This window comes from Auraticoccus cholistanensis (assembly GCF_009742705.1).
Classification (GTDB): Bacteria; Actinomycetota; Actinomycetes; order Propionibacteriales; family Propionibacteriaceae; genus Auraticoccus; species Auraticoccus cholistanensis.
In genome coordinates this window covers 453,046-509,297 of sequence record NZ_WPCU01000004.1, presented here as the reverse complement: position 1 = coordinate 509,297, position 56,252 = coordinate 453,046, and the positions used below count along the sequence as shown (strand labels likewise).

General features: G+C 75.0%; 51 protein-coding genes and 2 pseudogenes (1 of these 53 running past the window's edge). 21 read left to right on the top strand and 32 right to left on the bottom strand.

Annotated features, from left to right (window positions below):
- Positions 1-928 carry the 3' portion of a M20/M25/M40 family metallo-hydrolase gene (locus GC722_RS04805; RefSeq protein ID WP_156608403.1) on the top strand. Its footprint begins 428 nt before the window's first position, so only the last 928 of its 1,356 coding nucleotides appear in the window; its start codon lies off the left edge, out of view; it ends in the stop codon at positions 926-928.
- 28 nt (positions 929-956) lie between these two features.
- Here GC722_RS04805 and GC722_RS04800 read toward each other — a convergent pair whose 3' ends face one another.
- Positions 957-1,766, bottom strand: a complete 810-nt coding sequence (locus GC722_RS04800) for a serine hydrolase (protein WP_197429796.1) — start codon at positions 1,764-1,766, stop codon at positions 957-959.
- Between the two features lie 52 nt (positions 1,767-1,818).
- On the opposite strand from GC722_RS04800, the gene GC722_RS04795 reads away from it, so the two are divergent.
- Complete coding sequence (locus tag GC722_RS04795) at positions 1,819-3,066, top strand: MFS transporter (protein WP_156608402.1); 1,248 nt, start codon at positions 1,819-1,821, stop codon at positions 3,064-3,066.
- Here the strand turns inward: GC722_RS04795 and GC722_RS04790 are convergent.
- Complete coding sequence (locus GC722_RS04790) at positions 3,059-3,880, bottom strand: spermidine synthase (protein WP_331714383.1); 822 nt, start codon at positions 3,878-3,880, stop codon at positions 3,059-3,061. The two genes, GC722_RS04795 and GC722_RS04790, sit on opposite strands and share 8 nt — an antisense overlap.
- 43 nt (positions 3,881-3,923) lie before the next feature.
- Positions 3,924-5,948 (bottom strand): MMPL family transporter, encoded by a 2,025-nt coding sequence (locus GC722_RS04785; protein WP_197429795.1) that lies wholly within the window; start codon positions 5,946-5,948, stop codon positions 3,924-3,926.
- Positions 5,949-6,007: 59 nt separating this feature from the next.
- On the opposite strand from GC722_RS04785, the gene GC722_RS04780 reads away from it, so the two are divergent.
- Positions 6,008-6,511 (top strand): MarR family winged helix-turn-helix transcriptional regulator, encoded by a 504-nt coding sequence (locus GC722_RS04780; RefSeq protein ID WP_156608401.1) that lies wholly within the window; start codon positions 6,008-6,010, stop codon positions 6,509-6,511.
- A 9-nt stretch (positions 6,512-6,520) separates the two neighbouring features.
- On the opposite strand, the gene GC722_RS04775 is transcribed toward GC722_RS04780, so the two are convergent.
- Together GC722_RS04775 and GC722_RS04770 are read right to left on the bottom strand one after the other, a co-directional pair.
- Positions 6,521-7,603, bottom strand: coding sequence for a hypothetical protein (locus GC722_RS04775; protein ID WP_156608400.1), 1,083 nt, complete (start codon positions 7,601-7,603; stop codon positions 6,521-6,523).
- Positions 7,604-7,690: 87 nt separating this feature from the next.
- Positions 7,691-7,888 carry a hypothetical protein gene (locus GC722_RS04770; protein ID WP_156608399.1) on the bottom strand — a complete coding sequence of 66 codons (198 nt, stop codon included), beginning with the start codon at positions 7,886-7,888 and terminating at the stop codon, positions 7,691-7,693.
- A 509-nt stretch (positions 7,889-8,397) separates the two neighbouring features.
- Between GC722_RS04770 and GC722_RS04765 the strand changes: the two genes are divergently transcribed.
- Positions 8,398-9,843 carry a DUF4153 domain-containing protein gene (locus tag GC722_RS04765; RefSeq protein WP_156608397.1) on the top strand — a complete coding sequence of 482 codons (1,446 nt, stop codon included), beginning with the start codon at positions 8,398-8,400 and terminating at the stop codon, positions 9,841-9,843.
- A 188-nt stretch (positions 9,844-10,031) separates the two neighbouring features.
- Here the strand turns inward: GC722_RS04765 and clpB are convergent, their stop codons facing one another.
- Complete coding sequence (clpB, locus tag GC722_RS04760; protein ID WP_156608395.1) at positions 10,032-12,626, bottom strand: ATP-dependent chaperone ClpB; 2,595 nt, start codon at positions 12,624-12,626, stop codon at positions 10,032-10,034.
- A gap of 189 nt (positions 12,627-12,815) precedes the next feature.
- Positions 12,816-13,316 (bottom strand): MarR family winged helix-turn-helix transcriptional regulator, encoded by a 501-nt coding sequence (locus tag GC722_RS04755; RefSeq protein ID WP_156608393.1) that lies wholly within the window; start codon positions 13,314-13,316, stop codon positions 12,816-12,818.
- Positions 13,317-13,418: 102 nt separating this feature from the next.
- Between GC722_RS04755 and GC722_RS04750 the strand changes: the two genes are divergently transcribed.
- Together GC722_RS04750 and GC722_RS04745 are read left to right on the top strand one after the other, a co-directional pair.
- Positions 13,419-14,327 (top strand): LLM class flavin-dependent oxidoreductase, encoded by a 909-nt coding sequence (locus GC722_RS04750; protein WP_156608391.1) that lies wholly within the window; start codon positions 13,419-13,421, stop codon positions 14,325-14,327.
- Positions 14,324-16,579, top strand: coding sequence for an LLM class flavin-dependent oxidoreductase (locus tag GC722_RS04745; protein WP_156608389.1), 2,256 nt, complete (start codon positions 14,324-14,326; stop codon positions 16,577-16,579). Before GC722_RS04750 ends, GC722_RS04745 begins: the two co-directional genes overlap by 4 nt.
- Positions 16,580-16,621: 42 nt before the next feature.
- Here the strand turns inward: GC722_RS04745 and GC722_RS04740 are convergent, their stop codons facing one another.
- Positions 16,622-17,458: an Fpg/Nei family DNA glycosylase gene (locus GC722_RS04740; RefSeq protein ID WP_197429794.1), complete on the bottom strand. Its 837-nt coding sequence runs from the start codon at positions 17,456-17,458 to the stop codon at positions 16,622-16,624.
- A gap of 76 nt (positions 17,459-17,534) precedes the next feature.
- Here GC722_RS04740 and GC722_RS04735 point away from each other — a divergent pair, with 76 nt between their 5' ends.
- A complete protein-coding gene (locus tag GC722_RS04735) occupies positions 17,535-18,986 on the top strand; it encodes an MDR family MFS transporter (RefSeq protein WP_331714382.1) in 1,452 nt (483 codons plus the stop codon).
- Between the two features lie 51 nt (positions 18,987-19,037).
- On the opposite strand, the gene GC722_RS17610 is transcribed toward GC722_RS04735, so the two are convergent.
- The 6 genes and pseudogenes from GC722_RS17610 to dnaK form a co-directional block, all read right to left on the bottom strand.
- Entirely contained in the window at positions 19,038-19,259 is a 222-nt protein-coding gene (locus tag GC722_RS17610) for a hypothetical protein (RefSeq protein WP_197429858.1), read from the bottom strand.
- A gap of 614 nt (positions 19,260-19,873) precedes the next feature.
- Positions 19,874-20,032, bottom strand: a pseudogene (locus GC722_RS19450) (hypothetical protein); the annotation flags it as partial.
- 73 nt (positions 20,033-20,105) lie between these two features.
- Positions 20,106-20,528, bottom strand: coding sequence for a heat shock protein transcriptional repressor HspR (locus tag GC722_RS04725; protein WP_331714381.1), 423 nt, complete (start codon positions 20,526-20,528; stop codon positions 20,106-20,108).
- Complete coding sequence (gene dnaJ / locus GC722_RS04720; protein ID WP_331714380.1) at positions 20,525-21,679, bottom strand: molecular chaperone DnaJ; 1,155 nt, start codon at positions 21,677-21,679, stop codon at positions 20,525-20,527. Before dnaJ ends, GC722_RS04725 begins: the two co-directional genes overlap by 4 nt.
- A gap of 30 nt (positions 21,680-21,709) precedes the next feature.
- Positions 21,710-22,354, bottom strand: a complete 645-nt coding sequence (gene grpE / locus GC722_RS04715; protein WP_331714379.1) for a nucleotide exchange factor GrpE — start codon at positions 22,352-22,354, stop codon at positions 21,710-21,712.
- A complete protein-coding gene (gene dnaK, locus GC722_RS04710; protein WP_156608381.1) occupies positions 22,351-24,216 on the bottom strand; it encodes a molecular chaperone DnaK in 1,866 nt (621 codons plus the stop codon). Before dnaK ends, grpE begins: the two co-directional genes overlap by 4 nt.
- Positions 24,217-24,434: 218 nt before the next feature.
- Between dnaK and GC722_RS04705 the strand changes: the two genes are divergently transcribed.
- On the top strand, positions 24,435-25,166 hold the full coding sequence (locus GC722_RS04705) for a YaaA family protein (RefSeq protein WP_197429793.1): 732 nt from the start codon (positions 24,435-24,437) through the stop codon (positions 25,164-25,166).
- Positions 25,167-25,184: 18 nt separating this feature from the next.
- Here GC722_RS04705 and GC722_RS04700 read toward each other — a convergent pair whose 3' ends face one another.
- Positions 25,185-25,379 carry a hypothetical protein gene (locus GC722_RS04700; RefSeq protein ID WP_156608379.1) on the bottom strand — a complete coding sequence of 65 codons (195 nt, stop codon included), beginning with the start codon at positions 25,377-25,379 and terminating at the stop codon, positions 25,185-25,187.
- A gap of 32 nt (positions 25,380-25,411) precedes the next feature.
- Positions 25,412-25,783 (bottom strand): DUF3140 domain-containing protein, encoded by a 372-nt coding sequence (locus GC722_RS04695; protein WP_156608378.1) that lies wholly within the window; start codon positions 25,781-25,783, stop codon positions 25,412-25,414.
- Positions 25,784-25,894: 111 nt separating this feature from the next.
- Between GC722_RS04695 and GC722_RS04690 the strand changes: the two genes are divergently transcribed.
- Complete coding sequence (locus tag GC722_RS04690; protein ID WP_197429792.1) at positions 25,895-26,563, top strand: vitamin K epoxide reductase family protein; 669 nt, start codon at positions 25,895-25,897, stop codon at positions 26,561-26,563.
- Positions 26,564-26,593: 30 nt separating this feature from the next.
- Here the strand turns inward: GC722_RS04690 and GC722_RS04685 are convergent, their stop codons facing one another.
- From GC722_RS04685 to GC722_RS04660, 6 genes are all read right to left on the bottom strand, one after another.
- Positions 26,594-28,135 carry a protein kinase family protein gene (locus tag GC722_RS04685; RefSeq protein ID WP_156608374.1) on the bottom strand — a complete coding sequence of 514 codons (1,542 nt, stop codon included), beginning with the start codon at positions 28,133-28,135 and terminating at the stop codon, positions 26,594-26,596.
- A 103-nt stretch (positions 28,136-28,238) separates the two neighbouring features.
- A complete protein-coding gene (locus GC722_RS04680; protein ID WP_197429791.1) occupies positions 28,239-29,207 on the bottom strand; it encodes a ketopantoate reductase family protein in 969 nt (322 codons plus the stop codon).
- Positions 29,204-29,725: a pyridoxamine 5'-phosphate oxidase family protein gene (locus GC722_RS04675; protein ID WP_156608370.1), complete on the bottom strand. Its 522-nt coding sequence runs from the start codon at positions 29,723-29,725 to the stop codon at positions 29,204-29,206. The genes GC722_RS04680 and GC722_RS04675 overlap by 4 nt, the downstream gene beginning before the upstream one ends.
- A 59-nt stretch (positions 29,726-29,784) precedes the next feature.
- On the bottom strand, positions 29,785-30,189 hold the full coding sequence (locus GC722_RS04670; protein ID WP_156608368.1) for a plant mobile domain-containing protein: 405 nt from the start codon (positions 30,187-30,189) through the stop codon (positions 29,785-29,787).
- 68 nt (positions 30,190-30,257) lie between these two features.
- Positions 30,258-31,352 (bottom strand): ATP-dependent DNA ligase, encoded by a 1,095-nt coding sequence (locus GC722_RS04665; RefSeq protein ID WP_156608366.1) that lies wholly within the window; start codon positions 31,350-31,352, stop codon positions 30,258-30,260.
- A gap of 172 nt (positions 31,353-31,524) precedes the next feature.
- Positions 31,525-32,346, bottom strand: coding sequence for a TetR/AcrR family transcriptional regulator (locus tag GC722_RS04660; protein ID WP_231747390.1), 822 nt, complete (start codon positions 32,344-32,346; stop codon positions 31,525-31,527).
- Positions 32,347-32,407: 61 nt separating this feature from the next.
- Here GC722_RS04660 and GC722_RS04655 point away from each other — a divergent pair, with 61 nt between their 5' ends.
- From GC722_RS04655 to GC722_RS04645, 3 genes are read left to right on the top strand one after another with little or no spacing between them, the layout of a single operon-like run.
- Positions 32,408-33,394 carry an ABC transporter ATP-binding protein gene (locus GC722_RS04655; protein ID WP_331714378.1) on the top strand — a complete coding sequence of 329 codons (987 nt, stop codon included), beginning with the start codon at positions 32,408-32,410 and terminating at the stop codon, positions 33,392-33,394.
- Positions 33,391-34,158, top strand: a complete 768-nt coding sequence (locus tag GC722_RS04650) for an ABC transporter permease (RefSeq protein ID WP_156608360.1) — start codon at positions 33,391-33,393, stop codon at positions 34,156-34,158. The genes GC722_RS04655 and GC722_RS04650 overlap by 4 nt, the downstream gene beginning before the upstream one ends.
- A gap of 58 nt (positions 34,159-34,216) precedes the next feature.
- The gene (locus tag GC722_RS04645) at positions 34,217-34,735 is read left to right on the top strand and encodes an SET domain-containing protein (protein ID WP_156608358.1); all 519 of its coding nucleotides are present in this window, start codon (positions 34,217-34,219) and stop codon (positions 34,733-34,735) included.
- 13 nt (positions 34,736-34,748) lie between these two features.
- Here GC722_RS04645 and GC722_RS04640 read toward each other — a convergent pair whose 3' ends face one another.
- Entirely contained in the window at positions 34,749-35,183 is a 435-nt protein-coding gene (locus GC722_RS04640) for a nitroreductase family deazaflavin-dependent oxidoreductase (RefSeq protein ID WP_156608355.1), read from the bottom strand.
- 19 nt (positions 35,184-35,202) lie between these two features.
- Positions 35,203-35,745: a GNAT family N-acetyltransferase gene (locus GC722_RS04635; protein WP_197429790.1), complete on the bottom strand. Its 543-nt coding sequence runs from the start codon at positions 35,743-35,745 to the stop codon at positions 35,203-35,205.
- A gap of 75 nt (positions 35,746-35,820) precedes the next feature.
- On the opposite strand from GC722_RS04635, the gene GC722_RS04630 reads away from it, so the two are divergent.
- From GC722_RS04630 to GC722_RS04620, 3 genes are all read left to right on the top strand, one after another.
- Positions 35,821-36,276 carry a DoxX family protein gene (locus GC722_RS04630; RefSeq protein ID WP_156608353.1) on the top strand — a complete coding sequence of 152 codons (456 nt, stop codon included), beginning with the start codon at positions 35,821-35,823 and terminating at the stop codon, positions 36,274-36,276.
- Positions 36,277-36,351: 75 nt separating this feature from the next.
- Complete coding sequence (locus GC722_RS04625; RefSeq protein WP_156608351.1) at positions 36,352-37,086, top strand: response regulator transcription factor; 735 nt, start codon at positions 36,352-36,354, stop codon at positions 37,084-37,086.
- A complete protein-coding gene (locus tag GC722_RS04620; RefSeq protein WP_156608349.1) occupies positions 37,083-38,591 on the top strand; it encodes a HAMP domain-containing sensor histidine kinase in 1,509 nt (502 codons plus the stop codon). The genes GC722_RS04625 and GC722_RS04620 overlap by 4 nt, the downstream gene beginning before the upstream one ends.
- A gap of 3 nt (positions 38,592-38,594) precedes the next feature.
- On the opposite strand, the gene GC722_RS04615 is transcribed toward GC722_RS04620, so the two are convergent.
- Together GC722_RS04615 and GC722_RS04610 are read right to left on the bottom strand one after the other, a co-directional pair.
- Positions 38,595-38,963 (bottom strand): glyoxalase superfamily protein, encoded by a 369-nt coding sequence (locus tag GC722_RS04615; RefSeq protein WP_156608347.1) that lies wholly within the window; start codon positions 38,961-38,963, stop codon positions 38,595-38,597.
- A gap of 69 nt (positions 38,964-39,032) precedes the next feature.
- On the bottom strand, positions 39,033-41,732 hold the full coding sequence (locus GC722_RS04610; RefSeq protein WP_156608345.1) for a hypothetical protein: 2,700 nt from the start codon (positions 41,730-41,732) through the stop codon (positions 39,033-39,035).
- 113 nt (positions 41,733-41,845) lie between these two features.
- Between GC722_RS04610 and GC722_RS04605 the strand changes: the two genes are divergently transcribed.
- From GC722_RS04605 to GC722_RS04595, 3 genes are all read left to right on the top strand, one after another.
- Positions 41,846-43,009 carry an ROK family transcriptional regulator gene (locus tag GC722_RS04605; RefSeq protein WP_156608343.1) on the top strand — a complete coding sequence of 388 codons (1,164 nt, stop codon included), beginning with the start codon at positions 41,846-41,848 and terminating at the stop codon, positions 43,007-43,009.
- Positions 43,010-43,082: 73 nt separating this feature from the next.
- A complete protein-coding gene (gene deoC, locus GC722_RS04600) occupies positions 43,083-43,760 on the top strand; it encodes a deoxyribose-phosphate aldolase (protein WP_156608341.1) in 678 nt (225 codons plus the stop codon).
- 161 nt (positions 43,761-43,921) lie between these two features.
- Positions 43,922-45,319, top strand: a complete 1,398-nt coding sequence (locus tag GC722_RS04595; RefSeq protein WP_156608338.1) for a glycoside hydrolase family 16 protein — start codon at positions 43,922-43,924, stop codon at positions 45,317-45,319.
- On the opposite strand, the gene GC722_RS04590 is transcribed toward GC722_RS04595, so the two are convergent.
- Together GC722_RS04590 and GC722_RS04585 are read right to left on the bottom strand one after the other, a co-directional pair.
- Complete coding sequence (locus GC722_RS04590) at positions 45,316-46,596, bottom strand: O-antigen ligase family protein (protein WP_156608336.1); 1,281 nt, start codon at positions 46,594-46,596, stop codon at positions 45,316-45,318. The genes GC722_RS04595 and GC722_RS04590 overlap by 4 nt on opposite strands.
- Positions 46,597-46,600: 4 nt before the next feature.
- Complete coding sequence (locus GC722_RS04585) at positions 46,601-48,229, bottom strand: YveK family protein (RefSeq protein ID WP_156608334.1); 1,629 nt, start codon at positions 48,227-48,229, stop codon at positions 46,601-46,603.
- A gap of 206 nt (positions 48,230-48,435) precedes the next feature.
- On the opposite strand from GC722_RS04585, the gene GC722_RS04580 reads away from it, so the two are divergent.
- Complete coding sequence (locus GC722_RS04580) at positions 48,436-49,143, top strand: WecB/TagA/CpsF family glycosyltransferase (protein WP_197429789.1); 708 nt, start codon at positions 48,436-48,438, stop codon at positions 49,141-49,143.
- Positions 49,144-49,152: 9 nt separating this feature from the next.
- Here the strand turns inward: GC722_RS04580 and GC722_RS17605 are convergent, their stop codons facing one another.
- A complete protein-coding gene (locus GC722_RS17605) occupies positions 49,153-49,896 on the bottom strand; it encodes a hypothetical protein (RefSeq protein ID WP_197429788.1) in 744 nt (247 codons plus the stop codon).
- 169 nt (positions 49,897-50,065) lie between these two features.
- On the opposite strand from GC722_RS17605, the gene GC722_RS04570 reads away from it, so the two are divergent.
- Positions 50,066-51,580: an oligosaccharide flippase family protein gene (locus GC722_RS04570; RefSeq protein ID WP_197429787.1), complete on the top strand. Its 1,515-nt coding sequence runs from the start codon at positions 50,066-50,068 to the stop codon at positions 51,578-51,580.
- Positions 51,577-52,464, top strand: a complete 888-nt coding sequence (locus GC722_RS04565) for a glycosyltransferase family 2 protein (protein WP_156608328.1) — start codon at positions 51,577-51,579, stop codon at positions 52,462-52,464. Before GC722_RS04570 ends, GC722_RS04565 begins: the two co-directional genes overlap by 4 nt.
- Positions 52,465-52,480: 16 nt before the next feature.
- Here GC722_RS04565 and GC722_RS18845 read toward each other — a convergent pair whose 3' ends face one another.
- The 3 genes and pseudogenes from GC722_RS18845 to GC722_RS04550 form a co-directional block, all read right to left on the bottom strand.
- Positions 52,481-53,011 carry a serine acetyltransferase gene (locus tag GC722_RS18845; protein ID WP_156608326.1) on the bottom strand — a complete coding sequence of 177 codons (531 nt, stop codon included), beginning with the start codon at positions 53,009-53,011 and terminating at the stop codon, positions 52,481-52,483.
- A complete protein-coding gene (locus tag GC722_RS04555; RefSeq protein WP_197429786.1) occupies positions 53,008-53,736 on the bottom strand; it encodes a CDP-alcohol phosphatidyltransferase family protein in 729 nt (242 codons plus the stop codon). The genes GC722_RS18845 and GC722_RS04555 overlap by 4 nt, the downstream gene beginning before the upstream one ends.
- Positions 53,733-56,252, bottom strand: a pseudogene (locus GC722_RS04550) (hypothetical protein); the annotation flags it as partial. The gene GC722_RS04555 and the pseudogene GC722_RS04550, both read right to left, overlap by 4 nt.

The following is a 56,252-nucleotide window of genomic DNA, read 5'->3' as shown; positions in this document are numbered from 1 at the left end:
CCGCCCCCGCCGCGACGTGGTGGTGGCCTTCGTGGCCGACGAGGAGACCGACGGCGCCTACGGGGCGCAGTGGCTGGTGGACGAGCACCCCGGGCTGTTCGCCGGCGTGGCGGCGGCCGTCGGCGAGTCGGGCGGGACCGTGGAGGAGCACACCTCCCGGGACGGCCGCCCGGTCCGGCTGGCCCGGGTCGCCGCCGGCGAGCGGGGCACGATGCACCTGCGGCTGACCGCGACGGGCACCTCCGGGCACGGGTCGCGTCCGCACGACGACAACCCGGTGCTGACCCTGGTCGACGCGCTGCACCGGCTGGGGCACCACCGCTGGCCGGTGCACCTCTCCGACCTGGTGCGGGCCCAGCTCGAGCAGACCGCCGCGGCGCTGGGCCACGAGGTCGACCTGTCCGACGAGGCCGGGGTCGAGCGGGCGGTGGCCGACCTGGCCGGGGCGGCGGAGGTCGCCCGGTTCACCGTCCGGGCCTCCACCACGCCGACCGTGGTCGGCGCCGGCTACAAGGTCAACGTCATCCCCGGCAGCGCCACCGCCGAGGTGGACGTGCGCTGCCCGCCCGGCTACCAGGAGCAGCTGCTGGCCCGGCTGCCCGACTTGCTCGGCGACCGGGTCGAGGTGCACCACAGCGTCTTCAACCCGCCCGTGGAGGCCCCCGTGGACAGCCCCTGGTTCGCCGCCGCCGCGGCGGCGGTCCGCGCCGAGGTGCCCGACGCGGTGGTCGTCCCGGCCTGCCTGGGCGGGGGCACCGACGCCAAGGCGTTCAGCGGGCTGGGGATCGCCTGCTACGGCTTCGCGCCGCTCACCCCGGACCCGGCAGGGCGCACCGTGGCCGGGGTGCACGGGGTGGACGAGCGGGTCCCGGTGGCCTCGCTGCGCGGCGGCCTGCGGATCCTGACCCGCTTCCTCGACACCGTCTGAACGGTCCCCTCCCCCCGGCGGTGCGCCCTCAGCCGGCGACCGCGGCGCGGAGCACCTCCCCCACCGCCCGCATGCCGGCCAGCACGTCGTCACGGGCGTCGGTGCCCTCGGCCCACTCCGCCAGCACGGCGTAGCCGAGCGCCCCGGCCGGGCCCTGCACCAGGCCGACGTCGGCCCGGACGGTGGAGATGGTGCCGGTCTTGTTCACCAGGGTGGTGCCCCGGTCGGGGTCGGCGTGGGCCAGCGGGTCGAGCCCGAACGCCGACGCGGTCATCGACAGGTCGGCGTTGGCGGCCAGCCAGCGTCGCACCCGGGCGCTCACCGGCGCGGAGACGAGCTCGTCGCGGTGCAGGCGGGCCATCACCTCCGACAGCTCGGCGGCGCTGCCGCGCGACAGCGTGGGCGGGTGCTGCGGACCGCGGTCGTCGCGGACCCGGTCCAGCAGGGCCGAGTCGCGGCAGCCCAGGGCCCTCGTGGTCGCGGTGACGGCCGGCACGCCGACGCGGCGCAGCAGCACGTTGGTGGCCAGGTTGTCGCTGAACGCCCCGACCAGCCGGCACAGGTCGAGCACCCCCAGCGCCGGCTCGTCCAGCAGGTACCACAGCCCGGAGTCGGCCACCCACTCCTCGGGCTCGCGCGCCAGCCGCTCGGCCGGGTCGAGCTCGCCGGTCTCGACCTGGCGGGCCACCTCGGCCAGCAGGAAGACCTTGCCCACGCTGGCCGTGCGCAGCACCCGACCGGGGTCCCGGGCCGCCAGCACGGTCGAGGTGGCGGCGTCGCGGAGGCACACCGACCAGCGGGCGTCCGGGGTGAGCTCGGGCAGGGTGGTGGTCGTCACGGGGCCACTGTGCCAGTGCAGGGCCGCCGGAGCGGCGGTCTACGGTGAGGACATGCCCCAGCCCGCGGTCGCCACCGAGTCGCGGTCGGCGCTGTCGCTGGTGATGGGCCCGGGGCTGTACCGGCGGGCGCTGGTCAGCCTCTTCTTCGCCGGGCTGGGGATGTCGGTGGCGCTGCCGCAGCTGTCGCTGTTCCTGGTGCAGGACCTGCACGCGTCGCTGCCGGTGGCGGGGCTGTTCTTCCTCACCAACCTGGCCGCCCCGGTGCTCGGCTTCGTCGTCGGCCGCTGGTCGGACCGGCTCACCGACCGGCTGACGCTGTTCCGGGTCGGGGCGGTGGTGGGTCTGCTCGGCTGGGTGGTGATGGCGCTGTCCACGCAGGTGTGGATGGCCTTCGTGGTCAACCTGACGGTGCTGGGGTTCGCGGCGGCGACGGGTTCCCTCGTCTTCGCCGCCGTGCGCGACCAGCTGACCCACGTGCCCACCGGGGCGGACAACCGGGTGATGTCCACGGTGCGGCTCGGCTTCAGCCTCGGGTTCATGAGCGGCCCGCTGGTCGGCAGCGTCCTCGGCGGCCTGGTCGGGCTCCGGCTGACCCTGGTGGCGGCCGGTCTCTGCACGCTGGTGCAGGTGGTGCCGCTGGTGCGCCAGCGGGTGCCGCGGGCGGTGCCCGAGCAGGCGCGCGGCAGCTCGCGGGGACGCGGCGGCTCCTCCGCCGGTCTGGCCCCGCTGCTGACCTTCCTCGGCCTCGGCGTGCTGGCGATGTGCGGGGACACCATCCGGCTGGCCTACCTGCCGATCTACATGGAGCTGCAGCTGGGCACCCCCGACTGGCTCCGCGGGGCGGTGATCTCGACCCAGTCGCTGGCCATGGTCGTGTTCATCCCGCTGGCCGGCGTGCTGGCCGACCGGTACGGCGCCCAGCGGGTGGTGGTGGTGTGCGTGCTGCTGGGGGTCGGGGCCAACCTGGGCTTCGCCGTCGCCGACAGCGAGCTGGTGCTCGTCGCGGCGACCGTGCTGCACGCGATCATGTGGGCCGCGCTGGGAGGGATCGGCATCACGGTGGCCCAGGACCTCTACCCGCAGGGCATCGGCATGGCCTCCTCGCTGTACTTCTCCGCGCTCCGCTTCGCCGCCGGCATCGGCGGGGTGGTCGGGGCGGTGGGGGTCGGCTGGTTCGGCGTCCCCGGCGTGTTCACGATCCCCGCGGCGCTGTGCGTGGTCACCGCGGCCGGGCTGGTCGCGATGGCCCTCGCCGCCCGTCGTCGCCGGGCGCGCGCGTCCCGGACCGCGGTCAGCTGAAGTGGGTGAGACCGCGCCCCGGCGCGGGTGAGGAGCCGGGGTCGGCCACGGTGAAGGGGCGTGAGCCGCGCAGCCACTTCTGCAGCGCCTCCCCCACCACCAGCCGGTAGGGAAAGGCCGATCCCGCCGCCCGCCGGGTCAGCTCGGCCACCGGCAGCGGGCGGGCCGAGCCGAGCAGCACCACGTTGCCCAGCCGGCGTCCCTTGAGGGTGGCCGGCTCGCTGCTGACCAGCAGCTGCGGGAAGTGCTCGGCCATCCCGGCCAGCACCCGGCGGCCGTAGTCGAACGGCGCCTGGTCGGTGATGTTGACCATCAGCGTCCCGTCGGCGGTCAGCACCCGCGCCACGTCGGCGAAGAACTCCGACGTGGTGAGCTCGGACGGGACCCGGCCCCCGACGAAGGCGTCCAGCACCACCACGTCGGCGTAGTCGGCCGGCATGGCCGCGATCCCGCTGAGCCCGTCGGTGTCGCGGACCTTGATCCCGCTGCGACGGCCCAGCGGCAGCTGCTCGCGCACCCGCCGGGTCAGCTCGCTGTCGGGCTCGAGCACGATCTGCGGCGAGCTCGGCCGGGTGTGGGCCACGTAGCGGGGCAGCGTCATCCCGGCGCCGCCGACGTGGACCACCCGCAGCCGCTGGCCGGCCGGGGCGTGGGCGTCCAGCGCGTCGGCGATGCGCTGCACGTAGTCGAACTCGAGCCGGGTGGGGTCGTCGGGGTCCACCCAGGACTGCTCGGTCTCCCCGGTCACCACCACGAAGGCGCCGGGGACGTCGCGGTCGGGCACCAGCTCGGAGCGCTCTCCCTCGTCGGCCACCCGCCAACCCTAGGGCCAGCCCGGCCGCGGCCTCAGATCCTGCTCAGCGCGGCCACCAGAACGCCTCGCGGGTCAGGAAGGCCAGCGCCGGCACCAGCAGGGTGCGGACCACCAGGGTGTCCAGCAGCACGCCCAGGCAGACGACGACCCCGATCTGGGTCAGCGCCACCACCGGCAGCACCCCCAGGACGGCGAACACGGCGGCCAGCAGGATCCCCGCGCTGGTGATCACCCCGCCGGTGCTGCCCAGGGCGGCCACCATCCCGGCCCGGTAGCCCAGCACCGCGCGCTCCTCGCGGGCCCGGCTGGTGAGGAAGATGTTGTAGTCCACCCCGAGGGCGATGAGGAACAGGAAGGCGTAGAGGGTGACGTTGGCGTCCAGCGCCGGGAAGCCCCAGACGTGCTCGAACAGCCAGGCCCCGGCCCCCAGGCTGGCGAAGAAGGTGCCCAGCACGCTGGCGATCAGCAGCACCGGCGCCAGCAGCGAGCGCAGCAGCACCAGCAGCACCAGCGCAACCACGCCGAGGATCAGCGGGACGACCAGCTCCAGGTCCTCCTCGGCCGCCACGAGGGTGTCCAGCGCGGTGGCGTCGGAGCCGCCGACCAGCGCCCCCTCCAGTCCCGGCTCGGCGGCCAGGCCGCTGCGCAGGTCGCGGACCAGCTGGAAGGCGCCCTCGCTCTGCGGCGGCTCGGAGCTGGTGACGCTGAGCCGGGCCAGCCCCTCGTGCTCACCGAGCGGGCGGACGGACCCGACCCGGTCCAGGCCCTCGACCAGGGCCACCGCCGGCTCGACCCGGTCGGCGGGCACCAGCACGTCGATGCCGCCGGACAGCCCGGCGCTGAAGGAGCGGTCGAGCACCGCCTGAGCCTGCACGGACTCCGGCTCGCCGAGCAGCTGCTCGGTCTGGGAGAGACCGACCCGGTAGCTGCCCAGCCCCAGGGCGAGCACCGCGACCCCGCAGACGGCGACCACGGCCACCAGCGCCGGCCGCCGCGCCACCCCCTCGCCGAGCCGGTGCCACAGCCCCGGGCGGACGTCCTCGCCGTCGTCCCGCACCCGCGGCACCAGCGGCCAGAACAGCCCCCGGCCGCACACCACCAGGGCGGCGGGCAGCACCAGCAGGGCGGAGGCCATGGCCAGCACCACCCCCAGCGCGCACGCCAGACCGAGCGCCCGGTTGCCCTCGAGCGAGGCCAGCAGCAGGGTCAGCAGGCTCAGCACCACCGTGCCGCCGCTGGCCAGCACGGCGGGACCGGCGCTGCGCACGGCGGTGGCCATGGCCACGTGGCGGTCCGGTTCGCGCTGCAGCTCCTCGCGGTAGCGGGCCACCAGCAGCAGGGCGTAGTTCGTCCCGGCCCCGAAGACGAGCACCGAGAGGATCCCGGAGATGGAGGCGTCCACCGGCAGCCCGGCCGCCTCCGCGACCGGCGCGACCACGACGCGGGCCAGCCCGTCGGCGGTGCCCACCACGAGCAGCGGCACCAGCCACAGCAGAGGGCTGCGGTAGGTGATGATGAGCAGCACCGCCACGACGGCGACGGTGACCAGCAGCAGCCGCAGGTCGGCGCCGGCGAAGGCCCCGGAGACGTCGTCGGAGAACCCCACCGGACCGGTCAGCCGCGAGGTCAGACCCGCCGGCAGGTCCTCGGCCGCCAGCGCCCGGAACCGGTCGGCGAGCCCGGCCAGGTCGGCGTCGACGTCCGCACCCGCCACCGGGACCACCACCAGGGCGGCCGTGCCGTCTTCGCTGACCTGCGGACGCACCGCCTCCGGCGTGGTGGACTCCTCGGCCAGCGCGGCGGCCCGCTCGCCCACGGCACGCCGGTCGGCGTCGTCCAGCGGCTCGCCGCCGCGGTCCCACACCAGCAGGGCGGCGCTGTCGTCGGCTCCGGGGAACTCCTCGAGCAGTGCGTCCACCTGGGCCGACTGCGTCTCCGCCGGCAGACCGGCCCCGGGGAGGGCCGCGTCGTCCACCCGCGGCGTCCACGCGAAGGCCGCCCCCACCGCCAGCACCGCCACCACCAGGACCAGCCAGGCACGCCGCGTGGTGCCGACCAGGACCGCCACGCGATCACCTCACTTGGTTACCAAGTCGTTTAGTTACTCGAGTGGTTAGCATCGCCCACATGTCCCCGCGGAGCAACCCCGGGCCGCTCAGCGAGCCCGCCGACCCGCCCGCGCAGCTGCCCCGGACGCAGGTGCCGCCGGTGGCCGCCAGGGTCCGTGAGCTGCAGGTGCTGGCGGACAAGGTGCAGCGCCAGCTGGCCCGCACGCTCGGGATCGGTCCCACCGACCTGGCGGCCGTGGAGCACCTGCTGCTGCACGGGCCGATGAGCGCCAGCGAGCTGGCCCGTCGGATGGAGATGTCCACCGCCGCCACCACGCACGTCATCGACCGGCTGAGCGCCGCCGGGCACGCGCACCGCCGCCGCGACCCGCACGACCGGCGTCGGGTCACCGTGGCCCCCGACGCCGAGTCCGTGGCCCGGGTCTTCGAGGAGCTGCGCCCGATCATCGACGGCGTGGTGGCCCTCGTCGAGCGGCGCACGCCCGAGGAGCAGGCGGTGGTCGCGGACTTCCTCGGCGACGTGGTGGGCTTCTACGAGGAGCTGCTCGAGCGCGACAGGTGAGCGGCGCCTTCAGGCGGTGACGGCGCGCCTGCTGCCGCCGGGCAGCTGCTGCTCCGCGGCCGCCAGGGCCTGGCCCACCACCTGCCCGAACAGCTGCGGGAACCCGGCCGGCAGCAGCTGCAGCGGGGTCCCGCCGTCGATGCTGATGCCCGCGCCGAGGAGGGCGTTGCGCCCGATCGCGGGTCCGTGGACGGTCACGGGCGCACGCTCGGCGGCGGACCGGCGCTCCAGGGCCATCAGCCGGTCGGTGGTGTAGGAGACGTCGGGCGGGGCGAAGCGGGCGGCGAGCTCCCCCGCCGCCGCGAGCAGCGTGGCCCCGGCGTGGGTGTCGCGTCCGCCCAGCTGGTAGGCGACCGAGGCGACCAGGTCGCTCACCCAGCCCATGGCCGCGGCGGCCGACATGCTGACCACCCGGTGGACGTCCTCGGGGCCGGCCGGGCCGGGCGCCTCGAAGACCGCGAAGAGGGCGTCGCCCATCAGGTCGTCGCGGGTGGTGGCGCTCAGCTGCAGGTCCACCGAGCTGAGGCCGACGGCCGAGGAGCTGAAGCTGCTCGAGCCGACGCCCAGCCCCGAGGAGGCGCCGTAGGACAGCGAGAAGGAGCTGCCGAAGCTGCGCATGCGGTGCACCATCGTGCCGGTGACCGCCCCGTGGGCCTGGCTGTCGAAGTGGCGGGAGACCTCGACCAGCCGGGCGCCGCGCAGCACGACGTCGCCCTCGCCCGGTTCGTACACCGCCTCGGCAGGCAGCCGGCGCAGCTGGTCGACCGCGCCCGCCAGCGCCGCGGCGAGCGCCCGGTCGCGCTGCTCGAAGGCCCGGGCGCGGCGGCCGGCCCGGAGCCCGACGACCACCAGGACCAGCCCGAGGACGCCGAACAGACCCACCAGCAGCTGGGAGGCGATGAAGTAGGCGACGGCGGCCGTGGCCGGCGGCACCGGCTCGTCCGCGCCGCCGGAGTCGAAGAAGCCGCTGGCGCCCAGCACCGTCCAGAAGGCCGTGCCGAGCAGCCAGACCCCGAGCAGCAGCACCCCCCACAGGATCGTGCCGTGGCGCTGCAGGGACACCGCCCTGGGTGAGAGCGGTGGTCTGGGCATGCCAGGGACCCTAGTGGTCCCGGGGTCAGCGGCGTCGTGCCCGCCGGACCGGCGGGCGGCCGGGCCCGTCGCCCGGCGGGCGGCGGCTCAGAAACCGCTGCCGGCGTAGTCCTCTCCCGCCGGGGCGTCGCGGTCCGCGCCGCCGGAGTCGGTGGTGCTGCCCTGCGCGTACTCCTCCTCGACCACCGGCTCGTCGCCGGAGGTCTGGGTGGAGGCGGGCGGCGGGTCCTCGAGCTCCTCCTCGTCCATCGCGCGGGGGTCGTCGGGCTGCTGGTCCTCGCTCACGGCTCCTCCTCAGGTCGTCTGACCGGGTCGTACCCGTTCCGGCCCGGAGCGCACACGCCGCCCCCCGCCGGGGCGGGTGGGGAAGCAGGCGTCCGCCTGCGGGCCGTGCCCGCCGTCGCCGCGCTCGGCCCGGGGTCGTGCCCCGCCCGGGCGTGGCTGCGACCCTGCTCCCCGCCCGCTACCACCCCGGGCACCGGTCGCCCGCCGGCCCTCCCCCGGGGCGGCGGCGGGGTCCTAGCGTCGGCGCCGCCCCCGCCGTCGGCCCGAGGGGTCCGCGAGCGGGCCGGCGACCAGCCACCCGTGGAGGAGCTGCCGTGCACGACCCGGTCCCCCGGTCCGTCCCCCCGGTTCCCCGGCCACCCGCCGGGGCCCGACCCACCGCAGCGCCCGCGCGACCACCCGGGCCACCGCGGCGGCCGGGGACGCAGACGTCCGCCGCCCCACCTGCCGTCCGGGCCGCGGATCCGCGCACCGGCGCGCCGGTCGAGCTCACCCCCGGCGGTGCGGCCGTGGGCAGCCCGGTGGACGCGCTGTTCGGCAGCTTCTGGCCCGACCCGCGTCCGGGCCAGCAGCACCGGGGGCTGGCGCTGGCGGCCCTGCTGCCGGCGGTGGTGGCCGCGACCACGGCGCCGGGTGCGGGTGTCGGCGTGGCCGCGACGGTGGTCGCCGGGCTCGTCCTGGCGCTGGTCGTGGTCGCGCACCGGCCCCGGGCGCGGCGCGGGGACCTCTCCACCGCCGCGCTGGCGGGGCTGATGGTGCTCACCGGCGTGCTGACCTCCTCGTCCTGGGCGGTGCTGCTGTGCTGGGCCGCGGCGATCGCCCTGGTCCCGCTGACCAGCACGCGGGCGCGCAGCACCGGCGCCGCGCTGGCCGCCGTGGCCGCCCTCGCCATCGCCTGGGTCCGCGGACTGCCGTGGCTGGCCCGCTCGCTGGGCGCGGGTCGGCAGGACCCCGCCACCCTGGGCCGGACGGTGCGGACGGCCGTCGTGGCCGCGGGGCTGGTCGCCGTGTTCACCGGCCTGCTCGCCAGCGCCGACGACGTCTTCGCCTCCTGGGTGCTCGGGCTGGTGCCCGACCTGGACCGGCTGCCGCTGCGTCTGCTCGTCCTCGGCGCGGTGCTGCTGCTGACCTGGTCGCTGCTCACCGTGGTCGTGCTGCCCCCGGACGTCGGCGTGCTGCGGGCCCGACCGCGGCCGCCGCTGCGGCGCAGCGAGTGGGGCGTCCCCGTCGGCTCGGTGGTGGTGGTGCTGGCGGTCTTCCTGGCCGCCCAGGCCTCCGCCCTGTTCGGCGGCGAGGCCTACCTGCGGGCCCACGGCACCAGCCACGCCGAGCACGTCCACCAGGGGTTCGGCCAGCTGGTGGCGGCCACCTGCCTGGTGCTGGTCGTGGTGGCGACGACCGTCCGGCGGGCCGCCCGGGCCACCCCCGCGGACCGCCGCTGGCTCCGCGGGCTGCTGTGCACGCTCTGCCTGCTCGCGCTGGCCGTGGCGGCCTCCGCGCTGCACCGGATGGCCCTCTACGAGGCGGCCTTCGGCGCCAGCCGGCTGCGGCTGCTGGTCGCCACCTTCGAGGTGTGGGTCGCCGTGGTGCTGCTGCTGGCCGCGACGGTCTGCGTGCGGCTGCGCGGCAGCTGGGTGCCGCGGATCGCGGTCTGGCTGGGGTGCGTGATGCTGCTGGCGCTGACCGCGGCGGGTCCGGACCGGGTGGTGGCCGAGCGCAACGTGGCCCGGCACGCCGCCACCGGCACGCTCGACGCCCGCTACCTCGGCACGCTCACCGCCGAGGCCGTGCCGGCGCTGGACCGGCTGCCCGAGCCGCTGCGCTCCTGCACGCTGCGCCGGCTCGACCTCGCACCCGACCCCGCCGGGTGGGACCTGCCGACCGGACGGGCGCTGGAGCTGCTGCGGCACCGCCCGGTCGACCGCGGCCTGGACTGCCGGCTGTCCGGGCGCTGAGCGGGGCCACCCGCCGGGCGGAGGCCGTCGCGGGTGCGGCGGCCGGCCGGGGCCGGTCGCGGCGGTGCACCACGAGCCCGCGGCCGGACGCGACGAGGGCCCGCACACCCGGGGGGTGTGCGGGCCCTCACGCCGGGACGGCCGGAGCGGCCGGGTGCGGCCTGACCGGAGCGGTCAGGGCCGGGCGGTCAGGAGCCGACCGTGGTGGCCTCGAGCACCCGCAGCCCGTCGCCCTCGGGGTCGGGGTCGAAGGTGATGACGTCACCGGCCTGCACCTCGCCCGAGAGCACCTTGCGGGCCAGCTGGTCCTCGATGGCCGACTGCACCAGCCGGCGCAGCGGACGGGCGCCGTAGACCGGGTCGAAACCGGTCAGCGCCAGCCAGTCCTTGGCCGCCTGGGTGAGCTCCACCCGCAGCCGGCGGTCGACCAGCCGCTGGTTGAGCCGGGCCAGGTTGATGTCGACGATGCGGGTGAGCTCCTCGGTGCCCAGCGTGTCGAAGAGGACGACCTCGTCGAGCCGGTTGAGGAACTCGGGCTTGAACGCCTGCCGGACCACGCCCATCACCGCGTCCCGCTTCACCTCCTGGGCCAGGCTCTGGTCCGCCAGGAACTGCGAGCCGAGGTTGGAGGTGAGGATGAGGATGACGTTGCGGAAGTCGACCGTGCGTCCCTGGCCGTCGGTCAGCCGGCCGTCGTCCAGGACCTGCAGCAGCACGTCGAACACCTCGGAGTGGGCCTTCTCGACCTCGTCCAGCAGCACCACCGAGTACGGCCGGCGCCGGACGGCCTCGGTCAGCTGACCACCCGACTCGTAGCCGACGTAGCCCGGAGGGGCACCGACCAGCCGCGAGACGGAGTGCTTCTCGCCGTACTCGCTCATGTCGATGCGGACCATGGCGTGCTCGTCGTCGAAGAGGAAGTCGGCCAGCGCCTTCGCCAGCTCGGTCTTGCCGACACCGGTGGGACCGAGGAAGAGGAAGGAGCCGGTGGGCCGGTTCGGGTCCGAGATGCCGGCGCGCGAGCGGCGCACGGCGTCGGAGACGGCCCGGACGGCGTCACGCTGCCCGATCAGCCGCTCGCCGATCCGCTCCTCCATGTGGAGCAGCTTCTCGGACTCGCCCTCCAGCATCCGACCGACCGGGATGCCGGTCCAGGCGGCGACCACCTCGGCGATGTCGTTGGCGCCGACCTCGTCGGCCACCATCGGCGTGCTGTTGCGCTCGGCCTCGTCGGCGCTGCGCAGCTCCTGCTCCAGCGCCGGGATCCGGCCGTAGCTGATCTCGCTGGCGCGGTTCAGGTCGCCCTCGCGCAGCGCGCGGTCGGCCTCGACGCGCAGCTCGTCGATCTGCTTCTTCAGCTCACCGACGCGGTTCAGGCCCTGCTTCTCGGCCTCCCAGCGCTGCTCGAGCCCGCGCAGCTCCTCCTCGGCGTCGGCCAGCTCGGCGGTCAGCCGGCTCAGCCGCTCCCGGCTGGCCGGGTCCTCCTCCTTCTCCAGGGCGAAGCGCTGCATCCGCATCCGGTCGACGTTGCGGCGCAGCTGGTCGATCTCGACCGGGGAGGAGTCGATCTCCATCCGCAGCCGGCTGGCGGCCTCGTCGACCAGGTCGATCGCCTTGTCCGGCAGCTGCCGGGAGGTGATGTAGCGGTGCGACAGCGTGGCGGCGGCCACCAGGGCGCCGTCGGTGATGGCCACCTTGTGGTGGGCCTCGTAGCGCTCCCGCAGCCCGCGCAGGATCGCGATGGTGTCCTCCACGGTCGGCTCGCCGACGAAGACCTGCTGGAACCGGCGCTCCAGCGCGGGGTCCTTCTCGATCCGCTGGCGGTACTCGTCCAGGGTGGTGGCGCCGATCATCCGCAGCTCGCCGCGGGCCAGCATCGGCTTGAGCATGTTGCCGGCGTCCATCGAGCCCTCGGCCGCGCCGGCCCCGACGACGGTGTGCAGCTCGTCGATGAAGGTGATGACCTGTCCCTCGGCCTCGCGGATCTCGTTGAGCACCGCCTTGAGCCGCTCCTCGAACTCACCGCGGTACTTCGCGCCCGCCACCATCGAGGTGAGGTCCAGCGAGACCAGCCGGCGGCCCTTGAGGGAGTCGGGCACGTCGCCGTCCACCAGCCGCTGGGCCAGCCCCTCGACCACGGCGGTCTTGCCCACGCCGGGCTCACCGATCAGGACGGGGTTGTTCTTGGTGCGCCGGGCGAGCACCTGCACCACCCGGCGGATCTCGGTGTCGCGCCCGATCACCGGGTCGAGCCGGCCCTCGCGGGCGCGCTCGGTGAGGTCGACGCCGTACTGCTGCAGCGCCGAGCTGGTGCCCTCGGACTCGGCCGAGGTGACCCGCCGGCCACCCCGGGCCTCCTCGAAGGCCTTGGTCAGCGACTTGGCGTCGGCGCCCAGCTCGGCCAGCAGCGAGCTGGCCGCGGAGCGGACGGCGGCGAGGGAGATGAGGAGGTGCTCGGTGGCCACGAAGGAGTCACCGAGCTGCTCGGCACGGGTCTCGGCGTCGGCCAGCACCCGGGCGAAGGCGCCCGACAGCTGCGGCTGGGCCACCGAGGACCCCTGGGCGGAGGGCAGCTTCGCCACCGCGCCCTCGGCCGCCGCCGCGACCACGTCCGGCTGCGCACCGACGGCCTCCAGCAGGGGCGCCACGGTGTTGTCGGGGGTCAGCAGCAGGGCCCGGAGCAGGTGCTCCGGCTCCGCGGTGGGGTTGCCGTTGGTGAGCGCCAGCCGGACGGCGGTGGTGACCGCGTCACGACTGCGGCTCGTCAGCTTCTCAGTGTTCATGGGCACTTCCTCGTACGGCATGGGGAGGACCCACCTTGAGTCCTACCGGCTCAACCTGTCGTCGAGGACCAGTATTCCAACTTGAGCCACCTCCGCTCAACTCTGCTCAGGGCTCTCTCGGGGGTCGCTCCGGGCCACCCCGTGACGCCCCTGGCCCGCGCCGCCGGTGCCCACCGGCACGCGACGGAGCTACCGGGGCCGGAGGGCCGACTCGACCGCCTCGCAGGGGTCCACCGGGTCGACCTGCCGGATGGCGCAGGCGACGACCCCGAGCAGGTGCCGGAGCGTGGCGCGGTCCTCGCCGGGCAGGCTCGACAGGGCCCGGTCCTCGGCGGCACGGACGTCGAGCTCGAGCCGGGCCAGCCGCTGCCGGCCGGCGGGCGTGGCCACCAGACGTCGCTGGCGCCGGTCGTCGGGGTCGACCTGGCGCTCCACCCAGCCGGCGGCGACGAGGTCGTCGACGACGTAGGTCATCACCGTGCGGTCGATGCCGAGGTGGCGGGCGAGCGCCAGCTGGCTGCGCTGGTCGCCGTGCACGACCGAGGTCAGCACCTGGAACCCGCGGTGCCCCTGCGGGACGTCGTCGAGGACCCGGCCCACCTCGTCCTGGTAGTGACGCAGCAGCACCCCGAGGGTCCAGCCCAGCTCCTGGTGCCCCAGCCGGCCGCCGTCGGTCGTCGTCCTCGCCATCCACCCATCGTACGTCGCGACGCACGGTTGAACCGATCATCTGTCGGACATACGATCTGTGTGACCGCAGATCCGCTGCGGCACGACATCCCAGGACCCACCATGAGCGACTACGGGCACGACCTCCTGCTCGGCTCCTTCATCACCCCGACGAACGCCCGCCCCGAGGAGGTGGTCCGGCTGGCACGGGCGAGCGAGGTGGCCGGTCTCGACCTGGTCACCTTCCAGGACCACCCGTACCAGCCCGGGTTCCTCGACACCTGGACGCTGATGTCCTACGTCGCCGCGCGCACCGAGCGCATCTCGCTCTCCGGCAACGTGCTGAACCTCCCGCTGCGCCCGCCCGCGGTCCTCGCGCGCGCGGTGGCGAGCCTGGACCTGCTCAGCGGCGGCCGCGTCGAGCTCGGGCTGGGCGCCGGCGGCTTCTGGGACGCCATCGAGGCGATGGGCGGGCGCCGGCTGAGCCCCGGTCAGGCCGTCACCGCGCTCAGCGAGGCGATCGACGTCATCCGCGGGGTGTGGGACACCTCGACCCGCCAGAGCCTGAGGGTCGAGGGCACCTACTACGGCGTCCGCGGCGCGAAGCGCGGACCCGCACCGGCGCACCCGGTCGCGATCTGGCTGGGGGCGTACAAGCCGAAGATGCTGGCCCTGACGGGTCAGAAGGCCGACGGCTGGCTGCCGTCCCTGCCCTACATCAAGGACCCCCAGGAGCTGGTCGACGCCAACGCGCGCATCGACGAGGCGGCTGCCGCGGCCGGGCGCGAGCCCTCGGCCGTCCGCCGGCTCCTCAACATCGGCGGGACCTTCACCACGGGCGCCAGCACCGGGTTCCTGCAGGGACCGGTGTCGCAGTGGGTCGAGCAGCTCGCCGAGCTCACCCTCCAGCTCGGGTTCAGCGGCTACGTCCTGACCGGCGACGACGAGCGGTCGCTGCGCGTCCTCGGCGAGGAGGTGGCCCCCGCCCTGCGCGAGGTCGTCGCCCAGCACCGCGAGGAGGCGGCCCGATGACCCGCGACCACGGGTACCCGGTCCGGCTCGGCGTGGCCGTCGACCCCTCGGTGCTGACCCCGGACGGGCTGACCCGGCTGGCCCGGACGGCCGACGAGGCCGGGCTGGACCTGCTGGCCGTCACCGACGCCGCCGCCGGGGAGGCCTCCGGGCCCAGCGGTCCGGACCCGTGGACGACGCTCGCCTGGTTGGCCGGCACGACCGACAGGATCACGCTGGCCACGCACGCCCTCGCACCGACGGGTACTGCCGCGGTGCTGGCCCGCGCCGCCGCCGACCTCGACCGGATCACGGGCGGCCGCCTGGAGCTCGGTCTGACCGCCGTCCCGACCGGCGCCGCCTCCCCGGCCCTGGGCGTGCAGCCCCACGCGGGCGCGGTCGGGGAGACCATCGCCGTCCTGCGCAGCATGTGGACGGCCGACCGCGGCCCGGTGCGCGCCGCCGGGCCGCTCCACCGGGTGCCGGGAGCCGAGCCGGGGCCCGCGCCGGCCCACGAGCTGCCGGTCTGGCTCAGCGGCACCGACGAGGCGCTGCTCGACCTCGCCGCCCGCACCGCGGACGGCTGGTGGACCGAGGCGCCGGACCCGACCACCGTCGCCGCGGCGCAGTCGCGCCTGGACGCCGCCGCCGACCGGGCGGGCCGCGACCCGGCGGAGATCCGGCGCCTGCTGACCCTGGCCACGCTGCCCGACCTGCCCGCCCTGGTCCGGCTGGTGGTCGAGGACGGCATCGACACGGTCCTGCTGGCCACCACCGACCCCGCCACCGTGCAGCACCTCGCCACCGCGGTCGCCCCGGCCCTGCGCGACCTCGTCGCCGCGACCCGCAGATCCCGCGGCACCCGCCCGGCGCCGACCCGACCCGCCCGTGTCCGTGCCCGCCGGCGAGCGGGCATCGACTACGACGACGTCCCGGCCGGCCTGGAGACGGTCGAGCCGGGGGACGCCCGCTACCGCAGCATGCGCTCGAACTACCTGCGCGGCGGGAGCCCCGGACTGGTCCTGCTCCCCCGTGACACCGAGCAGGTCGTCACCGCTCTCGGCTGGGCCCGTAGCCAGCCCGTGCCGCTGGCCGTCCGCAGCGGCGGCCACGGGATCAGCGGCCGCTCCACCAACGACGGCGGCATCGTCCTCGACCTCCGCCACCTCGACGCCGTCGAGGTGCTCGACCACCGGACCCGCCGGGTGCGGATCGGTCCCGGCGCGCGGTGGGGACAGGTCGCCGAGACGCTGCAGCCGTACGGGTGGGCCCTCACCTCCGGCGACTACGGCGGGGTCGGGGTGGGCGGTCTGGCCACCGCCGGCGGACTGGGGTTCCTCGCCCGCCAGCACGGTCTGACGATCGACCACCTGCGAGCCGCCGAGGTCGTGCTGGCCGACGGCACGGTGGTGCGGACCGACGAGGAGCACCACCCGGACCTGTTCTGGGGTCTCCGGGGAGCGGGCGGCAACCTCGGCATCGTGACGGCCTTCGAGTTCGAGGTCGCCGAGGTCGGCGACGTCGGGTTCGCCCAGCTGGCCTTCGCCGTGGACGACGTCGCGGGCTTCCTGGTGGACTTCGGCGCCCTCGTCGAGACCGCGCCGCGGGACCTGACGCCGTTCCTCATCATGGGACGTCCCCGCGGGGGTCAGGTGCTGGCGCAGGTGATGGCCGTGGTCGCCTCCGACGACCCCGAGACGATCGTCGCCCGGCTGCAGCCCTTCGCCCGGCTGGCGCCGCTGGTGCAGCAGTTGGTGCAGCTGCTGCCGTACAGCGGCGTGGTGCAGCGCACCGACGACGTGCACGCCGGCCAGGGCGAACCCGTCACCCGGTCGGCGATGCTGGAGCACCTGAGTCCGCAGTTCGCCGACGACGCCGAGCGGCTCCTGCGCAGCGGCGACCTCTACTTCTTCCAGATCCGCTCCGTGGGAGGCGCGGTCAACGACGTCCCCGCCGGGGCCACCGCCTACGCCCACCGCACGGCCGGCTTCCAGGCGGTGGCCCTGGGCACGTCCCGGGAGCGGCTCGACCGGCGCTGGGACGCCATGAGCCACCACTTCTCGGGGATCTACTCCAGCTTCGAGACCGACCGGCGCCCCGAGCGGCTCGCCGAGATCTTCCCCGGACCCACGCTCGCCCGCCTGCGCGCACTCAAGGACCGCTACGACCCCGAGGACGTCTTCGGCCACAACCACTCGGTCGCGGCGGCCGGCGTCGCGGCGCCGGCGTCCCGCGGCCGAGCAGCGTCCCCGCCGGCACCCCGGCCCGCCTGACGCTGCCGCGCCGGACGGGCGTCAGGCCGCCGTCGCGGCGGGTCAGCGCTGCTCGGCCGGGCACCAGAAGGTGGTGCGTCCGCCGACGGTGGCGCGGGCAAGCTCGGCGCCGCAGCGCGGGCAGTGGCCGCCGGGCGTGCGGTGCTCGATCACCTCACCGGTGTGGACACCGCCCCGCGCGATGGCGGCCTCGGTGGCCGCCAGCAGCGCCCGGTGCAGCGCCGCCAGCTCCTCGGCGCCCAGCTCCCCGGCCGGACGCCGCGGCGAGATGCGCGCCTGCCACAGCGTCTCGTCGGCCAGCAGGTTGCCCACCCCCGCCAGCACGGACTGGTCGAGCAGCCGCGCCTTGACCGCGACCGTGCCGCGCCCGACCCGGGCGGCGAACTCGGCGAGGTCGACCTGCTGCGCGTCCGGGCCGAGGGCGGACAGGTCGAGGTCGAGCCGGACCCGGCCCAGCCGGCGCTTGTCGAACAGCCGCAGCTGGCCGCCGTCGTCGAAGGTGAGTGTGAAGCGGTCCCACTCGGGCTTGCGGTCGGGCTGGTCGGCGACCCTGCCGTAGCGGCCGCCCAGCCAGTCCCCGCCCTCGATCGAGCTGCCGTCCGCATCCGTCACCACGATCCGCCCGCTCATCCCCAGGTGGATGCCGAGCGCGGGGCCGGCGCCCTCGCCGCCGTCCGCCCCGGAGGTCTCGCACCACATCGACTTGCCCCGCCGGTGGACCGAGACCAGCCGGCGCCCCACGAGGGCCCGGGCGATCTCGCCCGGGGCGTGCGGACGGCACTCGTAGCGGTCGGTGTCGTCCACCGCCGCGATCCTGCGTCCCAGCGCCCCCCTCTCGATGGTGGCGCGGGCGCTCTCGACCTCCGGCAGCTCTGGCACCCCCCGAGTCTGCCCGAGCCGTCCCGCCGGGCAGGGGGACGCGGGCCGCCCGCGGCTGGCGTGGTCGAATGGGTCGGTGACCGAGCAGCAGGCGACCCGTGCCGGTGTGGGGCTGCGCTCCGAGCGCGGCCCGGTGCTGCTCGCGGTGATGCTCAGCACCGGTCTGGTGGCCATCGACTCCACCATCCTGGCCACCGCGGTGCCCGCCCTGGTCGCCGACCTCGGCGGCTTCAGCCAGTTCCCGTGGCTGTTCTCGGCCTACCTGCTGGCCCAGGCCGTCACCACCCCGATCTTCGGCAAGCTGGCCGACGTGCTGGGCCGGCGCACCGTGATGCTCGTCGGCATCGGCTCTTTCGTGCTGGGCTCGGTGCTGTGCGGGCTGGCCTGGAGCATGCCCGCGCTGATCGCCTTCCGGGCCGTGCAGGGCATCGGCGCCGGGGCGGTGCAGCCGATGGGCATGACGATCATCGGCGACATCTACACCGTGGCCGAGCGGGCCCGGGTGCAGGGCTACGTGGCCAGCGTGTGGGCGGCCTCCTCGGTGGTCGGTCCCACCCTGGGCGGGATCTTCGTCGACTTCCTCGACTGGCGCTGGGTGTTCTTCGTCAACATCCCGCTCGGCGGGCTCGCCGCCTGGGTGCTGGTGCGGCGCTTCACCGAGCGCACCCGGCCCACCAGCCATCGGATCGACTGGCCAGGCGCCGCGCTGCTGACCGTGGCCGCCTCGCTGCTGATCCTGGGGCTGCTGTCCGGCGGGGTCGAGTGGGCCTGGACCTCGCCGACCTCGCTGCTGGTGCTGGGCGCCGGCACCGTGGCCGCGCTGGCCTTCGTGCTGGTCGAGCGCCGGGCCGCCGAGCCCGTGCTGCCCGGCTGGGTCTTCGGCCGGCGGGTCCTCAACGGGGCGCACCTGAGCAGCCTCGCCGTCGGTGCGCTGCTGATCGGGCTGACCTCCTACATCCCCGTCTACGCCCAGGGGGTGCTGGGCACCAGCGCGCTGGTCGCCGGGTTCGCGCTGGCGGCGATGACCCTCGGCTGGCCGCTGGCCGCCGCCAACGCCGGACGGCTCTACCTGCGGCTGGGGTTCCGCGACACCGGGCTGATTGGTGCCGTGCTGGCGCTGGCGGGCACGGCCTCGATGCTGCCGCTGGGCCTGCACAGCTCGGTGTGGCACGTGGCGGCGGGCTGCTTCGGGGTCGGTGTCGGCCTCGGGCTGATCGCCGCCCCGACGCTGATCGCGGCCCAGTCCACGGTGGGCTGGGAGGAGCGCGGGGTGGTCACCGGGGCGGTGATGTTCGCCCGGTCGATGGGCAGCGCGCTGGGGCTGGCGGTGTTCGGTGCGGTGGTCAACGCCCGCGTCGGCACCCAGCTGGGCGGCCACGGCGGCGGTGAGGCCGCGCTGCCGGCGGAGCTGCTCTCCCCGGCCGTGCACGACGTCCTGGTGGTCTCGACCGGGGTCGCGGTGCTGCTGCTGGCGGCGGTGCTGGTGGTCCCCCGCCGGGTGCGCACCGCAGAGGACGCCTCCACGTGAGCAGCGGCGCCCGATCGGCTGCGCAGTCGCAGCGGATCGGGCGCCGCCGGCTCAGACCACGGACCGGCAGCGTCGGCAGCGGCGGAAGAGCCCGCCCCAGCCGCCGTCGACCAGCAGCGTCGCCACCTGGGACGCCGCCTCGCACGGCCGCTGGGTGACGTCCGGCCAGCCGAACCGCAGCGTCCGCTGGCCCGAGAGCATGGCCAGGTTGTCCCGGCGCATGTCGCGGAAGCGTCCGGCCCCCTCGTGGAAGCGGCCGTCCAGCTCCACCACCAGCCGTGGTCGAGGTACACCACGTCGCGCACCGAGCCGGACGCCCGCTGCTGCCGCTGCCCCGCTCGCAGGCCGTGGGCCCGCTCGACGTCGTGCAGGTAGCGCCGTTCCAACGGCGACTCGACACCGGCCGACACCTCGGCCAGCACCTCGGCGATCAGCCGGCGGTGACGCAGCCGCGGCCGCTCCGCCGCCGCCCGGCGCACCCGGTCGGGGGTGGTGCGGCGGGTCTGCACGGCGCGGATCAGCAGCGCCACGGCCTCGTCGGGCGTGAGCTCGGCCAGCAGGTCGAGCAGGGTGTCCTCGACGCCCAGCCGGGGCGGGTCGCCGACGCGCGTCGTGCGGTGGGTGCCGGGCCGCTCGTGCCGGAAGCGCCACGGGCCCACCCCGCCGCGCACCCGGCTGTCGCGGGGCAGCCACACCTCCAGCTCCGGCGGCGGCTCCGCCAGCCCGTGCAGGTGGGCGGCGGCCCAGCCGCCCAGCCGCGCGCCGTCCCCGCCGACCAGCACCCCCGCCCAGGCGAGCCCGAGCCAGCGCGGCTCCTCGGCGGCGTGGACGGCGTAGACGCCGCGGCCCAGCGGCCGCCACCGCCCCTCGCGCACCAGCCGGGCCACCGAGTTGCGTCCCAGCCCGTGCCCGCGGGCCTGCTCCAGGGACACCACGCCCGCCTGCAGGACGGCGAGGTCGGCCAGCTGGGGGCCTGGGTCGAGGCGTGCGTGCACCCTCCGACCCTCCCCCGCCCGCCACCTCCCCGCCTCCGCCCGGACCCACATCTGTGGACAGGGACGACAGCGGCGCCCGATCCGCTGCGCAGTCGCAGCGGATCGGGCGCCGGTAGGTCGGAGGTCAGCGACCGAGCGCGCGGGGCGGCTCGATCAGCCGGGCCCGGTGGGAGAGGTGGACGTGACCGCCCGCGTCGGCGGCGAAGAGCCGGCTGTCGGGGGCCACGCGGGCCATCCGGAGCAGCTCGGTGAGCTCCTCGGTCCGGCTGCGGAGCCGGTCGATCTCGTCCTGCATCTCCAGGATCCGGCGGATCCCCTCGAGGTTGATCCCCTCCATCTGGCTGAGGTGCTGGATCAGCCGGAGCCGGGCGATGTCGCGGCGGGAGTAGCGCCGGCCCCGACCACGGGTGCGCTGCGGCTTCACCAGACCCATCCGGTCGTAGGACCGCAGGGTCTGCGGGTGCATGTCCGCCAGCCGGGCCGCGACCGAGATGACGAACAGCGGGGCGTCGCTGTCCACCACCTGCGGCAGGTGCTGCTCGGTCACGACCGGACCTTGGCGAAGAGCTCGGCCCGCGGGTCACCCGCCGGCGCCTTGGCCACGAAGGACTCCAGGGCCGCACGGGCGTCGGAGCTGAGGTCCTTGGGCACCACCACGTCGACGGTGACCAGCAGGTCGCCGACCGTGCCGTCGCCGCGGCTCACGCCCTTGCCGCGGACCCGCAGCGTGCGCCCGCTGGGGGTGCCGGCGGGCAGCCGCAGCCGCACCGGCTGCCCGTTGAGGGTCGGCACGGTGATCTCGGCCCCGAGCGAGGCCTCGGCGAAGGTCACCGGCACCTGCAGCGTCAGGTTGTTGCCGCTGCGGCCGAAGACCGGGTGCGGGCGGACGTGGACGGTGACGTAGAGGTCGCCGTTGGCGCCGCCGTTCTCACCGGCCCCGCCCTTGCCCTTGAGCCGGATCCGCTGCCCGTCGGTCACCCCGGCCGGGATCCGCACCGACATCGTGCGGGTCGAGCGGCCGCGGCCCGAGCCGTGGCACTCCGGGCAGGGGTCGTCCACCACCAGCCCGCGACCCCGGCACTCGGTGCAGGGTTCGCTGACGGCGAACACCCCGCCGGCGGTCGAGGTCTGCATGCCCGATCCCTGGCACTTGGTGCAGACGTGCGGCACGGAGCCGGAGCGGGCGCCGGTGCCGTGGCAGACCGGGCAGGCGGCGTCGCTGACCATCTGCATGGGCACCGTCACGCCGTCGACGGCCTCGACGAAGTCGATGGTGACCTCGCCCTCGACGTCGCTGCCGCGGCGCGGGCCGCGGGTGGTGCCGGCCCGGCGGGTGGTGCTGTTGAACAGCCCGCCGAACAGGTCGGAGAAGTCGGCCCCGGAGGCGCCACCGGCGGCGTTGCGGAAGAGGTCGTCGACCCCGCCCCCGCCGCCGCTCCCGCCGGGCGGGAACCGGAAGCCGCCGAAGCGGCTCCGGGTGGCGTCGTACTCCTTGCGCTGCCCGGGGTCGGACAGCACCTGGTGGGCCTCCGACGCGTCCTTGAACCGCTGCAGGGCCTCGGCGTTCCCCGGGTTCGCGTCGGGGTGGTTCTCCCGCGCGATCTTGCGGAACGCCTTCTTGATCTCCTCGGGCTTGGCGTCCTTGGAGACGCCCAGGACCTTGTAGTAGTCCTTCTCGAGCCAGTCCTTCGTACTCACCGAACGCCTCCTTCCCCCGCTGCCCTCAGGTCAGCTCTGCTCGCTGCTGGACTGGTCGTCGGACGGGGCCGCCGGCTCGGCGACCGCGACCCGGGCCGGACGGAGCACCCGCTCGCCGACGCGGTAGCCGACCTGCAGCACCTGCACGCAGGTGGGCTCGGTGACGTCCTCGGCGTAGGCGTGCATCAGCGCCTCGTGGACCTGCGGGTCGAACGGCTCGCCCGCCTCGCCGAAGGAGGTCAGCCCGTGCCGGGCGGTGACCTTCTCCACGCCCTCGCCGACCGCCTTGAAGGCGCCGGTGAGCTCGCCGTGCTCGCGGGCGGAGCGGACGTCGTCCAGCACCGCCAGCAGGTCGCGGAGCACCGACTCCACGCCGGCCGCCCGGCTCACCTCGCGGTCGCGGTCGACCCGTCGCTTGTAGTTGACGTACTCGGCCTGCAGCCGCTGCAGGTCGAGCGTGCGCTCGCTCAGCGACTGCTCGAGCGCCGCCAGCTGCGGGTCCACCGCGGGAGCCTCGGCCGCGGGGGCGGCGGCGTCGGCCACCTCCCCCTCGACCGCCTCCGCGGCGGGGGCCGCAGCCTCGGGCTGCGGCTCCCGCACCTGCAGGGTCTCGGGGTCGATCCGGCGCCGGTCGCGGATGGTCGGGCCCTGGGGCTCGGTCCCGGGATCGGTCACTGGTTCGCACCCTTCTCGTCGTCGACGATCTCGGCGTCCACCACGTCCTCGTCGGTGGAGCTGGCACCGGCGGAGCTGCCGTCGGTGCCGGCGGAGTCACCACCGGCGGCCTGCTGCTTCGCCGCGGCGGCGGCGTAGACGGCCTGGCCCATGGCGGCCGCGGCGGAGTTCAGCTTCTCCATGCCGGACTTGATGGCGGCGTCGTCGGTGCCCTCGAGGGCGGTCTTCAGCTCGGCGATGGCCTCCTCGACGGGCTTCTTGACCTCCTCGTCCAGGGTCTCGCCGTTGTCGGCGAGCAGCTTCTCGGTGCGGAACACCAGCGCGTCCGCCTCGTTGCGCTGCTCGACGGCCTCGCGGCGACGACGGTCCTCCTCGGCGTGGGCCTCGGCGTCCTTGACCATCTGGCTGATCTCGTCCTTGCCCAGCGCGGAGCCGCCGGTCACCGTCATGGACTGCTCCTTGCCGGTGGCGGTGTCCTTGGCGTGGACGTGCACGATGCCGTTGGCGTCGATGTCGAAGGCGACCTCGATCTGCGGCATGCCGCGCGGGGCGGGCATCAGGCCGGTCAGCTCGAAGTTGCCGAGCGACTTGTTGTCGCGGGCGAAGTCGCGCTCGCCCTGGTAGACCTGGATCATCACCGACGGCTGGTTGTCCTCGGCCGTGGTGAAGATCTCCGAGCGCCGGGTCGGGATGGTGGTGTTGCGCTCGATGATCTTGGTCATCACGCCGCCCTTGGTCTCGATGCCCAGCGACAGCGGGGTGACGTCGAGCAGCAGGACGTCCTTGACCTCGCCCTTCAGCACACCGGCCTGCAGGCTGGCGCCCAGTGCGACGACCTCGTCGGGGTTGACGCCCTTGTTGGGCTCCTTGCCGCCGGTGAGCTCCTTGACCAGCTCGGCGACGGCCGGCATGCGGGTGGAGCCACCCACCAGGATGACGTGGTCGATGGCGCTGACGGAGGTCTTGGCGTCCTCGATCACGGCGTGGAAGGGGCTGCGGCAGCGGTCCAGCAGGTCCTGGGTGAGGCGCTGGAACTCACCGCGGGTGAGGCGCTCCTCCAGGTGCAGCGGGCCGGACTCGCCCAGCGTGATGTAGGGCAGGTTGATGGTGGTCTCCGAGGCCGAGGACAGCTCGATCTTGGCCTTCTCGGCGGCCTCCTGCAGGCGCTGCCGGGCGATCTTGTCCTTGCTCAGGTCGGTGCCGAACTTGCCCTTGAACTGCTTGACGAGCCACTCCACGATGCGGGCGTCCCAGTCGTCGCCACCGAGGCGGTTGTCGCCCTTGGTGGCCTTGACCTCGAAGACGCCGTCGCTGATCTCGAGCAGGGACACGTCGAAGGTGCCACCACCGAGGTCGAAGACCAGGATGGTCTGCTCGGTCTCGCCCTTGTCCAGGCCGTAGGCCAGGGCCGCGGCGGTGGGCTCGTTGATGATCCGGTCGACGGTCAGACCGGCGATCTCACCGGCCTCCTTGGTGGCCTGGCGCTCCGCGTCGGAGAAGTAGGCCGGCACGGTGATGACGGCGTTGGTGACGGTCTCACCCAGGTAGGCCTCGGCGTCGCGCTTGAGCTTCTGCAGCACGAAGGCGCTGATCTGCTGCGGCCGGTACGACTTCTGGTCGATGTCGACCTTCCAGTCGGTGCCCATGTGGCGCTTGACCGAGCGGATGGTGCGGTCGACGTTCGTGACGGCCTGCCGCTTGGCGACCTCACCGACCAGGACCTCACCGGCCTTGGCGAACGCGACCACCGACGGCGTCGTCCTGGCGCCCTCGGCGTTGGGGATGACGGTGGGTTCGCCACCCTCGAGAACGGCGACCACCGAGTTGGTGGTGCCCAGGTCGATTCCGACTGCACGTGCCATGTTCTGAGTTCCTCCGAGAGTTCTGAGTCAGCGGTCTGAGTCAGGGAGGCTCAACCTCTGCATTGAGCCCGACAGACTCAACTATGCACCGGGTCGGCTCATTCCACCAATCGGGGTTGAGCCTGGTTCGCTCAAGGCAACGGGCAGGGGTCCGCTCGGGGTGCCCGAGCGGCGGCGCACACCCGCTGGTCCCCTCCGGCGGTCGCTAGGCTCCCCCGGTGATCGTCGTGCTGCCGCCCTCGGAGTCCAAGCACGAGCGTCGGCGGGGACGTCCGATGTGCTGGGAGGAGCTGTCCTTCCCGGCCCTGGACGGGCGACGACGGCAGGTCGCGGCGGCCCTGGCCGAGGCGAGCGGACGTCCGGACGCGGCCGAGCTGCTGGGAGTCAGCCCCGCCCTGGCCCCCGAGATCGCCCGGAACACGCGGCTGGCCACCGCCCCCGCGGTCCCGGTGGCCGAGCTGTACACCGGCGTCCTCTACGACGCCCTCGACCTGGCCGGCCTGGACCCAGCCTCGCGGCGGCGGGCGGGTCGGCGGCTGGTGGTGAGCTCGGCGCTGTTCGGCGCGCTGCGGCCGGGCGACCGCGTCAGCCCGTACCGCTGCTCGATGGCGGCACGGCTGCCGGGGACGGGGCCGCTGGCCGCCGCCTGGCGGCCGGTGCTCGGGCCGGTGCTGGACGAGGTCGCCGGCGAGGGGCTGGTGGTGGACTGCCGCAGCGGCGGCTACGCGGCCGCCTGGACCCCGCACCGGCTCGAGCGCTGGGTGCGGGTCGTCGTGCCCGGCGCCACGCACATGGCCAAGCACACCCGGGGGCTGGTGGCCCGCGAGCTGTGCCGCCGCGCGGAGCGGCCGCGGACCGCCCAGGGGCTGGCGGAGCTGCTGGCCGGGCCCTTCCGCGTCGAGCTCTCCGCGGCGGCGAAGGGGTGGACGCTGGCGGTCACGGCCCGCTGAGCCGGGCGGCCCGGCGGGTCAGGAGGCCTCGGGGTCGGAGGTCTCGTCGAGGATGTCGTCGAGGGCCTCGCGGACGGCCTGGCGGGTGGCCAGCCGCACCGACGCGGCGTCCTGCAGGGCACGGGTGTCGGCGTCGGCCAGCCGTCGGCGTTCGGTCCGCTCGGCCTCCAGGGCCTTGTCGCGGGCGTGCCGGATGCGCTCCCAGATGTCCATCTCTGCCTTCCGTGTCGGGTGGTTGCGGGCGGTCAGGACTTGAGCGGGTCGTGACCCCAGTTCATCAGCGAGTACCGCCACCGGGAGTGCTCGACGTCCGAGCCCGGCCCCTGGGCGAGGTGGCGGTGCACGTAGCCGACGACCTTGCGCATGTGCTCGTAGTCGTCGTCTCCGAGGTCGGCCTTCCTGGCCCGCAGGATCTGCACGATCCGGCGCCCGGAGGCGTGCCCGGTGGACTCTCCAGAGCCACCGGACTTCTGCCCGACCTCCTGGGCCTCGTCGGTCTCCAGCCACTCCTCCAGCTCCTTGGGCGTCATGTTGACCGCCTCGCGGAACTCCTGCCAGATCTCCTCCCGGCCCGCCTCGTCCCGGCCCGCCTCGTCCCCGTCCGCCTCGCCGCTCATGCGGAGGTGGTACCCCGTCGGCGACGGTGCACGCCGGGCGGATCGCGCCGGGCCCCGGCGGAGGCGTCACCTACGATGGGCGGGGCCGTACGACGCGAGCGAGGACTACCGATGACCACCACCGCCCAGGGCACCTCCGGCGACGAGCTCGACGAGGACCTCGACGGCCCGGACGCACCCGAGGACGAGATGAGCCGTCGCTGGGGCGTGCTGCTGGTGGTCACCTCCGCGCTGGGGTTCCTGGCCGCGATGGTGCTCACCGTGGACCGGTTCCACCTGCTGGCCGACCCCGAGGCGCAGTTCGTCTGCGACATCAACCCCTTCGTGGCCTGCGGTCCGGTGATGTCCTCGGCCGCCGGGGCGCTGTTCGGATTCCCCAACCCGCTGCTCGGCATCGGCGGGTTCGCGGTCACCGGCACCCTCGGGGTGGTGGTGGCCAGCGGGCTGCGGCTGCCGAGGTGGGTGCTGGTCTGCCTGCAGGTGGCGGTGCTGGCCGCCGCGGCCTTCATCACCTGGCTGCAGTTCCAGAGCCTGCACGTGATCAACGCGCTGTGCCTGTGGTGCATGCTCGTCTGGCTGGTGACCATCCCGCTCGTGGTGACGACCACCGTCACCACGCTGCGCACCGGAGCCCTGGGCGCCGGCGCCCAGCGGGTCGGGCGGGCGCTGCGGGACTGGCAGTGGGTGCTCGTGCTGGCCTGGTACGTCGTCGTGGCCACCGCCGTCGTGCTCCGCTTCTACCGCGAGTTCGCCCGCTTCTACTTCGGCATCACCCTCTGACGCCTCCCCCTCCCGGCCGGTCGGCCCCGCTCACCAGACCAGCACCACGGCGTCGTCGCCGCCGGTGCAGGTGATGAGGCCGTCGGCGCTGTCGCAGGAGAGCGTGTAGGTCTGGCGGGTGACCGGGCTGGTCGCCTCGACCTGCTGGGCGGCGAACGGGTCGGGCGTGCGGGCCAGCTGCTGGCGGGTCTCCTCGGCGAACGGGCAGGAGGTCCGTGGTGTCCCCGCCGCCGAGCCGCGCAGCCCGCCGGCCGGTCCGCCCGCGGGTTCGCACACCACCGCGCCGGCCGGCAGCGCCGGGGTGGCCCGGGGCGTCGCGGAAGGGCTCCGGGGCTCCTCGCCGTCCGTGCCCTGCGGTGACGGCTGCTGCGTGGTCCGCGGCGCCGCGGTGCCTGCGGTCCCCCCGGGACGTCCGGGCGGGTCGAACAGCAGCCACAGGAAGACGCCGGTGGCCACCACGGCGAGCAGGGCGAGCAGCAGCGCCACCACCGGCACCAGCGAGCGCCGCCGGGGTGCGGCGCGGATCGTCGACGGGGGCTGCTGCCGCTGCTGAGGTGGGACCGGGGGCTGCTGCGGCGGGGCCGGGTGCTGCTGCGGCGGGGCCGGGGGCCCGGCGGGCGGGGTGGGCGCCGTCAACGGGCGGGTGACCCCGGAGGCCGACGTCGCGGGCGTGGTCGTCCCCGGCGGGGTCCGGACGGGCACCGCCGGCCGCGCCGGGCCCGGTCCGTGGAGGGCGGAGCGGAGGGCGGTGGCCTCCGGGTCGGGTTCCGACCGCGGCGGCAGCGGCACCGGCGGGCCACCGGCCGCCATCGCGGCCCGCGCGGCCCGGGCCAGCTCCGCCGCCGTCTGCGACCCGGCCGGGCGGGGACCGAGCCGCTGGCGGAGCAGCTGCACGAGGGCGGCCGGCACCGCGGCGGGTGCTGCGGCCGGCCCCACCCCGGTGAGCGCGTCGTGCAGCAGCGCGGCCAGCGACCACAGGTCCGCGGCCGTCGCCGCCGGGCCGGCCGGGTCCACCGGACCCGTCAGCCAGGGGGCGCGGTAGGCCAGCTCCGGCGCATCGGGCGCCACCCCGGCCTCGGCCAGCAGCGCCCCCAGCCCCAGGTCGGTCACCCGCGCCACCTCGTCGTGGCCGACGACGACGGTGGTGGGCGAGAGCGCCAGGTGGGCCACCCCGCGGCTGTGGGCCGCGTCGACCGCGGCCGCCAGGTCCTCCAGCAGGGCCAGCGCCCGCGCCGGGGGCAGCGGCTGGTGCTCCAGCAGCGTGGCCAGCCCGGTGCCCGACAGCACGCCCAGCTCGGCGCACAGCAGCCCGTCGACCTCGCCCCACCGGCGCAGCGGCACCAGGTGGCGCTCCAGCACGCCGGCACCCCGGGCCATCCAGGACGAGAACCGCGAGCGCACCACCGGGTGGGCGGCCACCTGCTCGGAGAGCACCATGACGAGCGCCACGGAGCCGCCCGGCTCCTCGGCCCGGTAGATGGCCCGGGCGGACGTCTCGTGCAGCAGGTCGGTCAGGCGCGAGGAGCCCAGACGCGTCCCCACGCGCCGTCCGGCCGGCGTGGCTGGCTGCATGCTGCTCCCCTGTGGCTGGACGTCCCCCGACTGACCGCGGTGGCCGACCGACCGCGGTGGCCAGTGTCACCCGCGGCCGCCCGCCCGGCCAACCCGGCGGCCCTCAGGAGTCGAGCTGGGCGAGCAGGTCGGCCGCCGGGATGCTGCGCGGACGCCCGCCCACCAGCGAGACGGCGGCACGGCGGAGCAGGTCGTTGGCCGGGGCCGTCCGTCCCATCCGGTGCGCCAGGGCCACGATCTCGCCGCTGAGCCAGTCCACCTCGACGCTGCCCGTGCCGCGGGCCAGGCTCTGGTAGGTGGAGCTCCCGCCCCGGCCGGGGGCGGTGGCGATCAGGTCCCCGCGACGGGCGGCGTCCTCCTCGCGGCTGACCACCTCGATCCCGGCGGCGGCGAGCACCTGCTCGCCCTCCTCGCGGACCCGGCGGGCCAGCTCGTCGCGCTCCGGGCCGGGCTCGCAGGCGGCGTCCACGGCGTTGCCCAGGTTGGAGACGAGCTTGCGGTACTTCCAGGCCATGATGTCGGCCCGCGGCTGGGACTCCATCCCGGCGTGGCGCAGGTCGGCGGCGAGCTCCTCGGCCAGCGGGTCGATGCTGCCGTCGCTGCGGGGCGGGTAGCGGCCGCAGTCGAGGACGGCCGGCACGTTGGTCGAGTAGGCCTCCACCTTCCCGGGCTCCAGGTAGGTCGCCGGCAGCATCACGCAGATCCCCAGCACCCGCGCGAACCAGCGCAGCGCCGCGGGCTCGTTGGCCACCCCGTTCTGCAGGCAGGACACCACGGTGGACTCCGGGGCGGCCTGGTGCAGCCGGGGCAGCACCTGCGCGGTGGCGTCGCTCTTCACCGCCAGGTGCACGATCTCGTCGCCGGTCCACATCACCTCGGCGGGGTCCTCGACCGCCCGCACGTCGAGGTGCTCGTCCACGGTCGAGGTGACCAGGTGCAGCCCGTGCTCGCGGATGGCGCGCAGGTGGTCACCGCGGGCGATCAGCGTGACCGGCAGACCGGCCCGGTGCAGCAGCCCGCCGACGACCCCGCCGACGGCTCCCGCGCCGTACACCACGTGGTGCCGGCTCACGGCAGCTCCACGGTCTCGTTGCGGGTCGCCTCGACGTCGCCGCGGGTGACCTGGGCCTTGAGCAGCGACACCGCGGTGGCCAGCCGTCCGGCGCTCTCCCAGTACTCCGCGGTGCTGCCGTCGACCTTGACCAGCACGGCGCCCAGCTCGGCCGGGCCCGGGTCGTCCGCGTCGGTGTCGGTGGAGCCCTCGGCGTCGAACCAGGCGGCCGCCACCGGGTTCCACAGCTCCCGGGCGCGCGCCGGGTCCTCGACCAGCGACGCCGTGCCCGAGACCGAGACCCAGCTGTCCTTCGACTGCAGGGCGACGTTGACCTGGGGCTGGGTGAGGACCTGCTGCAGCAGCTCGGCCTCCCGGTCGACGAAGAACCACAGGTCGCCGTCGAACTCGACCTGCTGCACCGACAGCGGGCGGGACACCAGCCGGCCGTCGGCGGCCACGGAGGTGACCATCGCGATCCGGGCGTCCTTCATCAGCTCGGCCACCTTCTGCACCGATCCCTCGGCGTCTGCGGACATGCTTCCTCCTCGGTGCTGCGGCGACGGCGGGGTTGCCGTCCCGCACCGTCCGGTACCCACTAGGCCCGGCCGATCACCCGCAGCAGCGCCTTGGCGTAGACGCACTCGACGTCGTTGTCGATCACCCGGACCTCCTCGCCGCCGGCCTCGACCGTGACCACCCAGGAGTCGTAGACCCGCGCCAGCGACGAGAACGCCTCACCGAGGGCGCTGCGGAGCTGGTCCTCCCGCGGCAGCCAGACCACCTCGCCCTGGGCGATGCTGTCCAGCGCCCACTCGGTGGTGCCGTTGAACTTCACCAGCCCGCCGCCGAGCGCCAGCCGCTCCACCTCGATGGTCATGTCGCTGACCAGGAAGACGTCGTGCTCGAGGTCGGGTCGCGGGATCATGAAGCGGTCCCCGTTGGCCGGCTTCCATTCCAGCCCGGCCCGGGCCAGCTCGACGGCGAGCTCAGGAGTGATCATCTGCCCATCCCACCAGAGCCGGCCAAGACCGCTCCGCCCGGGCTCCTCCGCGACGGTCCCGCCCGGGCTCAGCGGGGCGGGGCGAGGATGTCGTCCAGGTCGAACCGGACGACCTCCTCCAGCTGCTGGTAGGTGCACGAGCGGGGGTCGCGGTCGGGACGCCAGCGGTTGAACTGCGCGGTGTGGCGGAAGCGCACCCCCTCCATGTGCTCGTAGCGCACCTCCACCACGAGCTCGGGCCGCAGCGGGGTGAAGGAGAGGTCCTTCCCGGCGTTCCAGCGGCTGCCCTCGGAGTTGCGGGGGGTGCGGGCGCCCTCCGTGGGCGCCGGGCCGCCGCCCGCCCCGGTCGGCTCCGCCCAGGCCCAGGGGTGGTCGTCGAAGGTGGTGACGAGGGGCTGCAGCTCGCGGAAGAGCTCCTTGCGGCGGGCGGCGGGGAAGGCGCCGATCACGCCGACGCTGACCAGGTCGCCGCCGTCGTCGTAGAGCCCGAGCAGCAGCGAGCCGATGGCGTCCGGGCCGCTCTTGTGGGTCCGGTAGCCCGCCACCACGCAGTCGGCGGTCCGCTGGTGCTTGATCTTGAACATGGTGCGCTTGTCGGGCTGGTAGGTGCCCTGCAGCGGCTTGGCCACCACGCCGTCGAGCCCGGCCCCCTCGAACTGGGAGAACCACTGCTGGGCCAGGGCCTGGTCGCGGGTGGCGGGGGTGACGTGGATGGGCGCCCGGACGTCGGCCAGGGCCTCGACCAGCAGCTCGCGGCGGCGCTCGAACGGCTGGCCGGTCAGGTCCTCCTCGTCCAGCGCCAGCAGGTCGAAGGCGACGAACCGGGCGGGGGTCTGCCGGGCGAGCAGGTTGATCCGGCTGGCCGCGGGGTGGATCCGCTGCTGCAGCACCTCGAACTCCAGCCGGTCCCCGACCGCGACCACGATCTCGCCGTCCAGCACCACGCGCCCGGGGAGCTCGGCCCGCACCGCCTCCACCAGCTCGGGGAAGTAGCGGGTCATCGGCCGCTCGTTGCGCGAGCCGATCTCGACCTCCTCGCCGTCGCGGAACACGATGGCGCGGAAGCCGTCCCACTTGGGCTCGTAGCTCATCGCGCCGCCCGGGATCTCGGGCACGGACTTCGCCAGCATCGGCTTGACGGGCGGCATGACAGGCAGTCGCATGGGCGTCATTCTGCTCCTCGCCGGGCCGGCCCGCCGGAGGTCGCGGCCCTGCCGGGGTGTCCCGGGGAGCGGGGTGCAAGGCGGGCTGGGTGTCGAGCGGGCGGGGTGTCAGGCGGGCTGGGTGTCGAGCGGGCGGGGTGTCAGGCGGGCGGGGTGTCAGGCGGGCGTGGTGTCAGGCGGGCGGGGTGCCCGCGGCGCGGCGCACGGCCAGCTCGACGCCGTCCAGCAGCATCCGCAGCCCGAAGCGCATGTCGGCGTGGTTGTCGACGACCTCGTCGAAGCCCCCGCTCTCCCAGATCGCGGTCATGGTGGGGAACCGCTCGGGGGTGTAGTAGGTCCCCCAGAAGCTGCTGCGCGACTCCCAGTAGCCGTCGTAGCTGACGCCGGTCGCCGTGGCCTGCCGGGTGTCCACGACGGCGGCCCGGGCCGCGCCGAAGACGTGCGCCTCGACCGCCCCGGTGACCCGGACGACGTCGGGGTGGGGCAGCCCGGTCAGCGCGACCGCCCGGTACAGGTCCTCCTGGGCGTCCAGCACGTTCGGACCCAGCGGGAGCCGGGCCAGGTTGGCGCTGACCAGCCAGCCGTGGCGCTGGTACATCGCCCAGGCCTCCTCGGCGACCTGCTCGACCTGCTCGCGCCAGGGGCGGCTCGGGTCGGCGCGGCCGCGGTCGCCCCAGGCGCGGTCGATCATCAGCTCGAAGAGCTCGTCGCGACCGGGCACGTAGGTGTAGAGGCTCATCGCCCCCACCCCCAGCTCGGCGGCGAGCCGGCGCATCGACAGCGCCTCGAAGCCGTCGCGGGCGGCCAGCGCCATGGCCGTCTCGACCACGCGGTCCAGGCTGAGCCGCTGCCGGGGGCCCCGGCCGGCGGGGCCGGGCGGGTTCCACAGCAGCTCGATCATGTGCCGGCCCTCGGGCGTCCCCCACTCCCGCGGGTCCGCCGGCGCCGGCTCCTCAGGGGTCGGGTCCTGGCGGTTCACCGCGTCGTCGGGCATTGCCACATCGTACACCGTATGGTTAGACTCCTCGTACACCGTACGCAGAGGGGAGCGGGACGTGATCCACACCGAGTCGCTGAGCCGGACGTTCGTCACCGGCCGGCAGAGCGTCGAGGCGGTCCGCGGGATCGACCTGGACGTCGGGGAGGGCGAGCTGGTCGCCTTCCTCGGCCCCAACGGGGCAGGCAAGTCGACCACGCTGCGCATGCTGACCAGCCTGCTGCGACCGAGCTCGGGACGGGCGGTGGTCGTCGGCGTCGACGTCGCCGCCGACCCGGCCGGGGTGCGTCGCCGGATCGGCTACATCGGGCAGAAGGACGGCGCCGGGCACAGCTACCGGGTGGGCGACGAGCTCGTGATGCAGGGCCGCTTCTTCGGTCTCGGCCGCACCGAGGCGGCCCGCCGGGCGGCGGCGCTGCTGGGGAGCCTCGACCTGGCCGGGATGGAGGACCGCAAGGTCAGTAGCCTCTCCGGCGGCCAGCGGCGGCGCCTCGACATCGCCCTCGGGCTGATCAACGAGCCGCCGCTGCTGTTCCTCGACGAGCCGTCGACCGGCATGGACCCGCAGAACCGGGCCAACCTGTGGGAGCACATCCTGCGGCTGCGCGAGCAGCGCGGCACCACCATCGTGCTGACCACCCACTACCTGGAGGAGGCCGACACCATGGCCGAGCGGGTGGTGGTGATCGACCACGGCCGCATCATCGCCGACGACACCGCGGAGAACCTGAAGGCCGGCCAGGCCGGCGACCGGGTCCGGCTCACCGTGCCCGCGGCGGACGCGGAACGGGCGACCGCCCGGCTCGCCCCCTCCGGGGAGGTGGCGCGTCGGGACCGGGACGGCGAGGTCGAGCTGGCCGTCCGGGTCGCGCACGGCGAGCAGACGCTCCCCCGCCTGGTGCTGGCCCTGCACGCCGACGGCGTCGAGGTACGCGGGGCGGCCGTCCACCGGCCCACCCTCGACGACGTCTTCCTCAGCCTGACCGGCCGCAGCCTCCGCGAGGGCGCACCGGCCGGCACCGTCGCGGAGAGGAGCGCCGCATGAGCACGCTCGTCGCCGACACCCGCGCCGTCTGGTGGCGCGAGACGCTGACCATCGTCCGCGACCCGTTCTCGCTGGTGTTCTCGCTGCTGCAGCCGCTGGTCTTCCTGGCCCTGTTCGGGCCGCTGCTGTCCGGCTTCGCCGGTGGTCAGGACCTGGGCGGGGTCTCGCCGCTGCAGTGGTTCCTGCCGGGGGTGGTGGTGATGATCACCCTGTTCGGGACGTCGATGACCGGCTCGAACCTGCAGTTCGAGATCATGACCGGGGCGTTCGAGCGGATCCTCGCCACCCCGCTGCACCGCTCGTCGCTGATGGTGGGGCGGGCCCTCAAGGAGCTGACGCCGCTGGTGGTGCAGGGGCTCATCATCTGCGCCGTGGCCATGCCCTTCGGCTTCCGGCTGCACCCGCTGCACGTGGCGGTCGGGCTGCTGCTGCTCGGTCTCTTCGGCGTCGGCGTGGGAGCGCTCTCGTACGCGCTGGCCATCGCCGCCCGCAGGAGCGAGTGGATCTTCTGGGCGGTGCAGCAGACGCTGCTGTTCCCGCTGCTGATCCTCTCGGGGATGATGCTGCCGCTGGAGACCGCGCCGGGGTGGATGCAGCTGGCCTCCCGCTTCAACCCGCTCACCTACCTGGTGGAGGCCGAGCGGGCGCTCTTCGCCGGCACCTTCGCCGACCCCTCGGTGCTCTGGGGGCTCGTCGCCGCGGCCGTCACCGCCGTCGTCGGCCTCACGGTGGGCGTCCGGACGATCACCCGGTCCATCTTCTGACCCGCCCGCGGCCGGAGGAGACGGGCCCGCAGAGCCCGCCCCGTCCTACCCTGGGGCGGTGCTGGTCCCACCGCGGCCGTGGCTGAGCCCGGCGATCGAGGTCCGTGCGTCGCCCATCGAGGGCCGGGGGCTGTTCGCCCGCGAGCCCGTCCCAGCGGGCGCCCGGGTCGCCCGCTTCGGCGGGCGGCTGGTCGGCGACGCCGAGCTGCGCGCCCTGATCGAGCGCAGCCCGACCTACGTCGACACGCTCTCCCTCGACACCGACCTCAACCTGGTCATGCCCGGACGCACCGACAACGGCTACGGCAACCACAGCTGCGACCCGAACCTGTGGGAGGAGCCCGAGCTGTGGCTGGTCGCCCGGCGGCCGATCGCGGCCGACGAGGAGGTGACGCTCGACTACGGCACGATCACCGACGACGCCGCCTTCTCGATGCCGTGCTGCTGCGGCTCACCGCTGTGCCGCGGCGCGGTGACCGGCACCGACTGGGCGCTGCCCGAGCTGCAGCAGCGCTACGGGCGCCACTGGATCCCGGGCCTGCTGCGCAAGCAGCACGCGGACGACGCGCACGGCTAGCGGAGGGACCCGGTCAGCGGCGCTCGAGCACGAACAGCGGGATCTGCCGGTCGGTGCCGGCCTGGTAGTCGGCGTAGGGCGGGTAGGCCGCCACCGCGCGCTCCCACCACTCGGCGCGCTCCTCGCCCTCGATGCGGCGGGCCACCGCCGGCCAGCGCTCGCGGTCGACCATCAGCTCGATCTCGGGGTGCGCCACCAGGTTGTGGTACCACTGCGGGTGCTCCGGCGCGCCGCCCTTGGAGGCCACGGCGAGGAAGGTCCCCTCGTGCTCGACGCGCATCACCGGGACCTTGCGGATCTTGCCCGACTTCGCGCCGCGGGTGGTCATCAGGACCACGGGGCGGTCCATCACCTGCACGGCGTTGGTGTCGCCGGCCTCCTCGATGGCCGCGACCTGGTCGCGGACCCACTGGTCGGGGCTGGGCTCGTACTCGGCTTCAGTGCTCATGGCCCCAGGGTGCCACCCCTCAGCCGCGCGCGGGCACCGACATCGGCACCGGCTGGTACGGGGCCGGCTGCGGGTCGCCCACCAGCCGGGCCATGGTGCGGACGTCGTGGCGGACGCCGTCGTAGAGGAACTTCTCCCGCTCCACGCCCTCGGCCACGAAACCGGCCCGCTCGGCCACGCGCGCGGAGGCGACGTTGTCCACCCGGTGGCCCAGCTCGAGGCGGTGCAGGCTTCCGGCGGCCAGGGCCCAGTCCGCCACCGTGGCCGCCGCCCGCGAGGCCAGACCGCGGCCGCGGACGCCGGCGGCCAGCCAGTAGGAGAACCAGCCGGTGCCGTGCCGCGGATCCAGGTGGCTCACCGCCACCTGCCCGACGGCCCGCCCGTCGAGCACCAGGGCCCAGAACACGGCGAACGGGTCGCGCTGGCGGTCGCGCACCCAGCTGCGGGCCATCACCTCGTCGTCGAGCGGGGGCAGCTGGCGGTCGAGGTCGGGGTGGCTGGCCCGCGCGCGGACCAGGTCCGCGGCGTCTCCCAGCGCCCACGGGCGCAGCAGCAGCTCCACGACGCCGATCCTGTCACGTCCCCGCCGCGGCGGCCCTGCGCCGTTAGGGTGACGCTGGGTGCGGGAGGAGGGCTGATGTCGTCGTTCGTCCGCGTGGTGCGCGACCTCGTGCTGCTCGTGGGCCGGCTGGTGCTGGGCGGGCTGGCGGTGCGGCAGGGCTGGCACCGCTGGCAGGTCGAGGGCGTCGACGCCCAGACCTCGGCGCTGGCCGCGGCGGGCGTGCCGTACCCGGAGGTGGCCGGCTGGGCGGTGACCATGGTGGAGCTGGTCGGCGGCGTGCTGCTGCTGTTCGGCGTGCTGACCCCGGCGGTGGCGCTGCTGCTCGCGGCCGAGGCGGTGCTGGCCCTGGTCTGGGCGGGCGGCGGGGCTCCGTTCCTGCCCGGGGGCGGCCACGAGTACGCCGCGGTGTCCGGTGCGCTGGCTCTGCTGCTGGTCGGCTTCGGCGGCGGACGGGTGTCGGTGGACCGGCTGTTCACCGCGCCGGAGGAGGAGGACGACGACCTCCGCTACGACGAGAGCCGGGCCGTCTGAGCCGGGCGCGGCGCTCACAGCCGACGCACAGGTGCGGCACAGGTCGGCCCGAGCGGGCGGTGACACACTCCCCCCATGCGCACCGGCGAGACCCGACCCCAGCAGCTGACCCGTCCTGACGGCACCCCGATCCGCGTGCTGGCCGTCGACGACGAGCCGAGCCTGACCGAGCTGCTGTCGATGGCGATGCGCTACGAGGGCTGGCAGGTGAGCACGGCGGGCAGCGGGCTGGCCGCGGTGCAGGCGGCCCGGGACGTGCGTCCGGACGCCATCGTGCTCGACATGATGCTGCCCGACTTCGACGGTCTGGAGGTGATGCGCCGGATCCGCAGCGAGCAGCCCGACATCCCGGTCATCTTCCTCACCGCCAAGGACGCCGTCGAGGACCGGATCGGCGGGCTCACCGCCGGCGGGGACGACTACGTCACCAAGCCGTTCAGCCTGGAGGAGCTCATCGCCCGGCTCCGCGGGCTGCTGCGGCGCACGGGCGCCGGCCAGGCCCGCTCCAGCTCGACCCTGGTCGTCGGCGACCTCGTGCTCGACGAGGAGAGCCACGAGGTGACCAGGGCGGGCGAGCCCATCACCCTCACCGCCACCGAGTTCGAGCTGCTGCGCTACCTGATGCGCAACCCGCGACGGGTGCTGAGCAAGGCCCAGATCCTCGACCGGGTGTGGAACTACGACTTCGGCGGGCAGGCCAACGTGGTGGAGCTCTACATCTCCTACCTGCGCAAGAAGGTCGACGCCGGGCGTCCGGCGATGATCCACACCATGCGCGGCGCCGGCTACGTGCTCCGCCCGGCCGGATGAGCGCAGCGGGTGCGGGACCCGGGCGGCGCTGGTTCGGCGGCGCCGGCAGCCTCCAGCGCCGCCTGCTCGGCCGCACCGTCGCCGTGGTGGTCACGGTCGCGGTGCTGCTGAGCACGCTGACCACCCTGGCCGTGCAGCAGCTGCTGGTGGGCCAGATCGACGACCAGCTGAGCGCGACCGTCGGGCGGGTCCCCCGCGGGCAGTCGGCCGAGGGCCGCGGCGGGCCGCCGGCCGGGGTGGACCTGCCCGGCCAGCAGCTGGGCACCGTGGTGCTGGTCTCCGACGGGCAGCAGGCGCTGGCCGGCATTCAGACCGAGGAGGGCGCGCACTACCTGTCCAACGCCGCCGGCCAGGTGCTGCTGGCCGTGCCCGCCGACGCCGACCCGCAGTCGGTGGTGCTGCCGGGTCTGGGCCGCTACCGGGTGGTCGGCTACCCGATCGGCGCCGAGGGCCTGCTGGTGGTGGGGCTGCCGCTGGCCCCGGTGGACACGGTGCTGACCCGGCTGGTGGCGCTGGCAGGGCTGCTGACGGCGCTGGCGCTGCTCGGAGCCGCGCTGGCCGTCCGCGCCGTGGTGGCGCGGGAGCTGCGGCCGCTGAACCGGCTGGCCGACACGGCCCAGCGGGTGTCGGACCTGGAGCTGGGCTCCGGCGACGTGGAGCTCGCGATCCGGGTCCCCGAGGCCGACACCGACCCGCGCAGCGAGGTGGGACGGGTGGGGCTGGCCTTCAACCACATGCTGGGCAACGTGGCCGGGGCGCTGGCCGCGCGGCAGGCCTCGGAGACCAAGCTGCGCCGGTTCGTCGCCGACGCCTCGCACGAGCTGCGCAACCCGCTGGCCGCCATCCGCGGCTACGCCGAGCTGACCCGGCGGGGCGGCGACCGGCTGCCGCCGGACACCACCTTCGCCCTGCGACGGGTGGAGTCGGAGGCGGAGCGGATGACCGCGCTCGTGCAGGACCTGCTGCTGCTGGCGCGGCTGGACTCGGGGCCGGTGGTGGAGCGGGCCCCGGCCGACCTCAGCGAGCTGGTGGTCAACGCGGTCAGCGACGCCCGCGTCGCGGGACCGGACCACCGCTGGACGCTGCAGCTGCCCGAGCAGCCGGTCACCGTGGTGGCCGACGCCGACCAGGTGCAGCAGGTGCTGATCAACCTGCTGGCCAACGCCCGCACCCACACCCCGCCCGGGACGCTGGTCACCACCGCGCTGGGTACCCAGGACGGCTGGGCGGTGGTCACGGTGGCCGACGACGGCCCCGGCATCCCGGCCGAGACGCTGCCCACCGTGTTCGAGCGCTTCACCCGCGCCGACCAGGCCCGGGCGCGCGTCGGCGGGACCGCCGGCCAGCCGGCGTCCGGGACCGGGCTGGGGCTGGCCATCGTCACCGCCGTGGTGCACGCCCACGCCGGCCAGGTGGAGGTCCGCAGCCGGCCCGGGAGCACCGTCTTCACCGTCCGGCTTCCGCTCGCGCCCCCTCCGGCCCCGGCCCCGCCCGCGCCGGCCTAGACGTCAGCCGGGCTGGCAGAACCGCAGCACGTTGCCGAAGGGGTCGCCGACCTCCAGGGTCGGCCCGCCCGGTGCCGCGTCGTCCACCTGCGGTGCGGCCCCGGCGTCCCACCTCGCGGCCAGCTCGCCCTGCAGCGCGGCGACGTCGTCCACCGCCACCCACACCACGGTGCCGGGCGTCCCGTCCCCGGTGTGCTCGGAGAGGTCGAGCTCCAGGCGGTCGCGGCGGACCCGCAGGTAGAGCGGCAGACCGGGCTCGAAGCGGTGGGCGAACACCTCGGAGAGACCGAGCACCCCGAGGTAGAACTCCCGGGCCCGCGCCTCCTCGCCGATCCTCAGCACCGGCACCGCGGCCCGCATCACGCTCGCCATCGCGCACCTCCTGCCGGCATCCTGGCACCGGCCCGGGCCGCTCGCCAGGGTGTCGCGCACCGCCCGCGGCTACCCGGCCGGGGTGATCGCGAACAGCCGGACGTCCTCGGCCGGCACGGACGCGCTCAGCCGGTCCCGCACGGTGCCGGTGCGACCGGTCCACAGCTCGCTAAGGAGGTAGCGGTCGCCGTCGAGGCCCAGCCGCTCGAGGTCGAGGGAGACGGGGCGCGGCGAGGACCCGTAGTTGAAGGCGGCCAGGTAGGTGGTGGAGCCGTGCCGCGACCAGAAGGTGTCGGCGGCGGTGAAGGCGTCCGGACCGGGGTCGACCGGGGCGAAGGAGTCCCCGTGCTCGGCCAGCCGGTTGACGGCGGGGTTCTGCAGCAGCTCGCGGGCCCGCGCCCTGATGGTCGGGTGCCCGGTGGGGGTGAGGTCCTCGCTGACCAGGTACACCCCCGTGATCACCGCCGACGTCACCCGGGCCCGGTTCTGGCCCTCCGGCCAGATGCTCGGGTAGGGGTCGTCGAGCAGGTAGGCGTTGGCCTGGTCGTCGTACTCGTAGTTGCCGAACTGGATGTGGTCGCCGTCGTTGTAGGCGTACACCTGGTCCAGCCACCAGCCGTAGCTGAGGCTGTTCAGCAGGTACTCGGTGCTCTTCTGGTACCGGTCCGGGTCCTCGGGGTGCCAGTTGTTGAGCGCGCCGTGGACGTCGCAGCTGATGCGCCGGGCGTGCGCCCAGGTCGCGGCGAACACCGGCGAGATCGCCAGGTCGACGAAGGTGTCCTCCCCCAGGTAGCCGCGGACCAGGTCCATGCCCTGGGCGAAGGCCTGCTGACCGGTCTGCACCTGCGGGTCGTACCAGCTGTCGGCCTCGACGTAGCCGTGGGTGAGGAAGTCCAGCTTCACGTAGCGGACGCCCAGCTCGCGGAACTTCGTCAGGGCGATCCGGGCCCGGTTCTGCACCCCCGGGTTGGTGGGGTCGAGGGCCCAGGCGCCGTCGATGCTGACCGGCACGCCGTCGACCTTCAGCGCCATCTCGCGGAACGTCTGGTCCGGGCAGCCCTCGCAGAGCGCGGTGGCGGCGACCGGGCTGTCCAGCCCCTCGGCGTAGAAGTTGGCGAACGGCTGGAAGTACAGCGCCGGCTCCTGGCCGCGGGAGCGCACCGTGGCCACGTACTCCTCCAGGTGCTGCCAGGAGGTCCGCGGGTCCTCGAAGGCGTACTCGGGACGCAGCATCTTGTCCCAGTAGGAGTCGATGCCGACGTAGGGGCCGGCCTCGGAGGAGGAGCTGCGGAAGCCGGGCAGCTCCTCGGCCAGGAACCGGGAGGTGGCCTCCATGGTGGCCGGGTCGCCGCCGCGGGCGCCCAGCCCACCCCAGCTGTTGAAGCCGAAGGGGGTGCCGCCGTCCCAGCTGCGGGCGTCGGCGGCCTCGCCGGCCAGCCGACCGAAGGTCTCCATCCCGGTGCGCCAGTCCTCGAAGAGCCCCAGGTACATCCGCGGCGACGCGACCGTGCGCCCCGACACGGTGCCGTGCGGCTTGCCCTCGCGGTTGAACTGGTGGCGGTTCATGCCGTCGCCGTAGTCGTAGGACCAGTCGGTCAGCCCGGCCGCGGCCTGCAGCCGGTCCAGCCCGCCGTCGTCGTTGCCGTCGGCCACCACCCCCGACTTCCAGGTGTCGCGGTCGAGCGAGCCGACCACCAGCCCGCGGCCCGAGCGCGGGTCGAAGACCGTGCTGACCTCGAAGCTGCGCCGGGCGGGGGTGACATCGGACACCGCCGGCGCCTCGTAGCGGACCCAGTGGTCGTTGTCGAAGGGGACCAGCACCATCCGCGGGTCCCCCTGGGCACCCAGGGACACCGAGCCGGGCTGGTCGGTCGCCACCGGCACCATCATCGAGGTGGCGACCGGGCGGCCGGCGTCGGTGACCTCGAGACGGATCGAGAAGCCGCGCTCGCCGTCGGGCTCGAACACCTGGCGCAGCGTCGGCCGCCCGGGTGCGGCGCAGGTGGCGACGAGGCCCTGCAGCCGGCACCGCCCGTCGTACTGCTTGGTGCTGACCAGCTCCTCGCCCAGCCGCACGGCGCTGTAGAGCCCCCGCACCTGGGCGCCGCGGCCGCCGCGCCAGCGGACGTCGGCGGTGCCGCCGGCCTGGGAGTAGCTGATCACCACGTCGCCGGAACGGACCGTGGCCACCCGGCCGCGGTCGGCGGGGGTCGGGTCGACGGGGACGGGGTCGGCCGCGTCGGGGTCGACGATGCGGTGGTCCACGGCGGTGACGCCCTCGACGGTGAGCCGGTCCAGGTCCGGGCCGTAGCCGCCCGGCCGCGACGTGAGCACCAGGGTGTTCTCCCCCGCCGCCAGGTCGAGCGCCACCGTGCTCGTCCCCACCCGGTCCCAGCCGCCGGTCGAGGGCACCCGGACGTCCACCGGCGGCTCGTCCCCGGCGGCGATGCGCAGGGTGCGGCTGTCGTCGCCGCTGAGGTAGTGGACCGTGACCTCGTAGCGGCCCGCCGCCGGGGCGACCACGTCGGGGACCGTGACCGTCGCCCGGTCCGAGAGGTCGCCCACCTTGGCCCCGCCGGAGCAGCCCGCGCAGGAGGACCGGGTGGCTCCACCGGCCAGCACCACGGTGACGGCCTCGGCCTCGAAGGTGGTGCCCGCGGCCGCGGCGGCGGGTCGGGCGCCCGGGACGCCCAGCAGGGCGGCGAGCAGGGTGGTGGCCACGGTCAGCGCGGCCAGCGGCACCCAGCGGGTGCGGGGGGTGGTGGACATCTCGCTCCTGCCTCGTCGCAGCGCCGGTCCCCGGGAACGCTAGGTGATTTCTTTGCGCGTGTCAATGAATTGTTTCCCGGCGCGGGCGCCCGCCGCGGAGGCATACTGCGCCGATGGCCCCTGCTCTCAGCCCGTCGACCGCGCGCGTCCTCGGGACCCTGATCCGCGAGGGCCCGACGTCGCGGATGCAGCTGGCCCGGATGACCGGTCTCACCCCCGGCGGCATCACCCGGGCGATCTCACCGCTGGTGGACAGCGGGCTGGTGCGCGAGACGGCCGCCCGTCCCGCCGGCGGTCGCGGCCGGCCCGCCACCGCGCTGGAGGTGCAGGCCGACCGCGAGCTGCAGGTGGGCGTCAAGGTCACCGCCACCGGGCTGGTGGCCGTGCTCTGCGACCTGCGCTGCCGGGTGCTGGCCGAGCACCACGAGGAGCTGCGCGGGCAGGACCCGCCGACCGTGCTGGAGCAGGTCGCCGAGCTGGTGCGCCGGTGGTGCCGCGAGCACCCCCGGGTGCGCCGCGCCGGGCTCTCGCTGTCCGGCGACGTGGACCCCAGCACGGGCCAGGTGGGCTACTCCCCCTTCCTGGGGTGGCGCGACCTGCCGGTGGGACGGCTCCTCGCCGGGATGGTCGACGTGCCGGTGGTGGTCGAGAACGACGTGCGGGCGCTGCTGACCGGCGAGCACATGGCGGGCACGGGCGCCGGGGCGCACTCGCTGGCCATGGTGACCATCGGCGCGGGCATCGGCTGCGCGCTGCTGCTCGAGGGCCGGGTGGTGCACGGCAGCCACGGCGTGCTGGGCGAGATCGGGCACGTGCTGGCCGACTCGGCCGGTCCCCGCTGCCACTGCGGCAACGTGGGCTGCGTCGAGGCGCTGGCCGGCGAGGCGGCGGTGCTGGAGCAGATGGCCGGGCGCGGGCACCCGGGGCTGACGGTGCCCGAGGTGGTGGCGATGGCCCGGGCCGGTTCCGCCGACGCCCGCGAGGTGCTCGCCGGAGCCGGGCGGGCCATCGGCATCGGGCTGGCCACGCTGGCCAACCTCTTCGGCCCGGCGGTGATCGTGCTCACCGGCGAGGCGGTGGGTGGCCCGGACGGCGACTACGACGTGATGGCGCCGAGCGTCCGCGAGGAGTTCGCGCGCCGCGCCTTCGGCAGCGCCGCCGACTGCGAGCTGGTGCTGCGTCCCCTCACCTTCACCGACTGGGCCCGTGGGGCCGCCGCCTGCGCCGTCGCCGCGCTGCTGACCTCCCGCGCCTGGAACGGCGAGGCGGCCGGCTGAGCCTGCCGGCACCCCTGGCCCGGGGCGACGTCCTCGCTTGCACCCGCCGGGGCACCCGGGAAGAGTGGCGCCCATGACCATGACCCGCGAGCAGCTCGCGCGCTACGTCGACCACACCCTGCTGCGCACCGACGCCACCCCGGCCGACGTCCGGGCGCTCGCCCGCGAGGCCGCCGACCTCGGCGCCTTCTCGATCTGCATCTCGCCGTCCCTGCTGGCCGACGTGGGCCCGCTGCCCGACGGGCTGGCTCTGGCCACCGTCTGCGGCTTCCCCTCCGGCAAGCACACCTCCGCGGTGAAGGCCACCGAGGCGGCGCAGGCGGTCGCCGACGGCGCCGACGAGGTCGACATGGTGATCGACATCGGGCGGCTGCGGGCCGGCGAGCACGAGGCGGTGCGGGCCGACGTCGAGGCGGTGCGCCGGGCCATGCCCGAGACCGCGCTGCTCAAGGTCATCATCGAGTCCGCGGCGCTCACCGACCTCGAGGTCGTCGCCGCCTGCCGGGCCGCCGAGGCCGGCGGCGCCCAGTTCGTCAAGACCTCCACCGGCTTCCACCCCGCCGGCGGGGCCACCGTGGAGGCGGTGGAGCTGATGGCCCGCACCGTGGGAGGCCGGCTGGGGGTCAAGGCCTCCGGCGGCATCCGCAGCTGGGCCGACGCGGTGGCGATGGTCGGGGCGGGCGCCACCCGGCTGGGTCTGTCGGGCACGGCGGCCGTGCTGGCCGGGGCCGGGGCGGGCGCCGGCTGCTGAGCCTGCCGCCGGGCGACCCGACCGCTTCCTGAGAGCTCCTCAGGGAGGGCTCGCCACGGCCCCGGGCAGGCGGTTATGCTCGCAGGAGCATCCGACGACTGGGGGGCAGTCGGCTCAGATGCCCTGGGGCGACCCGGGCACCACACCTAGGAGCTCGATCCATGTTCGCCACCTCCTCGACCCGTGCCCGCGGCACCCGCGACCGCGCCACCGCGATCCGGGCCCGGGCGGCACTCGCCCTGGGCGCCGTGCTCGTGGCCGCCGCGGTGCTCGTGCCGACCGCACCGCCGAGCGTCGCCGACTCCCCGACCCGTGCGTCCGCGGCGTGGGCCACCGAGGTCACCTTCGACGAGGGCCTGCGCTGGTGGGTGGTGAACCCGAGGGCGGAGTTCTCGACGTTCCGCTCCGACTCCGCCGGCGGCCAGCGGGTCGGCAAGCTGGAGGCCCGCGCGAGCGGCGGCGACACCATCGAGGTGCGCACGCTGATCTCGGCGCTGGCCCGCACCTCGGTCGACGGCGAGCAGGTCACCGCCGAGACGCGGGTGCGCACCCACCAGCGCAGCCGCGTCGTCATGGAGGTCAACGAGGGCCGCTACGAGGGCGACGGTCCCCGCGCCACCAGCCGCAAGGCGCTGGACGTGCAGCCCCACACGTGGACGACGATCCGCGCCACCCACGTCGCAGAGGGCGGCGAGCCCCTCACCGTGCGGCTCAAGATCGACGACCCGGGCGTGGGCGACGAGCTGCAGGTGTCCAAGCTGACGGTCTCCGGCCAGCCGGCGCCGACGTCGGGCGACGGCTGCGCCCAGGGCATCCGCTCCGACCGCTCCTGCCGGGTGCTGACCTGGTCCGACGAGTTCGGCGACGGCCGCGTCGACACCGACAAGTGGCGCGTCCGCGACCAGACGTCGCTCAGCTACGACATGGCCCGCATCTACGCCCGCAACGTGACCGAGGGCAACGGCGTGCTGCGGATCCAGGCCCGGCGCGACCTCAGCGGCTCACGGCCCTACTCCACCGGCTACCTCGACACCATCGGCACGTTCTCGCAGAAGTACGGCCGCTGGGAGATGCGGGCCAAGCTGCCGACCGTCCCCGGCAGGTCGCGCGGCGTGTGGCCGGCCTTCTGGCTGCGCAACGACGACGGCCTCGGCGAGTCCGACATCATGGAGGCCTACGGCGGCCCCACCGACCAGCCCGACTTCCGCCACGAGTCCTACACCTGGACGATCCACGAGGACACCACCAAGCAGGTCAGCCCCGCCAAGGTGACCGGCTACGGCACCCCGGAGGGCTCACCCCCGGTCTCCTCGGGCTGGCACGTCTACGCGATGGAGTGGACGCCCGAGGGCATGTGGTTCTACTTCGACGACCAGCTGGTCGGCAAGGCGCTCGCCTCCGACGTGAAGTGGTTCGCCAAGACCTTCGACGAGCCGATGAACATCCGGCTCAACCTGCAGATCGGCAGCGAGTGGGCGGGCTTCCCGCTGGCCAACCGGCCCGAGCTGACCGCGATGCCGGCCAACTACGACATCGACTACATCCGGGTCTACCGCTAGCCGCGCAGCAGGAGGCCGGGCCGGCGCACGTCGGCCACGGCCTCGGTGTGCCGTAGCGCCAGCGCAGCGGCCACCAGGGCCAGCATCAGCCCCGAGGCCACGATGCCGTAGTAGAAGATCTCGACGAGCGTCACCAGGACGACCGTGTGGCAGACGAGGCCCACCGTGCCGGGGGCGCGCAGCGTCTTGGCCAGCAGGACCAGCAGCCACCCGACGAAGAGCACGGCCCCGACCACGCCGTGGGAGAACAGCACCATCCAGAACTGGCCCTGCGTCCCCGCCGAGGGGGCACCGGCGGTCTCCGAGGGCCGTGGCGCCCCGTAGCCCAGCAGCGGCGACTCCGCGGTCCGGCGCAGCGTCTCCAGGTAGAGCGAGGCCCGGTCCTCGGTGGTGCTGCTGACCTCGAGCCGGTTGCTGAGCCGCTCGGTCACCGGCAGCAGGGTGAGCAGGCCGCCGGCCACCAGGGCGACCGCGACCAGCACCACCAGCGCCCGCCAGTGACCCCGCAGCGCGAGCCGCACCACGACGTAGACCAACGCCACCCCCAGGCCGAGGAACATCCCCCGGTTGAGGCTCAGGAAGGCCGGCACCAGCGAGACCGGCACCATGACCACGACCGTCCAGAACCACCAGCCGCGCCGCAGCGTGCCCAGGTAGGCCAGCACCAGGGGCAGCAGCACCGAGTACGCGTTGCCCCAGCCGTTGGTGTAGAGGAACGGCGCGCTGGGGCGCGGGTCGATCACGTTGTAGGCGTCGGGGTTGTACTGGGTGAGCCGGCGCACGGCCATCTCGCTCACCAGCTCGTTGGCCAGCAGCCCGTCGGGCAGCACCCAGGTGAGCGGGGTGCGCAGCTCGAACGTGGGCGCGAGCAGGCCGAGGTAGCCGCCCACCCAGACCACGACCCAGAAGCCGCACAGCACGCCCAGCACCCGCTGCACGGTCAGCGTGGAGCGCGCGTTGTACAGGTAGAGGAAGAAGACCGTGCAGGTCGCGTACAGCAGGTAGCGGTAGGCGAAGCCGATCAGCCGCCCGCCGGAGTCGAGCATCAGGGCCGAGCAGGCCATCCACACCAGGAAGAGCAGCCACACCCCGAACCCGCGCGGCACCTGCACGCGCGTGCCCCGCAGCAGGAGCAGCATCACCCCCGCCAGCAGGATCCAGGCGGAGTCCCCCAGGCCCAGCACCCACCACAGCGGGTAGCCGAGCAGGGCCAGGGCGAAGGGCCACGCCGGCAGCACGCGCTCCACGGCGGTCCCCGCCAGCTCCCGGGCGGACACCGGCTCAGCGGCTGCGCTGGTCGACGGCGTCCCGGTCCCGGACCGCACTCCTGGCGACCTCGCCCGCCCGGTCGTCGGGGGCCGGCGAGGACGGCGCGCTCGCCCCGCCCGTCTCGTCGGCGTCGCCCGTCTCGTCGGCGTCGGCCGTCTCGTCGGCGTCGTCGGTGTCGTCGGTGTCCGGAGCGGTCTCGCGCGCGGCCGGCGGCACCAGCAGCACCGCCGCCACCTCCGAGCCCACCGCGTCGAGGTCCTCCCGCAGCGCCACGAGGTCACGGCGACGGGTGGAGTCCCGCTGCACGACCACGGTCACGATGTCGGAGCGCAGCCCCGCGGCGGCCCGCGAGGACTCCGTGCTGGAGGGCGGCACCACCAGCACGTGGGGCTTCCCGGAGCTGCTCAGCAGCCGGGTGGCCTGGGCGGTCAGCACCGGGTCCGGCTCGTCGGCGCCCTCGGAGGCCAGCGGCAGCCGCACCTCGACGCCGGGCAGCAGCGGTGAGGTCAGCGGGCCGTCGGGCGCACCGCCTAGCTCGAGCGCCTCGACCACCGCGGACCGGCGGGCGGCGTCCAGACCGAGCACGACGACGGAGGCCCCGCGCAGCCGCTGCGTCAGCACGTGGGCCAGCGTGAGAGCCACGCCGCTGGGGTAGGCAGCACCGGACTGGTCGACCACGGTCACCCGCCGCAGCGGCTCCGTGAGCGTCTCGGCGGCCACCATGGCCCGGTCGCGGACCAGCCGCAGGTCCTCCACCGGCGCGCTCTCCCCCGCAGCGCGCCGCCGCCGGCCGACCACCAGGCCCGGCCCGAGCGCGGTGGTGACGTCGTCGGCGTTGTGCACCCGGCGCCGCAGCGCCTGGCTCACGAAGGCCACCAGCAGGCCCAGCACCGCGCCCGCCGCGGCACCGGAGGCCAGCACCAGCATGGACGACGGCGCGACCTCCACGTCACCGGCCAGGGCCGGGTCGATCACGGACCCGCCGGTGGTGTCGAGGTTCAGCAGGTCGTTGCGGCGGCTGCGCAGCCCGTCGATCTCGGTGCGGATGGCCGAGCGCTGCTCCTCGGTGGTGGCGCGGGCGAGCTCGGCCTCCAGCTCCGACAGCGAGCTCTCGATCGAGCCCAGGATGGCCTCCTGCCGCTGCACGGCCTGGTCCTGGCGGTAGCGCAGGTACTCCTCGGCCAGCACGTCGGCCTGGCGCCGCGCCCGTTCGGCCGAGGGCCCGGAGGAGGAGATGCGCAGGATCGTGGCGTCGGCGATGGGACGTGCCGTCACCGTGGCGCGCAGCTCGTCGGCGGTGGTGCCGTCGGCCAGCCGGGCCGCGGCGGCCTGGGCGACCCGGTAGGAGGTGGCGATCGAGGCCTCGGTCGGCGGGTCCAGCAGCCCGGAGGCCGACTGCGCGGAGTCGAAGGGGTCGACGGTGATGACGTTGACGTTCACCGACGCGGTCGCCGTGTACACCGGCGGCTTCACCCACAGGAAGCCGGCCGCGAGCGCCAGCCCGAGCACGAGCCCCGCGACGACCCAGCCGATCCCCCGGACCGCGGTGCGCAGGTAGACGCCGATCTCGACCGCGCTGCGGACCTCGAACCCGGACCGCGGGCTCCTCGCACCGCCGGCCATGCCGTGCTTGGCCTCCATCGTGCCTCTCCGTCCCACCCGAACCGACGACCGCGAGTCTGTCACAGCGCTCCGAAGGGGTCGCCGACTCGCCCGCGGTCCGGCCTTGGGGCACCATGGGGGCCCAGCGCCGGTACCACCACGGGTGGGTGCCGTACGACCACGGGAGGACAGTGGGAGCACCAGAACGCATCGACGTCTGCGGGGTCCCCGTGGACTCGGTCTCGATGTCCGACACCGTCAGCACCGTGCTGGGCTGGACCGCTTCCGAGCAGCCGCGGGTGGCGGTCGGGATCAACGCCAACTCCGCCTTCCTGGCCCGCGGCGACGCCCGGCTGGCCGCGCAGCTGCGGGCCGCCGACCTGGCCTACCCCGACGGGCAGTCGGTGGTGTGGGCCGACCGGCTGCTCGGCGGCGGCTGCACCGAGCGGGTGGCCACCACCGACCTCGTCCACCCGCTGACCGCCGCCCTGACGGCCCGCGGCCCGGCCCGCTACTTCCTGCTGGGCGGCACCCCCGAGGTCGTCCGCGCGGCGGCCCGGCGGCTGGAGACGGAGTACCCGGGGCTGTCCACCCGGGTGCGTGACGGCTACGAGGGGGCCGCCGACCCGCGTGCGGTCGTCGAGGACGTCAACGACTTCGCCCCCGACGTGCTGTGGGTCGGGATGGGCGACCCGAGGCAGCAGCAGTGGGTGCAGCAGCACCGCGACGAGCTGCGGGTGGGTGCCGTGCTGACCTGCGGGGGGCTGTTCGACTGGCTCGGCGGCGTGCACCGGCGCCCGCCGGACTGGATGGTGCGGGCCGGCCTGGAGTGGCTGTGGCGGCTGGCGCTGGAGCCCCGACGGCTGCTGCGCCGCTACCTCCTGGGCAACCCCTGGTTCGTGGCCCGGCTGGCCCGCGACAAGGCGGCCCAGCTGCTGGGCCGCCGGCCCTAGCCGTCCGGCCTAGCAGTCGGCCTCGTCGGGGAAGCTCCGCGAGGCGACCTTCCAGGGGGCGTCCTCGTCGGCGCGCTCGACGACGTAGAGGTTGAGGGAGCGGCGGTCCCGCTGGTCGGCCAGCACGTCGTTGCCGGCCTCGTCGATCACCTGCACCCGCGACGAGTCCAGGCAGGCCGCCAGCTCCACGGTGGTGCCGTCCTCGCTGAGCTCGCCCACGTCGAGGCTGACCAGGGTGGGCACGCCCCGCTGGTACCAGCCGTTGGTGCGGAACTCCTCCACGCTGGCCTCGAGCTCCTGCAGCATCTCACCGGTGGCGACCTGCTCCAGCTCCTCGAGGTTCGGCGCGGTCTCCCCCTCCGGGACCACCGTGGCCACCGACTGGGCCGTCTCGGCGACCAGGCGCTCCACGGCCGGGACCGTCGCCTCGGTCTCCTCCACCACGCCGGTGACCTCCTGCGCGACCACCCGGTCCTCCTCGCCGGGGTCCGCAGAGGCGCCCGGGGTGGGTGCGGCGGTCGGGTCGGCGGAGCCGGTGGGGGTCGGGTCGCCGGCTGACGGGGACGACGCCGGCGCGCCGGGAGTGGGCGCGGGGGTGGTGGCGCCGGGGCTGCCCGAGGGTCCGGGCCCGGAGACCAGCGCGTCCCCGCCGCGGGGCACCAGCAGCCAGACCAGCAGCAGCACCACCAGCACGGCTGCGACCACGAGCAGCAGCAGCCTGCCGAGCCCTCTCCTGCGGCCCTGGGCCTCCATCGGCGTCTCCTGACCTGCGACGAGAAGCACTGCGACGACGCGTCGCGGCCACTATCCTCTCAGGTCCGGGCAACGCCCACCCCCGAACCGCCCACCTACCCACCTGCCCGACCGTCCACCTGCCCGACCGTCCACCTGCCCAAGCGTGCAGCCGAGCCCAGGGAGTCCCGTGACCGATCGCACGGCGACGTCCAGCAGCTCGGCCTCGGTCGCCCGGTCGGGTGCGGTCAGCCTCCTCGGCTCGGGCTTCAGCGCCCTGATGGGCTTCGTGCTCACCTTCGTGCTGGCCCGCAGCCTGGGGGACGCCGGCGCCGGGGTCGTGCTGCAGGTGATGGCCGTGTTCATGATCGTCATCAGCGTGGCCCGGCTGGGGATGGACACCGCGTCGGTGTGGTACCTGCCCCGGCTGGTGGACGAGGACCAGGACCAGATCCGCAGCGCCCTCGCGGTGGCGCTCGGCACGGCGCTGCTCGCCGCGCTCGCGGCGGGGACGGCCGTCTGGCTGCTCGCCCCGCTGCTGGCACCCGAGCCGGAGGTCCGCGAGGCGCTGCGGGCCTGCGCCTGGCTGGTGCCGGCGGCCAGCACGTTCCTGATCGCCCTCGCCTGCACCCGGGCGCTGGGCGGCATCGGGCCCTACATCGCCATCGGCAGCATCGCGGTGCCGCTGGCCCGCCCCGTGCTGGTGCTGGTGGCGGTGGCCGTCGGCGGGACGGCGACGACCGCGTCCCTGGCCTGGGCCAGCCCCTTCCTGCTGGGGCTGCTGGCCGCCCTGGCCGTGCTGGTCGGCCAGGTCCGTCGCCACGAGCGCCGGGGTGGACGGCCGGGACGGCTGCGGCCGCGGCGGGCCGTGCTCCGGCCGATGCTGGGCTTCGCCGGCCCCCGGGTGGTGGCCACCAGCCTGGAGCAGGCCCTGGTCTGGGTCGACGTGCTGCTGGTCGGCGCCATCGCCGGCTCGGCGGCCGCCGGGGTGTACGGCTCGGCCAGCCGCTTCCTGTCGGCGGCCCTGCTGATCGACACCGCGATGCGGACGGTGGTCACCCCCCTCTTCAGCCGGCTGATGTGGCGCGAGGACCTGGCCGGGGTGCGCTCGCTGTTCACCCGCTCCACCACCTGGCTGGTGCTGTTCAGCACGCCGGTCAACGTGATGCTGTTCGTCTACGCGCCGCTGGTGCTGGGGTGGCTGGGCCCGGAGTTCGTCGAGGGCGCCACGGTGATGCGGGTGCTGGCGGTGGGCATGGCGGTGATCCTCTGCGCCGGCAGCGTGCACTCGCTGCTGCTGATGAGCGGCCGCAGCGGGCTGGCGGCGGCCAACAAGGCGGCCGCGCTGACGCTCAACGTGGTCGGCAACCTGCTCCTGGTCCCGGTCGCCGGGATCGAGGGGGCGGCGGCGGTGTGGGCTGCCTGCATGCTGCTGGACGCCGTGCTGGCCACCGTGCAGGTACGCCGCGCCACCGGGGTCCGGCTCGCCCCGCTGCCGCTGCTGCGGGCCGGCGTGATCGGCCTGGTGTCGTTCGGCGTCCCCACGGCGGCGGCCACCTGGCTGCTGGGGCAGAGCGTCGCCGCGCTGCTGGCCGGTGGTCTGGTGGCCACCGTCGCGTTCGCCGGCTGGGTGGTCGCCGACCGCCGGGCCCTGCACCTGGACGAGCTGCGGGCGCTGCGCCCGGGGAAGAGGGACGAGGGATGAGCACCGCGGTGACGGTCCTGGTGCCGGCGCGCGACGCCGCGGCCACGGTCGGCCTGGCCCTGCGCTCGACGCTGCGCGGCCTGCCCGCCGGCTCGCGCGTGCTGGTCCACGACGACGCCTCCACCGACGGCACCGTCGCGGTGGTCCGCGCGCTCGGCGACGACCGGGTGGCGGTCGTGCAGAGCGCGGAGCCGCGGGGGGTCGCCGGCGGGCTGAACGTGCTGCTGGAGCGGGTGGAGACGCCGCTGGTGGCCCGCATGGACGCCGACGACGTCTCGATGCCCTGGCGGTTCGCCGTCGCGCTGCGGGCGCTGCGCGCGGGCGCCGACGCCACCTTCACCACGGTGGGACGCTTCGGCGCCGGGGTCCGCTCGCTCGGGCTCAACGCGCCGGCGCGGATCAGCGAGCAGGCGATGCCGCTGCACCTGCTGCTGGGCAACCCGGTGGCCCACGCCACCCTGGTCGCCCGCACCGACGCGCTGCGGGCGGTCTCGGGCTACCGCGCCGTCCCGGCCGAGGACTACGACCTGTGGCTGCGGCTGAGCGCCGCCGGGTACCGGCTGCGCCGCGAGGGGGTGGCCGGGCTGCTCAGCCGCAGCCACCCGGGTCAGGTCACCGCCGACCAGGGCTGGCGGGCGCGGGCACGGACGGCCCCTGGGTTCCAGGACGCCTACGCCGACCTGGCCCGCCGGGTGCTGGGCGCCGAACCGGTGTGGTTCGGGGTGCTCCGACGCCTGGAGCCGGCCGGCACGGCGGAGGCGCGCACGCTGCTGGACGGCTTCGCCGAGCGGCTGCTGCGCGCCGGTGCGGGGCTACCGCTCGACCAGCGCTGGCTGCTGCGTCGCCGGGTCGCGGCGGTGACCGCCGCACTGCTGCGCGGCTGAGGCGACCCGCCGCGGCTCAGTCGGCGCGCGCGGCCGGGATCCGGACCCGGGCGGGGTTGCCGACGGCCACGGCACCGGCCGGCACGTCACGGGTGACCACGGCCCCGGCGCCGACCTGGGCGCCGGCACCGATCTCGACCTCGCCGATCACGATGGCCGAGGCGCCGAGCCTGACCCCGTCGCCGATCCGCGGGCACGGCAGACCGCCGCGCTTGTTGCCGATGGTGACGTTCTGCCGCAGCACCACGTCGTCGCCGAGGACGGCGCCGTCGTTGACCACGATGCCGACCCCGTGCAGCACCCGCAGCCGCCGCCCGATCCGCGTCCGCCAGGGGATCTCCACGCCGAGGAACCACTCCACCAGCAGCCGGTAGAGCACGCCCACCGGGACGGCCCACGGCCGCGGCGGACGGTCCACGGGCGTCCGGGCGGCGTGGGCCAGCCGGTAGGCGACCACGATCAGCTGGCCCTTCAGCTGCCCGGCGTTGGCCCGCAGGTCCTCGCGCAGCAGCGTGGTGAGCCGGACGGGGGCGGTGTCGGTGCTCATCGGGGCAAGCGTGCCATCTCGCGCTGCTTGCGGACCAGGGACGCCGAGGCCAGGCCGGCGTTGAGCACGAACAGCACCCCGTAGGCGGTGGCGAAGGCCGTCGGCCAGGGCAGCAGCAGGAAGACCAGGTTCTGCACCCCGGTGTCGGAGGGCAGCTGCATCAGCGAGCGGAGCCGCTGGCCCCCGTCGGGCGCGGTGGCCGGCTGCGGGCCGCGGAGCTGCTCGGCCAGGATCAGCGCCAGGAACCGGGTGGACACCACCACGGTGAAGGCCAGCGGCACCCACAGGTAGGCGGTGGGGAGCTCGCTGAAGCGGAACAGCGCCACCAGCACGGCCAGGTGCAGGGCCGGGTTGCGGCCCGCGTCCACCACGTGGTCCAGCCACTCCCCCGCCGGCGAGCCGGAGCGGGTCAGCCGGGCCAGCTGGCCGTCGGCGGAGTCGAAGGCGTAGCCGAGCGCCAGCAGCGCGGTGGCCGCCACCGCCGACCCGACCGAGGTCGGCACCAGGGCGACCACCAGCAGACCGGACAGCGTCAGCAGCCCGCTGACCAGCGTCACCTGGTTCGGGGTGGCGCCCACCCGGGCGGCGGCGGCGGCGATCAGCCGTCCCGCCCCCCGGTTGACGTAGCGGGTGTAGAGGGGGACGCCCGCCCCGCGCTTCTGGGAGTGCCGCAGCTCGCTCAGGGCGGCGCCGAAGCTCGGGCGGACGGGGTGGAGGACGCTCACTGCTCTCCTTCGTAGGTCGCCTCGGCCGTCAGGTCGAAGCTCAGGTCCTTGGTGGCCCGGTAGTTGACGTGCACCTCGGCGGCGATGGTCAGCGGGCCGTCGGGCAGGTCCGCCGCCGGGATCTCGATCGTGAGCGGTGCCGCCTGCGCCGCGCTGGTGCGCACGGCGCTGTCGGCGTACCGCCCGTAGGACAGGGAGCCGGTGCCGAGGTTCTTGCGCCCGACCTCCACCCCGTCGACGTACACGGCGACGCCGTCGTCGGCCCAGGTGGTCAGGGTCAGCGACTGCAGCCCGTCGCGGTCGGCCAGCTCCACGGTCTTGCGGAAGTAGCTGGTGACGGCACGGGCGGAGCTGCCCGCCGGGTTGTCGATGTCGGTCCCCAGGTCGGCGGAGCCGAAGCCCAGCACCGCCTTCCCGCGGGACCACCCGGAGTCGTCGAAGGAGCTCGCCGACCAGCCGGCGGCCGGCGCGCTGGCCTCGGTGCGGTAGGCCCACTGCTGGCCGGCGGCCAGCACGGGCTGCTGCACCGGCTCCGGCTCCGCCTCCGGCGCGGGATCCACCGGCGCGGGGTCCACCGGCTCAGGGTCCACCGGCTCAGGGGCGGGGTCGACCGGGTCGGGCTCGGGTTCCGGCTCCTGCACCGGGTCGGCCTCCGCCGGCGGCGCCGGCTTGGGGTCGGAGTCGGTGTAGTAGGTGGCCGTGGCCCGCAGGTCGAAGCTGGAGTCCCGCGTCCCCTTGTAGTTGAGGTGCACCTCGGCGGCGATGGTCAGCGGGCCCGAGTCCGGCACGTCGGCGTCGGCCAGCTGGATCTGCAGCGGCTCCGCCTGGGCCGTCGCCGTCCGTGGCGCGGCGTCGGCGTAGCGGGAGTAGCTGATGGTGCTGGAGCCCAGGTTCTTGCGGCCGACCTCCTTGCCGTTGACGTAGACGGCCACGCCGTCGTCGGCCCAGGTGGTCAGGGTGAGGTTCTTGACCTGGTCGACGTCGGGGATGGTGAGGGTGCGCCGGAAGTAGCTCGTCACCGCCCGCGCCGACGACCCCGCCGGGTTGTCGGTGCTGGTCACCACGGCCTCGGAGCCGAAGCCGAACATGCCCGGGCCCCGGCGCCAGGAGCTGTCGTCGAAGCCGGCGGCGGTCCAGTCCGCCGGGGCCGCGCTGGCGTCGTTGCGGTAGGCCCACTGGGAGCCGTAGGGCAGCACCAGCGGGTTGCGGTTGGGGTCGGCCGGCACGGCGACCCGGCTGCTCGCCGAGCGGTTGCCGGCGGCGTCGACGGCCCGGACGAAGAACCGGTTGCCCCCGCCGAGCGGGACGTCGACGGCGGTGGCCCCGGTGACGGCGACCACGCGGTCGTCCCGCAGCACCTCGTAGGAGGTCGCCCCGGAGCTGCCGCTCCAGGCCACCCGGACCGTGTCACCGGCAGGAGCGGAGACGACCACGCCGCCCGGCGTCGCCGGGGCGGTGCTGTCGACCTGCGGGAAGCGGACGAAGCCGCCGGCCCAGCTGGAGCTGGAGACCCCGGTCCGCACGCTCCGGTAGTCGCCACCGGTCCACAGCGTGCCCTTGGAGTCGACCATGGACGACCACGACCCCGCGCCCTTGTCGGAGTTGATGATCGGGCTGAACTCGGGCAGGAACTCCCCGGTGGCGGCGTCCCAGGCACCGATCCAGCCGATCTTGTCCGCCTGGGTCCAGCCGGCCAGACCGGGCCAGGTGGTGGCGTCGGAGTACTGGTAGTTGTTGCAGTGGCAGCCGCCGTAGGCCACGCCGTCGGCGATGCTGATGGTCTGCAGGTCGCCGCCCGCGTTGCTGATGCCGGTGCTGGTGCGGGCGAAGGTGGTGGTGTCGAAGCTGAACATGGAGTGCTCGGAACCGCCGACCCAGACCCGGTTCGTGGTGGCCTTGATCGCCTGCTGGTAGTTGGAGCGCTCGCTGGAGCTCCAGACCGGCGACCACTGCGGGGTGGCGAGCGGTGAGTTGGGCTGGCGCAGCACGGCGGCCGCCTTCATCGCCGTCTGACCACGCGAGGTGGTGAAGTACCCGGCGGCGTAGAGCCGGTCCGGGGTGGGGTCGACCGAGACCACGGTGCCGTTGAACTCGGGGTTCCAGCTGGTCACGGGGGCGCCGGTGGCGGCGTCCACCTGGGCGGCCCCGCGCTGGTAGGAGGCGGCCCCGCCCCGGCTGGAGACGTGGGTGAGGGCCCCGCCGATGAACAGCGAGGAGTCCTTCCGCGCCAGCGTGCGGACCAGCACCGAGCCGTTGGTGATCCGGTTCTCGATGGTCAGGTTGAAGGAGGTGTCGGTGGCGCCGGTGGTCCGGTCGAGGGCCACCACGGCGGTGACCGGCTGGCCGTTGGCCGAGCTGAACTGCCCACCGGCGACCACGTTGCCGTTGGGCAGCGTGGCCAGCGCCTTGACCTGGCCGTTGAGCCGGGGCGTGAAGGTGCGCAGCGGCTCGCCGGTGTCGCGGTCGAAGGCCGCCAGGTACGGCTGGTCGATCTGCTCACCCGCGGAGCCCCGCTG

Bases quoted from the DNA above. Each gene is read 5' to 3' on its own strand.
- GC722_RS04640 (WP_156608355.1), bottom strand. From the start codon at position 35,183: ATGAGCACTGAAGCCGAGTACGAGCCCAGCCCCGACCAGTGGGTCCGC.
- GC722_RS04605 (WP_156608343.1), top strand. From the start codon at position 41,846: ATGGCCCCTGCTCTCAGCCCGTCGACCGCGCGCGTCCTCGGGACCCTG.
- GC722_RS04775 (WP_156608400.1), bottom strand. From the start codon at position 7,603: ATGCCCAGACCACCGCTCTCACCCAGGGCGGTGTCCCTGCAGCGCCAC.
- GC722_RS04675 (WP_156608370.1), bottom strand. From the start codon at position 29,725: ATGTCCGCAGACGCCGAGGGATCGGTGCAGAAGGTGGCCGAGCTGATG.
- GC722_RS04780 (WP_156608401.1), top strand. From the start codon at position 6,008: ATGTCCCCGCGGAGCAACCCCGGGCCGCTCAGCGAGCCCGCCGACCCG.
- GC722_RS04630 (WP_156608353.1), top strand. From the start codon at position 35,821: ATGTCGTCGTTCGTCCGCGTGGTGCGCGACCTCGTGCTGCTCGTGGGC.
- GC722_RS04610 (WP_156608345.1), bottom strand. From the start codon at position 41,732: ATGTCCACCACCCCCCGCACCCGCTGGGTGCCGCTGGCCGCGCTGACC.
- GC722_RS04745 (WP_156608389.1), top strand. From the start codon at position 14,324: ATGACCCGCGACCACGGGTACCCGGTCCGGCTCGGCGTGGCCGTCGAC.
- GC722_RS04595 (WP_156608338.1), top strand. From the start codon at position 43,922: ATGTTCGCCACCTCCTCGACCCGTGCCCGCGGCACCCGCGACCGCGCC.
- GC722_RS04585 (WP_156608334.1), bottom strand. From the start codon at position 48,229: ATGGAGGCCAAGCACGGCATGGCCGGCGGTGCGAGGAGCCCGCGGTCC.
- GC722_RS04700 (WP_156608379.1), bottom strand. From the start codon at position 25,379: ATGGACATCTGGGAGCGCATCCGGCACGCCCGCGACAAGGCCCTGGAG.
- GC722_RS17605 (WP_197429788.1), bottom strand. From the start codon at position 49,896: ATGGAGGCCCAGGGCCGCAGGAGAGGGCTCGGCAGGCTGCTGCTGCTC.
- GC722_RS04685 (WP_156608374.1), bottom strand. From the start codon at position 28,135: ATGCAGCCAGCCACGCCGGCCGGACGGCGCGTGGGGACGCGTCTGGGC.
- GC722_RS04670 (WP_156608368.1), bottom strand. From the start codon at position 30,189: ATGATCACTCCTGAGCTCGCCGTCGAGCTGGCCCGGGCCGGGCTGGAA.
- GC722_RS04660 (WP_231747390.1), bottom strand. From the start codon at position 32,346: ATGCCCGACGACGCGGTGAACCGCCAGGACCCGACCCCTGAGGAGCCG.
- GC722_RS04695 (WP_156608378.1), bottom strand. From the start codon at position 25,783: ATGAGCGGCGAGGCGGACGGGGACGAGGCGGGCCGGGACGAGGCGGGC.
- GC722_RS04755 (WP_156608393.1), bottom strand. From the start codon at position 13,316: ATGGCGAGGACGACGACCGACGGCGGCCGGCTGGGGCACCAGGAGCTG.
- GC722_RS04690 (WP_197429792.1), top strand. From the start codon at position 25,895: ATGACCACCACCGCCCAGGGCACCTCCGGCGACGAGCTCGACGAGGAC.
- dnaK (WP_156608381.1), bottom strand. From the start codon at position 24,216: ATGGCACGTGCAGTCGGAATCGACCTGGGCACCACCAACTCGGTGGTC.
- GC722_RS04620 (WP_156608349.1), top strand. From the start codon at position 37,083: ATGAGCGCAGCGGGTGCGGGACCCGGGCGGCGCTGGTTCGGCGGCGCC.
- clpB (WP_156608395.1), bottom strand. From the start codon at position 12,626: ATGAACACTGAGAAGCTGACGAGCCGCAGTCGTGACGCGGTCACCACC.
- GC722_RS04625 (WP_156608351.1), top strand. From the start codon at position 36,352: ATGCGCACCGGCGAGACCCGACCCCAGCAGCTGACCCGTCCTGACGGC.
- GC722_RS04795 (WP_156608402.1), top strand. From the start codon at position 1,819: ATGCCCCAGCCCGCGGTCGCCACCGAGTCGCGGTCGGCGCTGTCGCTG.
- GC722_RS18845 (WP_156608326.1), bottom strand. From the start codon at position 53,011: ATGAGCACCGACACCGCCCCCGTCCGGCTCACCACGCTGCTGCGCGAG.
- deoC (WP_156608341.1), top strand. From the start codon at position 43,083: ATGACCATGACCCGCGAGCAGCTCGCGCGCTACGTCGACCACACCCTG.
- GC722_RS04665 (WP_156608366.1), bottom strand. From the start codon at position 31,352: ATGCGACTGCCTGTCATGCCGCCCGTCAAGCCGATGCTGGCGAAGTCC.
- GC722_RS04580 (WP_197429789.1), top strand. From the start codon at position 48,436: ATGTCCGACACCGTCAGCACCGTGCTGGGCTGGACCGCTTCCGAGCAG.
- GC722_RS04565 (WP_156608328.1), top strand. From the start codon at position 51,577: ATGAGCACCGCGGTGACGGTCCTGGTGCCGGCGCGCGACGCCGCGGCC.
- GC722_RS04615 (WP_156608347.1), bottom strand. From the start codon at position 38,963: ATGGCGAGCGTGATGCGGGCCGCGGTGCCGGTGCTGAGGATCGGCGAG.
- GC722_RS04650 (WP_156608360.1), top strand. From the start codon at position 33,391: ATGAGCACGCTCGTCGCCGACACCCGCGCCGTCTGGTGGCGCGAGACG.
- GC722_RS04750 (WP_156608391.1), top strand. From the start codon at position 13,419: ATGAGCGACTACGGGCACGACCTCCTGCTCGGCTCCTTCATCACCCCG.